Here is a 57,671-nt window from a genome sequence, read left to right on the forward strand (position 1 = left end):
AATAACTGGTTAGGTGAATTTTACAGGCGCATCAAGGCCAAAAGCGGTGCACCAACAGCCATAAAAGCGACTGCTCGCAAGCTGGCAATTATTTTTTACCGGATGCTCAGGGATAAAAAAGAGTTTTCGCCTTTACCTCTTGACGAGTATAATCACTATTTCAAGGAACGAAGAATTAAATACGTTGATAAACAGGCCGCTAAGTATGGTTTTAGATTAGTGCCTATCGATAGCGTTTCTTAAGAGTATTCTCACGCTAAGGTGTAAAATTCAGCTCATCACTCATTATTGTCGTATTTACGTTTATTGACTATATTTGGTTAAAACCTGACACATCTGACAGTTTTTTCATTGTTTTCATCTTGTGTATTTTTAATATATTTGTTAACTGTATTTGGTTAAAAAGTAACAGAAGTAACGGATTTTATGGCTTTTGTAGGGGCGAATAAACATTCGCCCACAATGACTAACGGATGAAAGATGTTTCGCCCCTACAGTTTTCCCAAAAAGTAACAAAGGTAACACAGAAAACAATTAAGAATTAAGAATGAATAATTAATGCGAATCAGTAGTTGGATTTTAATGTTCTATTCTTTTCAGCTCCACTTCGTTTCGCTTAAACGTTCATTTTGGCATTGCCCAAAACGAACCAAAAGGCTAGCGCTCCGCTCCTCGGCGACCCAAAACCGTTTTGCCGTCTGAATCAAACACACGGGCTATCGCCCCGTTTGATTCTACGCCGCCTGCAACGGATTGGGTACCCCGCCTGCGTCACTAATGCGCGAGGGCTGACGCACGTGGAGCTAAAGCATGAAGATACACTGTCTTGTCGCCGCATCGCGATAACGGCCTCATTCCGCAGGCGGGGTACCCAATCTGTAAAGCGGAGGTGTAGGGCAAAATAGGGTAGCTGCTGTACACGGCTGATAATCCGGCTATGGATGATTCCGTATTATTTTGCCCCACCGGAGCTGCGGTTTTGGGTCGCCGAAGGGATGCAGCCTTGATTTTTTGTTTCGTTTTGCATCAAGGCAAAATGAAAAACAAGCCGGCTGGCGCGTTAGAAAAAAACGAACGTTAAAATGTTTCAATAAATATTTTGCAATACTTACTTGTTAAAAGGTAACAAAAGTAACAGATATTTCAACTATTAGCTGATAGCTTCTAGTCGTTAGCGGTGCGAAGCGACAAAACTCGTAATTTATTATATTGTTTACGTTTATTAACCATGTTTAGTTAAAACCTGACACATCTGACAACTTTGTTACAAGATATACCGCCCCTACAGTTTTTCCAAAAAGTAACAAAGGTTACACATATATCAGTTTCTTCACTTATTCCAATATTTCAAAGAGCTGTAAGCTAACAGCTAAAGGCTAATAGCTTACTATATAGATAAACTTTTTCAAAAAAATAATTTTCGGGTTTACCCTGATATTTATTATACCCTAATGTCTTGATTTAAAAAATATTGCTATATTTGCGATAACCTATTTAATCACAAGATACACATTCTGGCACATATATTCAAACCTTAAAATATTCAACTACAAACATGGAAAAGAAAGGTGTTAACAGAAGAGATTTCCTCTGGCTTTCGGCAACAGTGGGTGCCGGTGCCCTGATTGTTCCCGGAACTACTGCGTCTACGTTAAGTAAGACAACACAGGTAAAAATGAATGAAATACCTTTGCGTACATTGGGGCGTACAGGTGTTAAACTACCTATTTTGAGTATGGGAGTTATGCGTGCCGATAATCCGAATGTAGTGAGAGCTGCTTATAATTCGGGTATTTTTCATTTCGATACGGCACATGGTTATCAGAATGGGCGTAACGAAGAGATGCTGGGTAATTTCTTCGAAGGTAAACCGCGCGAAAGCTATTTTCTGGGGACAAAAGTTAAAATTGACTACCCATTGAAGTCTGATTTTGAACAAGACCTGAATATTAAACTGGAACTAAGCCTCAAGCGCCTCAAAATGGAATATGTGGATATCTTCTATGCACATGCCTACAGCGATGTGGAAGAAGTTTCGGACGAGAGGATAATTGCAGCTCTCAGTAAAATAAAAGAAGAAGGCAAAGCTCGTTTTATAGGTTTTTCCACTCACGCTCATAAACCGGAACTAATAGATGCAGCTATAAAGGCAGGAATATATGATGTATTACTCATCAGTTATAATTTTAAGCTGAATAACCTGAAAGAAACGGACGACGCTGTCAAACGTGCCGCCGAAGCCGGTATCGGTATAGTGGCAATGAAAACAATGACAGGTGGAGTGGAGGATGCCGATGGCAAGAAAAAAATCAATGCTCAGGCTTGCCTGAAATGGGCATGGAAAAACGAACACATAACAACGGCTATCCCCGGATTTTCCAATTATGACGAGTTCGATGAATGCCTTGCTGCTGCGCAAAGTCCGGAACTCACATCGGGCGAACAGGAATATCTGGCAGCCCTATGCGATAAGGAAATGATGTTCTGCCAGCAATGTAATAAATGTGTGGCTCAATGTACCGAACATCTCCCTATCCCCGACATTATGCGTGCGTATATGTACACCTACGGATATAAATATTCACAACTGTCGAAGGAGACGCTTACAGAGCTAAATCTGGCAGAAAATGTCTGTTCCGGCTGTAACTCATGCGCTGTAGACTGTCCATCGGGGTTCAATGTGTCGCAAAAGATAGCGGCGATTACACCTGTGATGAATGTGCCCAACGAATTCTTAACTTAATTATGAGATAATATATGAAAATCTTAAAGTGCATTATTGTCTTCCTTTTCTGTACGGTATATTCCCTTTCGGCCCAGACGCCTGCCGAATTGAAATCATGGCTGCCTGTAACCGAAGGTTGGACTATTTCGGATAAAATTGAAGTTTTCAGCCCTGAGAACCTGTTCGACCGCATCAACGGTGCGGCGCCTTTATATTTGGAGAATAATTTCAGGGAAATGACACAAATGGAATACACCAAAGGTGACGACTATATCTCTATACAGGCATACCGTCATGCGAGCCCGGAAGATGCATTCGGAATGTATGCATCGGAACGTTCGTCCGAACTGACATTTTTTCCTATCGGGGGAGAAGCACAGGGGGACGATTCAGGTATTTTCTTTTTTGCAGGCAATATATATGTGAAAATGTGGAGCAGTGCACAGGAAAATGTTTCGGAAACGATGAGAGCGATAGCTGCACATTTGGCCGGAAATATCGATGCTACAGTTGGTTATCCACCTGTTGTAAACGCTTTTCCTAAAGAAGATATGATTCCGCATACCGAAACATATGTCACAGCTAATTATATAGGTCATACTTTTCTCAATATGGTTTATACGGCTAAATACAAGATAGATAACAAAACATTTCAGGCGTTTGTTGTCGATGCTAAGTCGGCAGACGGGGCAAAAGATATTTTGAATAAATATTTTACCTTTACAAAACAGCCTTTAGACTTTGTTGAGGGAAATCTGATAATAAAAGATCGCTATAATGGCGATATACCTGCTGTCTGGAAAGGCCAGTATATAATAGGTGTATTTTCCGAAAATGGAGATAAGATAGCCGGAGTGGATATTATTCTGGGAAAAATAGCCGGAGCGCTTTAAATATGAAATACATTTAAGAAGCTGTTTGAGTTATATTGCCTGCCTGTTTTGAGCTGATTTAAGCATCTTTTTAACATTTTTATCGCGGGTTTAGCGGGCTAAACCAAGAGAAAAATGTTAAAAAGATGCTTAAAACGGCCAAACAGAGGCTGGCAAAGGTTGTTAAAAGTTTATTTTTATTTATTCCGGTATAATTCAAACAGCTTCTAACAATCATAGAATAAAAGCTTAATGAAAAACTTCATTGAGCTTTTATATTTTTCAGAGAAAACCCTTTGTGTAATTTTTTGTTTACCAATGTGAATAAAGACTAAAATTACGCTTCGCTATTAAACCTTTTTATTTACTTATCGTCACATTTTCCGAGAGTAGAATTTAGAGGCCCGAAATAGAAAACGTTTTCATTAAGCAATGAGAAGAAGCAAATTTACATTGATTATGACATTGCGAAGAAAACGACAGATGAAATTGAATATTTACTATGAATAGAAAAACGAAAATAGCACTTGTCGTTGTCATTGTGCTACTTATTGCCGGAATGGCATTTTATCCTAAAATAAAGGAAATCGTATCGCCTGGAGAAGAAATAAGCCCTACTATACAAGACAGTAGTCCGGGTGGAAACAGGCTACGGAATACTTTGAATGTAAACGCGATGATATTGAAGCCGGATAATCTCACCGAAACGATTCGGGAAAAGGGCTTGCTTATACCTGACGAAGAAGTAGATTTGTCGTTTGAAACTTCAGGAAAAATCACGGAAATACACTTCAATGAAGGATCCAATGTGCGAAAAGGGCAATTACTGGCTAAAGTAAATGATAAACCACTACAGGCCGAGTTAAAAAAACTGAAGGCGCAAGTTCCTCTGGCACAAGACCGTGTGTTCCGTCAAAAAGCCCTGTTGGCAAAAGATGCCGTGAGCCAGGAAGCGTATGAGTCTGTGAATACGGAACTGGATAAGTTGATGGCTGATATCGAACTTACCGAATCACGAATTGCACAAACCGAACTCCGTGCTCCATTCGATGGCATTGTTGGTTTACGTCTGGTCAGTGAAGGTACATACGCCTCTCCGTCCACGATTGTGACGCGCCTTACTAAAATATCACCGCTGAAAGTCGAGTTCTCGGTGGGTGAAGCCTATGTAAACAATATAAAAGCCGGCACACCCATCACTTTTACATTCGACAACGACCTCAGTACATACGGGGCCACTGTATATGCGGTGGAGTCGAATCTCGACAAAGTCACACTGACACTAAAAGCACGTGCTTTATATCCCAATGTAGGCGGACGCCTCAAACCGGGTTTATCTACAAATATAGAAATAAGACTACAGGAAATAAAGAATACCATCGTTGTTCCCAGTTTATCCACTATTGCAGAAATGGGGCGCGATATAGCCTATATATATAAAGAAGGAAAGGCTCATCAGGTAACATTGAAAAAAGGAATGCGGACAGCAGCTTCGGTTCAGGTACTCAATGGCTTGAGCGTAGGCGACACTTTGCTTGTTACGGGAGTGATGCAATTGAGAGACGGACTACCTGTGACAATAGATAATTTTGTGGACAATAATTAAATATAATTTCAAGATTTCAAATTCTTAGATTTTATAATTTAAATAAATCTTGATATTGGAAATCCTGAAATCAGAAATCAATAACTGATGACAATATCCGAAATAAGTATTAAACGCCCGGTGCTGGCAACAGTATTTGTATTGGTCATATTCCTGTTGGGTATGATTGGATATACATATTTGGGCGTACGTGAATATCCCAATATAGACAATCCCATTATCTCGGTTAACGTTACCTATCCCGGTGCAAACGCTGAAATTATAGAGAACCAGATAACCGAACCACTTGAACAGAACATTAATGGTATCCCTGGCATCAGGTCACTGACCAGTAGTAGTAGTCAGGGCTCGTGCCGTATAACGGTGGAGTTTGAACTTTCGGTGGATTTGGAGACAGCAGCGAATGATGTGCGAGACAAAGTATCACGTGCGCAGCGATATCTGCCCCGTGATTGCGATCCGCCTACTGTATCGAAGGCAGATGCCGACGCCAATCCGATTATTCAGATCAGTATTCAGAGTGAAAAACGTTCTTTGCTGGAACTTAGTGAAATAGCAGAACTGACAGTAAAAGAACGTTTACAGACAATACCAAACGTGAGTGCTGTGGAAATATGGGGGCAAAACCGCTACTCGATGCGTCTTTGGCTCGATCCTGTAAAAATGGCCGCGTATGGTATTACTCCTATGGATGTAAAAAATGCCGTCGATCGTGAAAACGTGGAACTGCCTTCGGGTAGTATAGAAGGTGATGCCTTGGAGCTTACTATCCGCACATTAGGTCTGATGCAGACACCGGAAGAATTTAACAATATGATTATCAAAGAAGATAATTTTAATGTGGTACGTTTCAAAGATGTAGGTACAGCCGAACTGGGCACGGAAGATCAGCGCAGTCTCATGCGCCGTAATGGGGTACCGGCCGTAAGTACCGTCATCATTCCTCAACCGGGTGCAAATCAGATAGAAATATCGGACGAAGCAATGATACGTCTCGAACAACTGAGAAAAGACCTGCCCGAAGATGTATTTATCGATGTGGCTTTTGATAATACTAAATTTATACGCGCATCGATAGCCGAAGTGGAAGAAACCGTATATATTGCCTTTGCTCTTGTGGTTATCATAATCTTTCTCTTCCTGCGCGACTGGCGTGTAACTCTTGTGCCATGCGTGGTAATACCCGTATCGCTGGTAGGTGCGTTTTTTGTAATGTATGTAGCCGGATTCTCCATTAATGTGCTATCCATGCTTGCTGTGGTACTTGCTGTGGGGCTGGTGGTCGACGATGCCATTGTGGTCACGGAGAACATATATCTGAAAATAGAAGAAGGAATGTCTCCTAAAGAGGCTGGGATAGAAGGCTCGAAAGAAATATTCTTTGCTGTGATATCAACTACTGTTAGCGTAGTAGCTGTATTTTTCCCTATCGTATTCCTTGAAGGAATGACAGGGCGGCTTTTCCGCGAATTTAGCTTCGTAATTGCCGGAGCCGTGCTCATTTCCGCCTTTGTAGCCCTGACATTTACCCCGATGCTCTCTACCAAATTGTTGAAAAAAGAAGAAAAGCCTAATTGGTTTTATAGAAAGACAGAGCCGTTTTTCAACGGATTGATGAACGGATATCATAACGCCCTGCATAAGTTTTTGAGCATAAAAGTGATCATATGGCCTATTATTATCATTACATTGGTGTCAATTGTATATCTGATGAAGGTTATCCCGTCCGAAATGGCACCGTTGGAAGACCGCTCACAGATAACAATCAGAACCAGCGGGCCTGAAGGTTCTACTTATGAATATATGAGGAATTATACCGAAAAAATAGCAGTCATAGCCGATTCTGTAGCTCCCGAAAGACTCATAAATACGATGCGTGTATGGACCGGGGGAGGTAACGTGAACCTCAATTTATCCGGTATTAAAGAAAGGGACAGGAGCCAGATGCAAATAGCTGATGAACTCTCCAAAGCTGTAAGAAAGGAAACGGGGGCCCGTACCTTTGTTCAGCAGCAATCTACATTCGGAGGACGGCGTTCCAGTATGCCTATACAATATGTGTTGCAGGCGCCTAATATTGCTAAACTGGAGGAATTTATCCCGCTGTTTATGCAGAAGGTACAGGAAAGTCCCTTATTCCAAATGGCAGATGTAAACCTCAAATTCACCAAGCCTGAAACGCGGATAATCATCGACCGCAATAAGGCCGCCGTATTGGGTGTCAGCACGAGAGATATCGGGCAAACACTCCAGTATGCGCTCAGCGGGCAGCGTATGGGCTATTTCTACATGAACGGAAAACAATACCAGATACTAGGTGAGATAAACCGTCAGCAACGGAATACACCGGTCGATTTGAAATCGATATACCTTAAAAATCTTACGGGTAGTATGATTCAGTTAGGTAATCTGGTAAAATTGGAAGAAAGCGTGGCTCCTCCGCAGCTTTATCGTTACAATCGCTTCAACTCGGCTACAATATCCGCCGGACTCTCTCCGGGTGTGACTATAGGTGCCGGACTCAACGAAATGGACCGCATAGCCAAAGAAACACTCGATGATACTTTCCGTACAGCATTGGCCGGAGACTCGAAAGATTTCAGGGAAAGCTCATCCAGTCTGATGTTTGCATTCGTACTGGCTATATTGCTTATATTCCTTATTTTGGCCGCGCAGTTCGAAAGTTTCAAAGATCCGTTCGTTATCATGCTTACCGTTCCGTTGGCTATTGCAGGGGCGTTGCTGTTTATGTACATAAAAGACATCTCGATGAATATTTTCAGCCAGATCGGGATTATCATGCTCATTGGTCTGGTAGCCAAAAATGGTATTCTTATCGTTGAATTTGCCAACCAGCGGCAGGAAGCCGGAATGAGTAAGCTTGAAGCCATACAGGGTGCGTCAGTACAGCGTCTGCGTCCAATCCTTATGACAAGTTTCTGTACCGTGCTGGGGCTGTTGCCTCTTGTATTTGCAAGTGCTGAAGGTGCAAACGGACGTATGGCAATGGGAGTGGCTGTTATCGGTGGGATGATGGTATCTACCTTGCTAACAATATTTATTGTACCTGCCATGTATTTGTATATTTCGACAGATAGAGGAAAGAAGAAAGAAAAAGAAGACGCAAAGATTGCTGTTAATGGTTAATGTATTATATCACAATATTATATGAAAAAATATTTATTCGCTATATTACTGTTATTTATATTACCTACCGTATCTCAAGCTCAAAATATTTATGACCTGAGCAGGTGTATACAGGAGGGATTAATGAATAACTATGACATTCGTATATCGAGAAATAATGAGCAAGTATCCGATAATAATATGACTATCGGCAATGCCGGATATTTACCCACGGTAGATCTTACAAGCGGCTACTCGGGTACATCGAATAATGTAAAGCAGAAACTGGAGTCGGGAGAGACGAACACAAGCAACGGAGTGAATAATCAGAATCTCAACGCAGGTATAAACCTTAACTGGACTATCTTTGACGGATTTAATATACAGACAAATTACAACCGGCTGAAAGAGTTGCAGCAAATGGGTAAACTGGATACACAGCTTACTATCGAAACCTTTATCGCAGATATTACTTCCGAATATTATAATTATATACAGCAAACCATCCGCCTGAAAAACCTGAAATCGGCAGTGAAATTATCGAAAGAGCGCTTGCGGATAGTAGAAGCCCGTTATGAAATAGGAGCAGGTTCACGGCTGGATATGCAGCAGGCGCGTGTAGACTTCAACAGTGACAGTTCACAGTTAATCAAGCAATATGAAGTGCTGTACACGTCCCGTGTATTGCTGAATAAGCTGATGGCTCAGAAGAAGATAGACCAGATGATAGAAACTAAGGATTCGGTTATTATATACAACGAGTTTCTCGACCAGAACGATATAATGCAGGGTATGCTTTCTAACAATACATTCTTGCTGTTATCCGACAAAAATAAGAAACTAAGTGTATTGGATCTGAAGACTGTCCAGAGTGAGAATTATCCATATCTGAAGTTCAATGCAGGATATGGCATCACAAAGAATATTTACAATACAGGAACCATAGATAATCAGCGCACATTGGGACTTAATTATGGATTTACAGTAGGGCTTAACTTATTCAGTGGTTTCAACCGTAAGAGAAAACAACGAAATGCCAAAATCGAAATAGAAAACAGGCAACTGGAATATGAACAAACCACTCTGTCGCTGAAAGCTGATCTGGCCAATATGTGGATGGCTTACCGTAACAATATAGAGTTGACCAATCTGGAAAAGGAGAATGTGGAAACTGCCCGTGAAAACCACGAAATAGCGATAGAACGCTATAAACTTGGTGACCTGTCGGGTATAGAACTCCGGGAGGCGCAAAACAGTTTACTGGAAGCGGAAGAACGTCTCGTGCAAGCTGAATTTAATACAAAGCTGTGTGAAATTTCCCTGATGCAAATCAGTGGTCAGCTTTTGAAGTATATGGATGCTGATAATTGATTTTAAAGGAGTATTCTACATCCTGAGCGCTTTGAAATTGGATTTACGGATGTGAGAATCATTGTTTCTCGGTCAGATATTTCCAAAAGCGTTTTGGCATATGCTGACGTTGCAGTTTCAGGTTGATCCGCTCTTTTATTGTCATCGATTTGAAGTATCCTTTCCATAATTCCTGAAACATCTTCTCGTCTTCTGCCATCAGGTTCTCATCTAATTTACCGCTCAGCAGATGTTCATCGTTATCGAGAGTCATTTCCACTACTGTGTGCAGATCGTAGTAAAAGCCATATCTGCGCTTTAGATCATAAATAACCCATTTCTGGTCCGAAAAACGGTCCCTGAAATGTTCTATCGCCAGAGGCAGTGCATTATGACGGGGTGATATAGCCGAGAAGAAAATATCATCGGCTGCTTTCTGAAAGCGTACGAATTGTTTTATATATAATTCCTCATGGGAAACCTTTCTGGCCAGTTGGTGCAGTTTGAGTACATCCTCATCCCCAAAATTGGTTTCGATAGATATTTTACTGTCAAATGATTTCCTGATAAACCGGAACAGTAGTTCGTCACTTCCTTCTTCTTCCGATAACCATGCATATGTCACCATATTCTGCGCTCCTTTACTTAGTTTATTTTGAAGGGAAGTCCATACCCGGGTAGCTTTATCTTCCTGAGTGGTTATGGTATGACTGTCTTCCATAAACATAGGTGCAATCTCTCCTTCACCTAATAGTCTGTCGGGAAAAGTTTTCCGGCTATAAGCGTCGAAGATTGCGGTAAGTAAACCTTCAAATGTTTTATCGTAAAAAAAGACAAGCAATGTTTTAATAAGGAATTAAGAATGAATAATTAAGGATTCAGGCTCTTAATCGGGGAAAAGGATTGATAGCTGTTTGTCGTCTATTTTCTTTTTCTTCGGTTCTGTAAGAATTTTGCGAACATATTCCGGGGTTGCTTCATTGACAGTGTACATTGGCAGTTCGTTGCATGTAATAAAATATTGTGCCTTCTTCATTACCACACCTATCTTTTTCAGTTGCGATGCATTTATCCGGCCATGCCTGCGCGACATCACAATAAATTGCGCAGACTTTACACCGATACCCGGCACACGGAGAATCATTGCATAATCCGCCTTATTTATATCTATCGGGAATGCTTCGGGATGCCGGAGCGCCCAAGCCAGTTTTGGATCGATTTCTAAGTCGAGGTCGGGATAAGCATCATCTACAATTTCATCGGCACGGTATTGATAAAACCGCATAAGCCAGTCAGCCTGATAGAGACGGTTTTCTCTCACTAGGGGAGCTTGTTTCAGGGCAGGTAAACGGTTGTCATAACTATTCACCGGAATGAACCCCGAATAATAAACCCTCCGCATCTGCGTTTGCTGATAGAGGATCGACGATACCCGTAGAATGTCCTTATCCTTTTCGTTTGTGGCACCCACAATCATCTGTGTGCTTTGTCCTGCCGGAACAAAACGGGGTGCAGAACGGAATTTGCGACGGTCTTCGATACTCTGCTGCATACCTATCTGTATATAGCGCATCGGTTTATATACGCTGCGGTGATCTTTTTCGGGAGCCAGCAGTTTCAGGTTCGCTTCGGTGGGTATTTCCAGATTCACACTCATACGATCTGCATAAAGTCCGGCTTCACTTATCAGTTCCTGACTCGCTCCGGGAATACTTTTCATATGTATGTACCCGTTGAAGCGGTATACCGTGCGCAGGTCTTTGACTACCCGCACCATACGCTCCATTGTATAGTCGGGATTATTGATGACACCCGAACTAAGGAAAAGCCCCTCTATGTAATTGCGACGGTAGAATTCGATGGTGAGTTCCACCAATTCCTGTACGGTAAACGTTGCCCGGCGAATGTCGTTTGTTCTGCGGTTTATGCAGTATGCACAATCATAGATGCAAAAGTTTGTAAGCATGATTTTAAGCAGGGAAACACATCGTCCATCTTCTGTAAAACTATGACAAATACCCATTCCGCCGACAGTATTTCCCAGCCCGCCCGCTTTGTTTTTACGGACAGTACCACTGGAAGAGCAGGAAACATCGTACTTCGCTGACTCTGCCAATACTTTTAGTTTTTCGAGTACATTATCATTCATCTTATTACAAAGGAAAGCATTTAAGATGACAGATTTGTATCAAATAATATTAAAATTTGATATGATGTTGAAAAGTAAACAGGCTTATATTATTGTCGAGAATTATATGTATTTTTAACCTGAAATTTTAACATTATATATTCAAATCTATAAAAAACTGGTTGTCTAAATATAAAGCAATATGAGATATATATTCCATATAGTTTTTCTTTGTATATTCCTTTTATCTTGTACCAGAGGCGGGCAATCGGTATCTGAGGATGATATGTTTATAAGCCAATTGGATAGTGCGATATCTAAATACATGAACGATTCTATTTATTATACGAACTGGGTATACCCGGTAGAAAAGAATATATGGACAGGTACTTTCAAAGGAGAAAGCGGCTACTTGAAGAAGCTGGACGCATTGGAATTAATTAAACTTGCGGGAGGGAACGGTGTTATACGTTCCGAATCATCGTACATTGACTTTACTCGTTGAGATGAAGTGAAAGAAAGTGAAGTAATGGCTAAGTATTATAAGGACAAACATGTGGGACGCTATATGGTGTATGTCGATAACAAAGCATGTTCTTTTCCTGATAATATGGTACTTCAGGTAGATATAATAAATAAAACGATTGCCCGAAAGACATTTCCATCCGGCAATTATAATTGTTGCTGGCAGGGACAATTCGATGGGTTCAAAAAAGTTGGCGAATACTATTATATTCGGTCATGTGGTACAGGTAGCGGATATTGCGCTGCAGATATTCATCTTTTTAGAGACCTGAAAAAAGTGCCGGAGAATCCTATTGCTGAATACACATGGTCATCCGGCTTTGGTGACTTTCCGTATTTGTGGTTAACCACCACTGAAATGGAATTAACATTAGACGGAGTGAAATTTAAATACAAGTATGAAGAGGGAGAAATTGTAGATGTCGATACTACAACAAGCGTTTTGAAAGCAATAAAAACACTCCGTTTTACTATAGATTATATACTCGTCGATAACAGATGGACAGCAAAAGATAGTACGATGTTGAAAGCTATAAATTTACCTTTTTGATAGATGAAAGTTCAATAATTGTAGAAATTTATCAGATTTAAGCCTTAAAAGTTTATCTTTGTGACTTCAAAAATTTAACTGAAAAATATTTATTATGAAACCTACTTTGTATGTACTAGCTGCCGGTATGGGAAGCCGCTATGGCAGTCTTAAACAAATGGACGGGCTTGGACCTAACGGTGAAACGATCATGGATTATTCCATTTATGACGCCCTTAGAGCAGGGTTCGGAAAAGTTGTTTTTGTTATCCGTAAATCATTTGATAAGGACTTCCGTGAAAAAATCGTTTCCAAATATGAAAACCATATTCCGGTAGAAGTAGTTTATCAGGAACTGGATAATCTGCCAGAAGGATTTGAACTACATCCCGACAGACAAAAACCATGGGGGACAAATCATGCCGTAATGATGGCTAAAGACGTTATCAAAGAACCATTTGCGGTTATCAATGCCGACGATTTTTACGGCCGTGAGAGCTACGCTATCCTGGCTGAGCAATTAAATAAAATGAACGGTACCGAAAACCATTATTGCATGGTAGGCTATCGTTTGAGTAATACTTTGTCTGAAAGCGGGGCAGTAGCCAGAGGTGTTTGTGAAACAGATGATAATCATTTTCTGAAAAGTGTAGTTGAACGTACGCATATCGAACGCAAAGATGGAAAGATACAATATAAAGATGCTGAAAATTACTGGTTCGAGATTCCGGAAAATGCTCCGGTATCGATGAATATGTGGGGATTCACACCTGATTATTTCGAGCATTCTGAAAAATACTTTATCAAATTCCTTGAACAAAATGCAGGTAATCACAAGGCTGAATACTTTATCCCCTTGATGGTAGACCACCTTATAATAAATAAAACAGCCGATGTGAAAGTTTTGGATACTCCTTCTAAATGGTTTGGTGTTACATATGCCGAAGACAGGGCGGGAGTAGTGGAGAAATTACAAAAGCTGGTAGAAAAAGGAGAGTATCCAAGCCCATTGTGGAAATAATGCGGATTAGGTTATTTTATCTTTTTTAGGCACTTAATATCGTATAAATTTGTTACTTTTGTAACGATTAAAGGATTTATTCTATTCATAATTATTATAAATAAAAAATTCAAAAACAATGGTAAGTTACAAAGACTTGGGATTAGTAAACACTAAAGAAATGTTTGCTAAAGCAGTAAAAGGCGGATATGCAATTCCTGCGTTCAATGTTAACAACATGGAGCAGTTGCAGGCTATCGTTCAGGCTGCTGCTGAAACAAAGTCACCGGTTATCGTACAGGCATCTAAAGGTGCCCGTCAATATGCAAACCCTATCTTGTTGCGTTATATGCTTCAAGGTGCTGTAGAATATGCAAAAAGCTTAGGTTGGGAAAAACCGCAAATCGTACTTCACTTAGACCATGGCGATACTTTCGAAACTTGTAAAGACTGTATCGATTCAGGATTCTCTTCTGTGATGATCGACGGTTCTCACCTTCCATATGATGAAAATGTAGCTCTTACTAAAAAAGTAGTGGAATATGCTCATCAGTTCGATGTGACAGTTGAAGGTGAACTAGGTGTATTGGCAGGTGTAGAAGACGAAGTGTCTGCAGAACACCACACTTATACAAAACCTGAAGAAGTAGTGGATTTCGTTACAAAAACAGGATGTGATTCTTTGGCTATTTCTATCGGTACTTCTCACGGAGCAAACAAATTTACTCCGGAACAATGTACAAGAGATGCTAACGGTCACCTTGTTCCGCCTCCATTGCGTTTCGACGTGTTGGAAGGATGTGAAAAAGAACTTCCGGGATTCCCTATCGTACTTCACGGAGCATCTTCTGTACCACAGGAGGAAGTTGAAACTATTAACAAATACGGTGGCGCACTAAAAGATGCAATCGGTATTCCTGAAGAACAACTTCGTAAAGCTGCAAAATCAGCAGTGTGCAAAATCAATATCGACTCTGACAGCCGTCTTGCAATGACTGCTGCGGTACGTGAAGTATTTGCTACTAAACCGGGCGAATTCGATCCTCGTAAATATCTTGGACCAGCTCGCGATAACATGAAGAAACTATACAAGCATAAAATTGAAGCAGTGCTTGGCAGTGCAGGAAAAGCTTAATACTAATAAGCCTAGATAATAGAAAGAAGCTGTCCCGGTGGGGCAGCTTCTTTTGTTATAATAAGTAATCATTTCAATCTGTAGCTGAGATTATTGTTGTCGTATAAAATTGCTGGATTTTTTTTAGCTCCACTTCGTTTCGCTTAAACGTTCATTTTGGCATTGCCCAAAAGTAAGCAAAAGGCTAGCGCTTGGTTTCTCGGCGACCCAAAACCGCAGCTTCGGTGGAGCAAAATAATGAAGAATCATCTTTAGCCGGATTATCAACCTGGTATAGCAGCTACCGTATTTTGCTCTATTGAGAGCGAGTTTTTTCGTTTAGCCTTTAAGTCCGTTATGGGTCGGCCTTCAAAGCGGGCGTCAAAGCATTTTTGGTTCCTTTTGGGGCTTTGGCCAAAAGGAACACAAGCAATCTCTGATTGCGCGTAGAAAAAAAACGACTACTGTAATCCAACGTTTAAATACAACTATTTAATCTCTATAATAAACCGCAGAATGATTTATGATATTTCTTTTTGTTTATCTATACATAGAAGCTATATGCTGAAGATTCTTTGAAATGATTATGCCGGAATTTTATTGTGGTGTTTTGATAACGAAAAAAGTAACAAACAGAAAAGTTAGAAAAACTGTTACATCTGTTACCTTTTGACTATATATTGAAAACAAAGGTTAATTAAATGAGGGGTTCAGTTGATATTTAGTTAAAATTTAATTGTGTCAATGCTTGAGATGTTACTTTCTGAGAGTAATAGTAATGGGTGCTAAGATATAGGCCTTTCATTTATACATTCGAATTTCGGATAAATCAGTTTTTATAAGTATTTTTGTTTGCGAAACTTAAAACTAAAGCAGATTTGAAGCAGCTATAGTTGAAGAGCTTAATGATAAATGTTTTACAATACTTATTTACTAAAAAAACGAGTAATTCTATTTCACAAAAGATATGACAACATTCGATAAAGCGGTTGAATTACTACCAGTAAAAGGCTATCTGAGTATGGAAATACCAAAAGGAATAGACCTGATAGAAGAGATCAACCGTATGCGCAAAGAGAAGAATGCTATAATTCTCGCACATTATTATCAGACAGGTGATATTCAGGATATAGCCGATTTTCTTGGCGACAGCCTGCAACTGGCACGTGCAGCCGAGAAGACGGATGCCGATATGATTGTTTTCTGTGGTGTTCATTTCATGGCAGAAACAGCTAAAATACTTAATCCGGCCAAGAAAGTCGTATTGCCCGATTTACTGGCCGGGTGTTCATTAGCAGATTCCTGTTCGGGCGAAGGCTTAAGGGAGTTAAAAAAGAAGCATCCCGGGGCTATTGTGGTAAGCTATATCAACTGTGATTCGGGAGTAAAAGCCGAAAGTGACATCATAGTAACTTCATCCAATGCCGAACATATTATAAATTCGCTGCCTGAAGAGCAAAAAATAATATTTGCTCCAGATAAGAATCTGGGACGATATATCAATCAGGTGACAGGCCGTAATATGATACTTTGGGATGGTGCCTGCATTGTCCACGAAGCATTTTCTTTGGAACGCATAGCAGAGCAAATGCTCAATCATCCGAAGGCGAAGTTAATAGCACACCCTGAAGCTCAGAAACCTGTGTTGCAGGTAGCACATTATATCGGTTCTACCGCAAATCTACTTAATTATGTAGTAAATGATGCGGCAGAGGAATTTATAGTAGCCACTGAAGAAGGTATATTGCATGAAATGCGTAAACGGGCACCCGGGAAAAAACTTATTCCGGCACTTACTATCGATGATAAATGTAATTGCAGTGAATGTCATTTTATGAAACTGAATACAATGGAAAAATTGTATTTGTGTATGAAATACGAACTTCCTGAAATCCTGATGGATGAAGAAATACGCATTAAAGCACTGCGTCCGATAAATAAGATGCTGGAACTTTCGAAAGCAATTAAATAGATAATAGGAAATTAAGAATTAAGAATTAAGAATGAAAAATGGCACAGATGCTTAGTAATTCATAATTCTTCATTCTTCATTCATAATTTTTTAATTTATAGAATGATTTATACAGATGTTCTTGTAATCGGCTCAGGCATATCCGGACTTTCTTATGCGATGAAAATAGCGCAGCAGAAACCCGATGCCAAAGTTGCGGTTATAACCAAATCGGATGATGAAGAGTCGAATACAAAGTATGCCCAGGGAGGTGTAGCTGTAGTAACAGACTTCACAAAAGACAGTTTCGAAAAACATATTGAAGATACCCTGCGTGCCGGAGACGGATTATGCAAGAGAGAAGCTGTGGAAGCAGTGGTAACAGAAGGCCCTGAGCGTATCCGCGAAATAGTGGAGTGGGGGGCTAACTTCGATAAGAATGAGTTTCAGACATACGATCTGGGACGTGAAGGCGGCCATACGGAAAACCGTGTAGTGCATTATAAAGATATTACGGGAGCAGAAATAGAGAGGGCCTTATTGAAAGCCATAGAGCGGCTGCCGAATGTGGAACTACTCAATCATCACTATGTGATTGACCTTATTACGGAACATCATATACCTGGCGAATCATTCGATAAATATAACCTGAATTGTTATGGGGCTTACGTCCTCGATCTGAAGACGCAACGCATAAAGAAGATGTCGGCCAAAATAACGCTTATGGCAACAGGTGGTTGCGGGCATGTATACAAGAATACAACCAATCCGATAATCGCTACGGGTGATGGCATAGGTCTGGCGCACAGGGCAAAGGCCAGGATCAGCAATATGCAGTTCATCCAGTTTCATCCTACAGCGTTTTATAGCCTTACTACCGGACAGTTACCGTTAATTTCGGAAGCTGTAAGAGGATTCGGGGCAAAGCTGTGTACAGCATCGGGAGAACTCTTTATGCACAAATACGATGACCGGGAAGAGCTTGCCTCACGCGATATTGTGGCCCGTGCTATCGATAGCGAAATGAAGTTGCGGGGAGATGATTATGTATGTCTCGATTGCCGTCATCTCGACCAGCGTAAGTTTATGGAACATTTCCCCAATATTTACAAACAGTGTAAAGATGCCGGACTGGATATGTTCAGAGATTTGATACCTGTTGTCCCGGCCAGTCATTATCTGTGCGGAGGTATAGACGTAGACTTATTCGGACAAAGCACAATTAAAAATATGTTTGCTGTAGGCGAATGTTCCAATACGGGATTGCACGGGGCAAACCGTTTGGCTTCAAATTCCCTGCTCGAGGCATTGGTTTTTGGACATCGTGCAGCCGTAAAAACGCTGGAACGGCTCGGAGAGGACAACTTTAACTATGAACAACTTCATAAAATACCGGAATGGGATCAGGAAGGAATGAAGGTAAATGAGGAAATGGTATTACTGAATTATCTGCGCAAAGAACTACAGACATTAATGAGTGACCTTGTGGGCATAGTTCGCAGTAACAGACGCCTAAAGTTGGCAAAACAGAAAGAGGAAGAGATATACAGGTCGGTGAAAGAAATATATAACTTTTCCATATTGTCACCTCAGTTATCAGAACTACGTAATCTGGTAAGTGTCGCCTTTCTGATAATAACCCAAAGTATGGAACAAACAGAAAATAGAGGCACATTTTATAATAAAGATTTGGATAAGAAATGAATAGACCACCTTATGTAACGGATGAAAGACTATATCATTTTATAGATGAAGCTATAAAAGAGGATATCGGTGACGGTGACCACTCTACTTTAGCCAGTGTTCCTGCCGGATTGAAGCAGAGAGCACGACTACTAATCAAGCATGACTGTATTCTGGCTGGAGTAGACCTTGCTCAGGAGATATTTCATTATTATGATAAAACCCTGGAAATAGAAGTATATAAAAATGACGGGGATAGTGTGAAAGAAGGTGATATTGCTTTCATTGTATCCGGTTCGGCACGTTCTATCCTTACAATGGAACGACTGGTACTCAACTGTATGCAACGCATGAGTGGCATAGCGACTTATACGCACGAAATGGTGGAACTATTGGCCGATACCAATACCCGCATACTCGATACCCGCAAAACATCTCCTATCTTCCGTATGTGCGAAAAATGGGCAGTGTATATCGGCGGGGGAAAGAATCATCGTTACGGGCTTTTTGATATGATAATGCTGAAAGATAATCATAATGATTATGCCGGAAGTATAACCAAAGCCGTGGAAGCTACAGTAAAATATTTGAAAGAGATAGGAAAAGATCTGCAAATAGAAGTGGAGACCCGTAATCTTAAAGAAGTGAAAGAAGCGTTGGCTACAAACGCAGTGGATGTGATCATGCTAGATAATATGTCCCTGTTTGAAATGGCAGCGGCGGTACAGCTCATTGATGGTGCAGTTAAGGTAGAGGCATCGGGCGGAATCACGAAAGAATCAGTGCATGCAATAGCCGAAACGGGTGTGGACTATATCTCTTCGGGAGCGATAATATATGCTGCTCCGAATATTGACCTGAGCCTGAAAGCTTTCTAAGGAACTAATCTCGCTTTATCTTATTGCTGAACTTTTCATTGTTTTGGATCATCATTATGGTTTTGGCTATCCGGTCTATTTTAGTCTGTTCGGTCTTGGCTGAATAGATCCAATTGATAAACGCCTTTTTTTCGCCATCGCTATAGAATTGGAACTTATCCATGACTCCATCCTCGAAATTCATGCACAGAGCTAGTTCTTCGGGAATCATGGTTGGCAGATCATCGTTATAAATAACGATATGTACGGTGTCGCCGGCATGCTTGTCTATCATTCTTCTTAATTGTAAATTAACAGCCATAAATAAATGGCCATTTCCAAGAGGAAGTAAACGGACATCGGAAAACTCGTAATTATCTATCTTTCCCTTTACTTTCAGCATTCCGAAAGATGTTTTAGGCATTGGGATTTCAGGGATTTCAGCGAAAGTCCAGCCTCCTTTTCCTTCAAATTTCTGTAATAAGTAGTTCTTGTCTACCAATGGTTTCAGGGTTTTCATATACTGAAAGATTTATAAAAATAGCTGCGCAGCCTATTTTACACAGCTATTTTCATATTATAATGTAGTTAAGACTATTTCATCGGGATGCATAAATCTACCTTCCAAGGAGTATCAGCATCCTGAGGCTCTTCGGTACAAATACCATAAAGCTCGTAATGATCTCGCATATCATATTCATATCCTTTTTCGTTAAATGCAGCATATGCTTTATTCCAAGCTTCAACATACTCTGACATGGTTAATTCAAATTGCATCACAAAGTATTTACCTCCGCTTATCGTGTAGCAATGCATACCTTCACCGGGTTCAATCCCTGAAATATCTTCCAGGCAAGCCTCGGAGCGTAGTTCTTCGATCGGTGTATTGGAGGGATCATCATGGTAGACGCCCGCTACTCTCGGAGAAGCTGCCCATAGGTTATTTGCCTCTGCCCATGCTGCGAGTTTTTCAAATGTCTTCTCAATACGGGTATAATCTCCAACATGAGAAAATGCAATCGTTTTGATTGGTTCCAGGTTTTTAATCTCTGTACTGTTAATTTTCATAAGTCTAAATTTTTAACGATTAGTTTTATAATATCTTTTACTTCAATAGGACTAATTACTGTCGTTGTGTCAGCATTTGCCAGGACCCATCTGGCTAAAGGTTCTAGAGAATAAGCCATATAAGTTTGCTCTACTTGTCCGGTCACAAGTTCTTTTTCTTCGGCCAATCCCATAGCGTAACATCTATCTGCATGGTATCTGGCCACTACTTTGCTTGTGTGCAAGACTACTTTTTGAAGATATTGAGAATCTTCACATCCTGGAAGCGATCTCAATGGCGGGTGTTCTTTCGAGTGTCCGTTAGATGTTATTTTTATATTCTCGATACGATCAAACCTGAATACCCGGTATTCCTTTCGTAAGTGACACCAGGCCACAAGATACCAGTTTGGATGTGTATAAGTGATACCGATAGCTTCCAGAGCTCTCAGGCTCTTATTCTCATCTATATCGGAGTAATTGACCTCTACGATTAACTTATCATTAATACTGCTAAGTATTGTTTGTAACAAGTTGGGTAAACTTTCCCGTGTATTTCTACTTTTGTATACAGCTATGGAATCGCCCATATCGTGGAGGTATTTTTTATCGACAGCTCTCAGTGCAGCACGGATTTTATCCATTCCCTGACGAAAGAAGTTGCTGTTCTGGGTATCGGTAAGTTGCTCGATAATTTTTTCTGCGGTAAGAAACGCCATAGCCTCTTCCTTTGTGAACATAAGAGAAGGCAATCTGTAACCTTCAACCAGAGAGTAGCCGACTCCCGAATTGCCACAGATAGGTACTCCGGCTTTTGATAAGGTATGCATATCCCGATAAATGGTTCGCAGGCTCACTCCAAAGCGTTCTGCCATTTCAGAAGCCTTGACAACTGGTCGCGATTGTAGCTGTACCAGTAATGCCGATATGCGGTCGAGCCGGTTTAAGTCTTTGTTCACTCTGTTTTATTGTTTAAAAATCCGAATCGATGAGGGCAAATTTCGCGGCATTTAGAGTCTTTTTATCCATTTGGTTTTCTTCCTTTTAGTTATATAGTGCGATGATTGTACTCGTAGTTGCATAAGCAATGTGAATATATAGTAGAGTTGCTCCAGTTCGTTTGTTACTTATTCAAGTATTAATCCCCATAGTACACCGAATTTATCGAGAACTTCAGAATATAGTTTTGAAAAACTTGGATTACAAAGTTCACATTTTATTTGTCCTCCGAAAGATAATTTTGTATAAATATCATTAAGTTGCTGTTCCGTATCACAAAATATTGCAGTTGCATGTCCCAGAGAACCAAAATCAGCTTTCATATTAGGTAAAGTATCTGCCATACCAATTGTGCAACCATTAAAGCTAAGATTGGAGAGGACTATTTTATTTTCGTAGTCAACAGGGGTTTCTTCATCCGGACAATCTTTATAACGTAGGATATCGCTTTTCGTCCCATTAAATACTTCTGCGTAAAAATTTAGTGCTTCTTCTGCATTACCGTTAAATACTAAGTAAGATTTAAGTTTCATATTCTAATGTTTTGGTTTCGACTATTGATGCAAAAATATTATACAAGGTTGACAACAGTATGTCAGTAAGTTTTTAAAAGTTATGAATGATCTCGAAAATCAGGAATCCCATTATACTTTTTTATTCGGGGCTTTGGATTGTTGAGGAATTTGTATCAGATATCTGAAGATTGATATGATAAGAGATGTGGATTATTTCCATATCTAAATTTAGTGAAAATTTCTATATAAAAAATAACAAGCAATTATTATAGACTTTCCTGATAAACAACTCTTACGACATCGGGGTTTTATCTTTATAGAGGATTTTAAACAGATAATACTTATGCTTTATGAATAAGATACCTATCCCAATAATCGAATCGGTACTGCGTAAAAAGCCGATTAAAATGCCGGAAGAAATATATAATGCGAGTGGTATTAATATTTTTGGTAAGCGATTGAAATCATTGGTCTTTTCTACTGATCTGGCCATTATTAAGAATAATAACGCAGACGGAGTTATTGCCGTTTATCCTTTTACTCCTCAGATTGCGATCAATCAGGCAATTATAGAAATATCTCCCACACCTGTATTCTGCGGTGTAGGAGGGGGGATTACAGGAGGTCAGCGATCTATCGATATTGCAATTAATGCAGAGTTAAACGGAGCTTATGGCGTAGTACTGAATGCGCCCACCCCCAATAGCCTGATTTCCGAAATGAAGGAGAGACTGGATATTCCTATTGTTATAACAGTGGTATCTGAAAAAGAAGACTTCGAATCGAGAATTGAGGCAGGAGTATCCATATTTAATGTTTCAGGAGGTTCAAATACTGCAAATATTGTTCGTAATATAAGAAAAAAATATCCCGAATTTCCCGTAATAGCAACAGGAGGACCCACTCCGGAAAGTATTCTTAGTACAATAGAAGCCGGAGCAAATTTGATAACGTACACGCCGCCCACAACCGGGAAGTTATTCTCTGCGATTATGGATGATTACAGAGAAAGATTGTAGTTAAAAGGAGGGTGCCTCTCCGAACACCCTCTTTATCCTACTCTTTTTATTGAGAAGTATTTCTTATAGACTTATTTCTCGCGATTTTCGGTTTCTGCTTTTACCCATTCGTCATTATTATTGCAGTACCCGCACTTATTACTTTCACCTTCATTCATAGTTTTTGTAAATCCACAATAAGTGCAGGCATATACGCCGGGGTACTTTATTTGTTTGGTCTTCTTCTCCAGATAATGCGGCCATATCGGTAATCCCGCTTTTATATCCGGAGGATTATAACATAAAATACTTAATTCGCCGGTTGTTTCTAATATGGCACTTTCCACTTGTCCCAAATGAAAAATATGCTGGGTTCGAAGTTCTGAAAAAAATTCATCCATTGCCAATTCTTTATGTTGTAATGATTCTTTCGACGCTTTCCCTTCATGTATAATACAATATGGTTTTCCCTCAAGAATCGTTTCCATTCTTTCCGAATGTTCGATCAATTTAGTAATAAGCCAATAGGAAAGAAAAATAATAATAAAAACCACTAAAGCATATACAATGCCGATCTCTTTATAGATCATAGGGTCGCCAGCGGCAGAGCCCAGCGCGATAATGATCAGCAATTCAAATATAGACAGTTGTTTCACAGCACGTTTTCCTATAATGCGTAGGCCTGCAAAAAGGAGAAAGAACATTATTAAAGTACGGAAAGCAATTTCCAGAAGAAAAATAGAATCTTCAGCACCAAATAAAATATCTTGCCAATTCATAATTACTGTCTTTTTAGTCTAACAACTATAATACATCACTTCTAACAATAGAAAATAAAATATTGTTTAATGCTGAACTAAATGGATAAAATTATGACTGAACTAAGATGTGTTCAAGTATGTTCTATATTAGAATAATCAGGCTTATTTTGAATAAATTATCTATGCAACAACCAGAAAGGGCAGACAAAATTATTCAGAAAATATCGTCCGCGAGAATAGCGGATATACTCCATGACCCTCAAAAAACAGCGAAGGCCTTCGCTCTTGTATATATTTCTGATAATCAACAGGGGATAGTTCGAAAAAAACAAGGGAAAACGTTTCGTTATTTTTTGAAAGGAAAAGAAGTGAAAGATAAAGAGGTGTTGGAAAGGATTAAGAAACTGGTTATTCCTCCTGCTTGGGAAGGTGTATGGATCTGCGAGTTGGCAAACGGGCATCTTCAGGCTACAGGTTTTGACTCTAAGAATAGAAAGCAGTACCGGTATCATCCTATATGGGTATCATTAAGAAAACGCAGCAAATACTACCGTATGATACAATTTGCCCATGCTTTACCTCAAATCAGGTTGAATGTGGAAAGGGATCTGGCACTCCGAGGATTGCCACAGGAAAAAGTATTAGCCGCAGTGGTTAGCCTGATGGAACGTACTCATATAAGAGTAGGTAATAGTAGCTATGAAAAACTTTATGGCTCGTTTGGGCTTACAACACTGAAAAACAAACACACAGAGATAAAAGGAAATAAAATAAGGTTTTCTTTTAAAGGTAAAAAAGGTATTTACCACGATATAAGTCTGCAAAATTCGAAATTGGCAAGGATCATTCAACAATGCAAGGAAATCCCCGGCAAAGAGTTGTTTCAGTATTATGATGAGGACGGGAAACGTAAAGCCATTGATTCGGGAATGGTGAATGATTATATAAAAGAAATTGCCGGAGAAGGTTTTACCTCGAAAGATTTTCGTACGTGGGGCGGAACAGTAAATGCTTTTCTGGCACTCAGAGAATCGGATTGGAGTGATTCGCAAACAGAGCAAAAGAAAAAAGTGGTAGAGGCTCTGGATAAAGTTGCAGCGCATCTGGGGAATACACGTGCAGTCTGTAAAAAATATTATGTGCATCCTCTTATTATAAGCCTCTATGAAAGCGGTTCCCTTCAAGAATATTTTGACCCGCCCTGTAAGGTCGGAGAACCCGATAACCGGACAGCCTTGACAAAAGAAGAGAAAATTATTCTTTCTATTTTGGAAAAAGGATAATCTTCCATATTTACTGCATCTCGTTTAATAATGCAGAAGCTGAAAAATCCCCTTGATATGCTATAAGGGGATTTTCCTAAATGTTAATTGTTATAGATTGTCCAATTAATATTTCAAAGAATCGTTGCTACTTTTATTTATCAGCGTAGAATCTTTTACTTCTACAGGATCACTTGGCGTCTCAACTTTTTTGTTATTGGTACAACTCAAAGAAAAGGCAGCTATAACTACCAGCGAGAGAATTATTATTTTCTTCATAACGTTAATATTTAGTACGATATTATTACTCAGGTAATTCCTCTTTTGGAACTTTTTGTTTAATGATAGTTAGCCAGTCATTTTTCTTTTCACTCCATATTGTATATTGTTCATCATTGAGTACTCCTTTCAAATTGGTATCCAATGTCGAATCAAACTCTTTCACCATGTCATCGGATAATGGCGTGGTAGTGAAGAGAACCATAGTGTAGGCTGTATTATACTTGGCAACAGCCTCTTTCTGATCCTGAGTGAGATCAAGACTCTCTGCCATTGTATTCGTCAGTAGAGTTGCTGCTTCTTTAGCTGCTTCCGTTCGCTTGTCATTTTGGGCGAATGCTGCCATTGAGGATAGTAATATCGTGAAAACTAACACGACACTTTTTCTTAAATCAACTGCTTTCATGATGAATATTTATTTAGTTAATAAAACACTTAATGTCGGCTTATATTTAAAAAACATGTCAAACATCTAAGCTGTTTCAATAAAGATGATTTATTAATTTATATTATAAATCCTGGACAGAATTATACATACCCAGACCATATGGAGTATAAAAGGTTAAGAGATACAGTAAAAATGAAAAATCGCTCTATATTTGTATGTGTGATGATTCACTTTATTTAGTCTGAACAGAATATCTACAAAAGGTCAAGTATGAGTAGTAAGAACATGAATAGAGTAGGGTCGTGGAAGAATAAATAAACAATAAGAAAAAGAGTAATAGATAAATTTTAAATGAGAAAAATAAATCAAACATCAGATAAAATATTTTTTACGTCAGATCACCACTTTGGGCACGATGGAATTATAAAGTTTGCTAACCGGCCATTTAAGGATATCGAAGAAATGAATGAAACCTTTATCTATAATTGGAACAAGGTTGTTCCATCAGATGGATTAACTTTCGTTTTAGGAGATATCGGTTTTTGTGATAAGAGCAGTATTGTGGATATCTTTACCCGGCTAAATGGTCGCAAAATATTAATAAGGGGAAATCACGACAGCAATTATTCAGAAAATATATTATTATCCATTTTCGACGAAATTCATGACTTACTATATGTCAGAATACAGGATAATATCACATTAAAGTATGTGTATATGGTATTGTGCCATTATCCTCTATTGGACTGGCAAGGTTCATTCAAGGGCTCGTGGCAGCTTTTCGGACATTTACATACAAGAGATCTGATTGAGTTTACCACGCTGAAGACCAGATTATTTGCTTCACAATATGATGTTGGAGTGGATAATAATAATTTCGAACCAATATCTTTCCATGATCTGAAAGATATAATGAGGATTCAGTCGGAAAATCAGATGTTTAAGAAAACTAATTACTACTAAAGTCAGGTGTAAACACCCGGGCTATTTCTTTTTAGTATCTTTGACATAATGAATTATTTAACTCACACATAATAGACATACAGATATGACTCCTGTAAAAGATATTGAAAATATAAATGATATTAAGAGAATGGTTAATACATTTTATGGTAAAGTCCGGAAAGATAATTTGATAGGACCTATATTTAATGATAAAATACAAAACCATTGGGATGAACATCTCTCTAAACTACATTCTTTTTGGCAAAGCATTTTGCTCAAGGAACAGACGTATTTCGGATATCCGTTTCCTCCTCATGCGCAACTACCTATCAATAAAACGCATTTCGACAGATGGCTATCTCTTTTTACTGAGACAGTAGACGATTTGTTTTCCGGACCTGTGGCAGATGAAGCTAAGAATAGAGCCTATAGTATCGCCGATATATTTCAAGGAAAACTGGATTACCTTCAAAAAAAGCCCGGAAATAAGTTTCGTAGTACAGAATAAATAGGAAGAACTGTTTTATGTTCCATAACAGGCTATACTAGTTAATATTAACTTCTCCGGTAAAGTATAAAATACATTTTAACTATTTGCTAAGTGATTATTTCATAGCTTTACATCAAAATTGAACATAGTGGAGCAAATTAGTATTAAGATAAAAGCTTTAAACCCTGTAATTAAATCCAAAACGTCTCTCATCATTGAAGAAACTTCAAAATTTGCAGGTATCTCGTTAATTGAACTGAATGATGAAGACCCATACGCTTTCATATTCACTGTTACTGCTGAAGCAGATTATGATATTGCGAAATTAACTGATAATATAAGAGCGTTACTTCGGTTTCATGGTTCTACCATTCTTTCATTAAGTAAAGAATAAGTAAGATGTTAAGGCTTTGATATTATATAGTTTATAGATATTTTCTCCGCAGGGTTTATTTGAAAGTAAATAGATTTTTCGATATGTTTCCGCCCGGGTATCAGTGCTTTTTCTTATGATCTGCGCTGGTGAAAGGTTGTAATCTCTTTTTACCACACTTTTTCATCATAGATATAATGTTTTGCTAACCTTTCTGAGATGGGATTACTTTTTATTTCCGTTTTCGGTTGAACCCAAAGATATTCTCTCTTTCGTCCCTGATGCCCTTCAATTTGTTTTTTATAAGTTGGGCCGCTATCATACTGAACGTAATTCCATTCCCGCCATAGCCCAATGCATAAAACATTCTGTTTGCCCCCGGCCATGCACCTATATATGGCAGGCCATCGTCGGTAGTACTGAAAGTACCGCACCAGGCCATGTCTGTCTTGAAAGGGATATCAGGAAATAATTTTTTAAATTTCTTTTCAAGGACAGATACTTTCTTTCTCAATAAACTATCTCTTTTTACAGGATCTTTAAACTCTTCGTCTTCTCCCCCTACAATAATACGGTTTTCATTGTCGGTCCGGATGTATATATATGGTTCTTTTGTTTCCCATATAAGGCTCTTTTCATGCCATATATATTTTTCATCTACAGGTTCTGATACCAATGCATAAGTAGAAGTCAGTTTCATGACCTGTTTTGGCAGGAACCTACCTGCTTCAAATCCGGCTGCAATTATTACATACTTGGAGTTTATCTTATATCCGCTGGTTGTTTGTAATACATAACCGGCAGATTTTTTCTTAAATTTGGCAACTTCGGTATTTGTAAAAACCTTTAAGCCGCTTTTATGAATATGGAAATCGATTAAATGAGTAGCTGCCTTATAGGCATCTATCTGTGCAGACTCATTATTTTCAAGTGCACACGGTGCCTGAAAACCATATTTATCATACAATGCTTTTTTATCCAGAAGGGTTACCGGCAATTTATATTTTTTCCTTATTTCATATTCTCTTTCTATAAGTTTCACCCCCTTCCTGTCACTCGCATAAAAAACACTGGGTACCCTTTCAAAATCAGGATTAAAGCCAATACTTTTAAAAACGTTTTCTATGTCTGTTATCGATTGAAGGCAGGATCGGTAAGCCTGTACGGCAAGATACTCATCAATCATTTTCACCATGTCGCACAAAGGTGTATCTATTTCATACTGTAGCAGGGCGGTGCTGGCGGTGGAACTGCCCGTGGTTATGCTTCGTTTATCTACTATTGCGCATTTTATTCCGGCATTGCATAATTCATGAGCAACTAAGGCGCCGGTAATCCCGGCGCCTATAATTATAACATCAGTATTGAAATCCGATTCTAGAGGGTTATAATAGTTGTATAGTGGATTTTTAGCAATCCAATACGGTAAACCCGAATATAAGTCCATAAATATTTAAATTATAATGAGCTAATCTGCTGATCTTTTGAATAATGATATTATCCAGAGTAAAACAACAGCTCCTATGACAGACATTAATAGCACGCCTAATATTCCCCCGGTGGTTATACCTAACAACCCATAAATCCATCCGCCCAAGAAACTCCCGACTAATCCGACTATAAGGTTTATTATCAGGCCAAAGCCCCTGCCTTTCATTATCCATCCGGCTATTGCTCCGGCTGCGATACCAATAATAATGGTCCAAAGAATTCCTAATCCTTCCATAATATTTCAAATTTTAATTATACATCAACTGTTACTATTTTATTAGATCAGTATAAAATTATACCGTATAGTAAAGGTGTTTTTTACTTTTTGGATTCTATTCCGTTATGAAGCAAACAGATTCTCAGAAAATAAACTTATACTATCTCTACTTTTTTCCTTTCTTGTTCGATATTGGTTTAGAGGCAAAGTCTTCCAGTTCCTTTTCAGTCATACTATCTGCTATTTTCTTTATTTCATTACTCACATTTTTGGTTTCTCCCCTTTTATAGGCAAGGGCAGCACCCATCAATCGTCTTTGTTTTTCACTTTTTGCAGGCATAAAATATTTTTTTAATTAGATATTCTATGTATTATAAACAGTGAGTGAAAACTAATTGTTCGTGAGATAGTGTTGTGTATCTTTTCAATACCTTCTTTCGACTCCTTTTACATATTTTGAAAAAGTTTATCTATATAACTAAAGCTGATAGCCTTTAGCTGTTAGCTTATAGCTCTTTGAAATATTGGAATAAGTGAAAAACGAAAAGTGAAGAACGAAAAATTATACGAGATACAAGTTGTTAACTGATATATGTGTAACCTTTGTTACTTTTTGGAAAAACTGTAGGGGCGGTATATCTTGTAACAAAGTTGTCAGATGTGTCAGGTTTTAACTAAACATGGTTAATAAACGTAAACAATATAATAAATTACGAGTTTTGTCGCTTCGCACCGCTAACGACTAGAAGCTATCAGCTAATAGTTGAAATATCTGTTACTTTTGTTACCTTTTAACAAGTAATGCGAATCAGTAGTTGAGATTTAATGTTCAATTCTTTTCAGCTCCACTTCGTTGCGCTTAAACGTTCATTTTGGCATTGCCCAAAACGAACCAAAAGGCTAGCGCTTCGTTCCTCGGCGACCCAAAACCGTTTTGCCGTCTGAATCAAACACACGGGCTATCGCCCCGTTTGATTCTACGCCGCCTGCAACGGATTGGGTACCCCGCCTGCGTCACTAATGCGCGAGGGCTGACGCACGTGGAGCTAAAGCATGAAGATACACTGTCTTGTCGCCGCATCGCGATAACGGCCTCATTCCGCAGGCGGGGCACCCAATCCGTAAAGCGGAGGTGTAGGGCAAAATAGGGTAGCTGCTATACACGGCTGATAATCCGGTAAAAGATGACTCCGTATTATTTTGCCCCACCGCAGCTGCGGTTTTGGGTCGCCAAAGGGATGCAGCCTTGATTTTTTGTTTCGTTTTGCATCAAGGCAAAATGAAAAACAAGACGATAGGCATGTTAAAAAAATTGAACAATTTTATCCTACAATAATTGCTTTAACTACTGATTGGCATAAGTAGTAAGTTTTAAGTAATAAGTCATTGGTATCTGTTTTTGGTAAAAGCTAATTTTTAATTATTCATTCTTCATTTTTAATTGCTTTCTGTGTTACCTTTGTTACCTTTTAGTAAAGGAGATGCTTCGCATCATTTAGCATGACAAAATAATAATTAATTGTTCATTCTTAATTATCAATTGTTTTCCGTTACTTATGTTACCTTTTAATTAGATATTGTTAATTAATATAAATATTACAGGTGAAAAAATAATGAAAAAGTGTCACAAGTGTCAGGTTTTAACGATGTATAGTCAATAAATGCAAATATGTCTGTAAATTATAAGTAATGACATGAATTTTGCGCCTTAGCATTTTTGTAAGAGGATACTGTTAACTGAAACGTTGCCGATTTTTAGTAGTTTACCTTAAAAAATTTCATAAATTCTCTCTGTAAATTATTTTTTCATACCTTTGCACAATGACATGTAATTTATTTAAAGCGGATTTGGTTTAGTAAACAATTTGTATTTCTTGTACAAATTGTCCTTTCGTTTGCTCTCAGATAACTTCTTTTGAGAGTAGTTTTTCTATTAATTTATAATTATAGTTTTTAATCTTGCGTACAATGGCAAAAGCATTGTTATGCTTTTCGTGTATGCTATATACATTACGATAATGAGTAACGAAAATATTACTACTATTCACGAATTCGATTTTAATTTTATCTGTGAATTCTTTTTAAATATGAAACGTCAAGGGCCCGGTAGCCCTGAAATAACCCTGAAAGCATTGAACTTTATAGATAATCTTACTGACAAATCCCTAATCGCTGACATTGGTTGCGGAACAGGTGGTCAGACTATGGTGCTGGCTCAGCATATACCGGGACAGATTACAGGTTTCGATCTTTTTCCGCAATTCATTGAGCGTTTCAACAGTAATGCCGGAGATTTGAACCTTCAGAGCCGAGTGAAAGGTATTGTACGTTCAATGGATAATCTTCCTTTCCGGAATGATGAGTTAGACCTGATCTGGTGTGAAGGAGCCATTTATAATATCGGCTTTGAACGGGGACTGAACGAGTGGCGTAAGTTTCTGAAACAGGGGGGATATATCGCTGTAACAGAAAGCTCCTGGTTTACAGAAAAGCGTCCGGCAGAAATTGAACATTATTGTATGCCGCATTTCCCTGAAATGAGTACGATTTCCAATAAAGTAGGCCAAATACAGACTGCCGGATATATGCCTGTTGCTACCTTTATTTTGCCCGAAACTTGCTGGACAGATCATTATTTTACGCCAATGATCAGAGCACAGAAGATGTTTCTTGATAAATATGCCGGAAATAAGACAGCAGAGGAATTCGTTGAACTTCAACGTTATGATGCCGAGATGTACCGCAAGTATAAGGAATTCTACGGCTATGTATTTTTTATCGCCAAAAAGATATAACAATGATTAATTTAAATACTTATGGTTGGAATGATAGATTATATCAACTAAAACAAGAATCCATACATAAAACCTTGCCTCACGGACGAGTGGCTATTGTACATCGTACCTGTTATGAAGTTATTTCCGAAAACGGACTGTTACAGTGTGAACTGACAGGAAACATGATGTACGGAAAATCTGATTTTGAATTGCCATGTGTAGGTGATTGGGTTATTTTTCAGCCATTTGATGAAAGCAAAGGAATTATTACTGATATGTTCCCCCGTGAACGAATCTTGTATCGCAAGAAAAGTGGGACGGTCGCCGACAAACAAGCTATTGCTTCTTATGTCGATAAGGCATTTATTGTACAAAGCCTCGATGATAATTTCAATGTTCGCAGAGCTGAACGTTTTGTGGCTCAGATATTGGAAGAAAATATCAAACCGGTCTTAGTCCTCAATAAAGCTGATTTAGGTTTCGACAAACAGGAAATAGAGAAATATGTTAAACATATTGCCCGGCAGATATCTGTATTTTTCACAAGTATCCATCACCCGGAAACGATTCTCAGGTTACGGGAATCTATAATAGAAGGTGAGACTGTGGTGTTTGTCGGTTCATCAGGTGTCGGAAAAAGTTCGCTGGTGAATGCACTCTGTGAAAAATCGGTATTGCTCACGTCCGATATAAGCCTGTCTACAGGAAAAGGACGGCATACATCGACTCGCCGGGAAATGCTATTGATGGATGGTTCGGGAGTTTTAATCGATACTCCGGGCGTCCGGGAATTTGGGTTAGCGATTGATGATACTGATTCTTTGGCCGAAATGTTGGATATTTCCGACTATGCAAAATCTTGTCGTTTCAAGGATTGCGAGCATACAGGTGAACCTGGTTGCGCTGTTTTAGAAGCAGTGGATAGCGGTGTGTTAGATCATAAAGTGTATGAGAGCTATCTGAAACTTCGACGGGAAGCATGGCATTTCTCTGCTTCGGAACATGAGAAAAGAAAAAGAAACAGATCTTTTCAAAAACTGATTCATGGTGTAAAGGAAGTGAAAAGACAGCAAGAAGATAGTGAATGACTTTTTATCTCAACCTGAGATATTAGCTGGATAAAGGAATATCCCGAGCCTATAATCTCTATTTAAACAGTGCGGGTATTCTATTTAAGGAATACCCGCACTTTATGATTTTATATGAAAATCAAACTATCCCCTAAATATAAGAAGAGTAACTTCAAAATTAGTGAGAACTTTACGTGATATACTTGGCAAAAAGATACGCCCGAATAAATTTCTTCGTTTAGTATTAAGCACCACCATATTTACCTTTTCTCCTTTGACAAACTGATCCATAGCCTCTGTCATATCAGGATCATCAATCAATTTATAGCCTACATTCAATTCCGGATATTTCCTTACAAAGTAGTCTTTCATTCCTGCCAGTTCATTCTCGGTCCATTTATCACCTTTTCTGTTCTTGGCATTTACATGGGTCAGGGTAATTTTTACAGTAGGATATGGTTTCAACATGTTAACAAAGTGATCAAAAGAATCCAGATCTCTTTTCTGTAAATTGGTCAGGAATGCGATATGTTTAACATCTTCAATATTCTTAAATTGAGAATTTTCCGGGATTGCCATTACCGGTACGTTTGTCATTTCGATAATATCGGCAGTGACATTTCCTAATATATTTTGTTTATTATTGCTTTTACCCTTTGTGCCCAAAACCAGTAGGATAGGTTTATATTCATCTATGAAATTATCTATTTCTTCCTCCACTATGCCTTCACGTAGCGAATAAGAATAATTTACAGATGGAAATTCCTTTTCTGAAATCTTTTTATCTATATCGTAGCAGAAATCAAGCATTTGTTTACGGGCGTTGTCTAACATATCATCCGCTTCCTCTGCATTTGCGGCATCAGCAAATGGGAATGTTATCGGATAACGTATTTTATATACGTGCAATATTTTTACCTTGGCATTTATTTTGTGGGCAATTGCGAATGCAGCCCTACATGCTTTTAGGGAATAGGTGGAAAAGTCGATAGCAACTAATATACGCTTTCTCCCGTCATCTATTTTGTATATTTTTTTATCGTCGTAGCGGAAAAGCTGTGTACTTTCTATTATTGTAAGCGCTTTGGTGAGGTCGGTTTCACTTATTCGCACAGCAATGGCGTTAGAACCATTTCCTCCCTTATCACTTAGGTCTACAAGTATAGAGTCTACTCCCATATCCTCAAGTGTATATTTTAATATACGGGCTTTTTCAGGTGTATGAATAGCCAATGTAATCAGTTTATCGTCCATATCTGTTTATTTTTAGTTCGACATCCAATAAAAAAGTTATACAGATGAGTGTTGCTGAATTGTGTCCTGATCTGTCATTCCTTTCTAACAAATTTACTAAAAACAATTGTGAATATGACTAAAGAAATAATATCTTTTTAACAAAAAGAAAGAAGGTTTTACTAACTTTTGCCATTGTAATGGAAAAGTAATGAGTTAGTATATCCAATAAATCCTCCAATATTATCTAATAGCTACAGCAAAGTGTTGTGTATCTTAGTAGTGAACAATTACAATATGTATATTTGAAAATACCTATTTTCCTCATATATTTGTTTTAAAACTGTTTTGCATTAAAAACTGTTATATACAAACAAAAAGGCTTTCGTATATGTCGCAAAAAGTAAAAACAGATAGAGGAAAAGCTAAAAAAATTGCAGGCTTTTATCAAAGCCTAACTAAATAATAGAAGAAGCATGAGTAAATTGTTTTCACAAATTAATATCGGACAACTAGCATTGGATAATAGAATAGTCGTTCCCCCAATGTGCCAATATTCGGCGGTAAACGGACAGGCAACCGAATGGCATCTGATGCACTATGGAAGTTTAGCCCTTTCAGGAGCAGGTCTTTTAATTGTAGAAGCTACAGGAGTTGTACCCGAAGGCCGGATTTCGTATGGAGATCTGGGACTTTGGGATGACAAAACAGCTTTTGCTTTGAAAAAAGTTGTTGATTTTATCCGTCTTCATTCTCAGATACCATTAGCTATACAGTTATCACATGCCGGACGTAAAGCTTCAACCGACTTAGGATGGAAACCTAACCGGTATATTGCGCCCGATAATCCTAATGGCTGGCAAACCTATGCCCCATCGGCAGAGCCTTTGAAGGCAGGAGGTACAATACCGAAGGAATTGTCGAAAAATGAAATAAAAGCGATCATCCATCAATTTGCAGAAGCAGCCAGACGTGCTGTTGAAATCGGGTTCAATGCTATTGAGTTGCATGGGGCTCATGGTTATCTTATACATCAGTTTCTATCTCCCATAACCAATAAACGAGAAGATGAATATGGCGGAAGTTTGGAAAACAGGATACGTTTTGTTTTAGAAGTGTTTGATGCTGTAACGCTTGCCACACCAAAAGGTTTTCCTGTCTGCATCCGCATATCAGCAACCGATTGGATCGAGAATGGATGGGATTTGGCTCAAAGTATTGAGTTAGCAAGACAATTAGATGAGAGAGGTTGCGGATATATTCATGTTTCGACAGGAGGACTTGATGGGGAATTACAAAAACTATCGGCTTTATATCCGGGATATCAATTGCCATTTGCCGAGGCTATAAAGAAAGAAGTAAAGATGCCGGTGATAGGAGTGGGTTTGATTACACAACCACAGCAAGCCGAGAACGCAATAAAAGAAAGTAAAGCTGATTTAATAGCAGTGGGGCGCGGAATGTTATATGATACCAGATGGGCATGGCATGCTGCTGCCGAATTAGGAGCTAAAGTTGTTGGGGTAAAACAGTACATACGCTGTAAACCACATGAAGTAAAGGATCTTTTTAATGAAATAAATCCATGACAGGATAAGATTACAGGTTTATATAAAGATTTAATCGCTGAAAGAATGGACAATCGTATTAATATTTCTGTGTTAGATTTAGGTATAGTAGTAGACGGGCAGGACATTCCGGATGCACTTAACGAAATTGTACATAATGCACAATATATTGAATCGCTGGGATATAAAAGAATCTGGATAGCTGAACATCATAATACGGCAAGTGCTTCTACTGCTGCCACAGCTGTATTAATAGGCCATATTGCTGAAAGAACAACGACATTAAGGGTTGGTTCCGGAGGCATTATGCTTCCTAATCATACACCTTTAGCCGTTGCTGAGCAGTTTGGTACACTGGATATTTTATATCCGGACAGGATTGATCTGGGTTTGGGGCGGGCACCGGGAACAGACCAGTTGACAGCCGCTGCTTTGAGGCGTAATAACTTATCTACGACATATCATTTTCCAGAAGATATTAGAGCTTTGCAACAATATTTCAGTAAAGAGAACAGCAGCTCAAAAGTCCGGGCCTTTCCGGGCGAAGGGCGGAATGTTCCCATTTGGATATTGGGGTCCAGTACAGACAGCGCTTACCTAGCTGCCGAACTAGGACTACCCTATGTATTTGCTTCACACTTTGCTCCGGCACTTTTATTGAAGGCAATAGATATTTATAAAAAGAATTTCAAACCCTCAGTATATCATGACAGGCCTTACCTGATGGTTGGCGCGAATGTAATTGTGGCCGACACAAACGAAGAAGCTACCTTTCTGGGGACGAGCCTGCAGCAACTTATGTTTGGACTCGTTACAGGAAACCCTACAAAGTTACCGCCACCTGTAAAAAAATTGCCTTTGCTCTTTTTCCGTCCTGATGTGAAACAGTCTTTATATAATATGATGGCCTGCACATTTTGTGGCGATAAAGAAAAAGTAAGGGCTCAGATAAGAGATTTTATGGAAAAGACTGGTGCTGATGAACTATTTATTACAAATTACATATATGATAAAGCAGCCCGTTTCAGATCATTTGAATTATTGGCGGATGCGATGGAGCTAAAATAGTTGACATAACGTAGGGCATGAAATAGTCAAGATTTAATCTCTCTACTCAACAGAATGATTTACCATAAATCTTTTAACTTGATATCTTTTCATTTGAATCATTTTTCCCTTTAAAATGTATTAAGTATAGTTCTTGTATAGAGATTTATGAAATTAAAAAGGATATCGGCATATTGGAAAACATCAATAATGACATTCAGATAACAGAGCCGTCTTATCTTAAATTCATTTAAATTAAAACTAATTTCAGATATAAAACAGTTCGAATAATTTTATATTATTTCAGCTAAAAGCTCTGGCATCTGCTACCAGAGCTTTCATCAAAACAAAGAGGTAATACTAAATTGGTATCGTCAGCGTAATTGCTTTCTCCTCATCTCTTTTCACTGTTACAGATTCATCCCCGGCCTTAAAGATAAGGTCATCACCAACTCTATAATAAACAGCAAAATAAAGGTTTGTTTTAGATTCAGTAATATTCAATTCTGTCAGATTAAGTTTGAAGTAAGCTACTCCATCCGCATTTGTGACCTCTTTCTTCGATGCAGAACCCGGATCTGTAGACTCTTCTGGTTTGAGTTCTTTAAACATATATACTTCCACATCTTCTTGTGCTACTCCTGCAATATTTTGTACAGTCACTTTTACATTTGCACCCAATATAGGAGCATCGTCATCATCCCCACATGAGATAAATCCCAGGGTTAAGCCTACTATCAATAAGCTATAAATCATCTTTTTTCTCATAAGTAAATAATTTAGTAAATAAGTGTATTGTTTTAGTAATGAGGCTATTTCATCTTTTTATGATTTTAAAAGATTGAGCATTCCAGAGCACCTTCCGGATGTCTGTAATTGGACGTGATTTTATCAGCTTGTTCTCCAATGTGCGGCCTTTTATTCTTATCCATACTAAGGGTAACAAGAGGTATAGATATAACTATGTCTCTTCTCAAATCCTAATCGATGATCTGTTACTTAAGTTTTTTTTTAGTCGTATCAACAGCTTGTTTGACTTCCTTCTTTACTTTGTCGGCACCTTTCTCCACCTCATTTTTGGTGTCATCCCATACATCTTTAGCTTTATCGGCTTCCTCTTCTAATTTATCACCAGCCTTATCGGCTGCATCATTTACTTCCTTCTTTGCATCTTGATAAGTATCTTCCGCATCTTTTTTAGTCTTATTACTACAAGAGGCCGAGCCGAATAGTATTCCGGTAATAAGTACCAACAGGAATAAGAAATTTATCTTTTTCATAATTTATCAGTTTAATTTATAATTTTAAAATCTATATCCATACCCCAGCATAATAGCTGCATTATCATTATCCCCCAACATAAATTTCACCTCTGCATTAAGGAATCCTTGTGCACTGATCTGATAGCTTATACCACCTCCGAGGTTAAATGCAAAATCCGTTTTACTGTGAGAATCTGTTTTTGCTTCAGTACCGTCAATCATTATAGTTTGTTTGGCATAGAAATTATTCTGCATCCCAAAACCAGCTAATGGATAAACAGAAAATCGGTCTTGCGGAAAGTAGAATACATAGTGTGCGTTCAGCATTACATCCAAGCCAGTTACTTTATCGTTTGGAAAATAAAATGCAATATCGGGAGCGATTCGTATATTTTTCATTAAATTGTAACGTCCCTGAAGATCAATACCAAATCTCTCGTAGTTGGTTTGATACCCTACATGACCTACTACCGCAAAATCACTGGCTTGAGGTGATCTGATCTGTGATGTCTGAGCAGACATACTAAATGCAGCTGTGATAAAAGCTGCTACCAATAATAACTTTTTCATATGATCTCTTCTTTAAAATTTAATTAATACTCTAAAAATCAATAAATCGTATTTCATATTCAATTCTAAAGCACAAAAGACCCCTTATTGTAAGGATTTACTTACAAACAGACTTTAGTAGAATTAAATGGATATCTTTCTGAGGAAACTACACAATACCTTATGTAGATTCTAAATATAAATAATGGTCTAGTAAGGAGATATTCATATCAGATATTTTTTAGTAATTTGTAAATAGTCTTTATTAAATACCTTCATATAGATTCTAAACATTGATAATAAATTGATTGTTTGCAAAATGTATCATTTTAACTAAAAAAGAGCGTGTTTTTGATCATTATTAATTGAAAATATTATTGTTTGTTAATAAATGAACTTTAATTTATATAGATATCACAATGTGCTTATTTTTTCTTGACCAAAAAATCAATAAAATAATTTAATGACAAGGTATACAGAGTATTACATAAACATAAAATAAAATTTTGTTATGTACTATACTTTATATTATTTTTTATAATCTAATCCAAATTTGTAAAACAGACTACTTTTATATTTTAGTTGTGTTATTTTTCCATACGTAAATACAGGTAGAGTAATTTATAGTTTATTTATTTTCAGTATTTAATGATAAACAAATCAAGTTGGATTATTTTTATCAAGTAGATTTATTGCAAAACAGGCTGAAGGAATTCGTTTATATCAGACATTATTGCACCAATATTTCATTCACAAAATTCTTTCCGAAATGAAAATCTTATTGGTGATTAAGACTCGAGAACTGTAAATGTAAACTCTTCTTCAGCATGCATCATTATCTTTATTATAATTAGGTATTAGGCTTTATTACTCTGACCAATATCAAATATTGTTCTGTTTGTAAGGATAGCTTTGTTTTCTAACAAAAAAAGGCTAATTCTAGCAGGTATATATTATGATAGTCAAAATTTGATGAATGTTATGGGATTAATCATCAGTAATATACTCTTTTTATAATATATTTTTCTTTTATTCCCATGTATCTTTGAAACGAAATAGGACTCTTTAATTAAGAGAGCTCTTTTATAATAATATGGAAGAGGTTAATCGGTTTTATTCTCAATAAATAGCTATAACCTCTGAATAGATAGACTTTACACAAACGATAAGACTATTATAATTATTGTTATTGTTGATTAATGTTCAGATAATCAAAATAATTTAATAGTCTTTATTAAAAAACTACCGTTTCAGAAAACTCCTGAAAATATAGAGTATCAAAACTTTTATATGAAATCATATTTATAAAAAATATAAGAAATTACAATAGACAATAAGCAAACAATTATTTTTCAGAACGAATAAACCATTATCAACTAAAAACTACATGAGACAAGTCAGTTTTAAACAAAAATACTACAGGCAGAAAATATTAAATTGTCTCTGTCGACTGTAATAATCTTTGGAGATTATTCTATTTTCATTAGTATCTACTCCATCTATATATGTTAAGGAAGCGCAAGGAGTTTCCTCGTAGGATGTTTTGTTAAAATTCGAAAATAGATTAACATCGAAGAAAATGTATAAATTTTGATCATCGAATGCTTTGACTTACTTAATAACCAATAACACAAATAAAAAATGAAATTTAAGATAACAATTTTACTGTTACTTTTATTAACAAATTGTATGGGTTCAAGCTCAATATTTGCTCAAGTAACAATCGGTGTCCTGGAGGAGCCGAAAGCCACTTTAGACATCCGTTCAGCAAATCCGTCTATTCCAACGGCTATTGATGGTATATTGGTGCCCTGGGTTACAAATTTCCCCGAGGAGAACCCGCCTTCAAGTCCTACCGAAACAGGGAATCTGGTATTATTACGCAAAAATTCCGGAACGAAAGAAGAATTCCAGTCAAAAACTGATGGCTTTTATTATTGGAATGGTAATGAATGGGTACACTTGATAACAGCACCGTCTTCGGAAGTAATGGAGCAGATTTATTGTGTCTACGGACAAGATTTTAAATCTATAACAGGCTCTTCTTATAATAATGTTGATAGGCAAGTCCTTTTTAATAAATTGATATATAATGATGTAAATGTGTCAGTTGATAAAAGATTCAGTCTTAGCGACAGTAAGTTGACAATCGGAAAAACAGGGACATACCTTGTATCATTATCAATAACTTTTAAACGTACACCGGCTTCAAATGCCGGCTGTGATGCTCAAACAGATTTTACGGCGAAGGTATTGGTAGACAATAATACGACACCTATTGTACAAGGAATAACTAATACATCTTCAGAAACGACAAGTGGCTCGCAAATATTGGTAAACGTTATTGTTAAGCTGACAAAAGGGAATGTACTTACTGCGTATGTACGGCAGGTAAGCGCCGATAGCACATCAACAGGAGCTCCCTGTAATTATCCTTACAATGGACTTGGCGTCAATTCCCTTACTTTATATTACTTACATAAATAAGAAAAAGTATGAAAAAGATTATATTGGCATCTATAACCGCTCTTGTTTATGGACCGATAATTGCACAGGTTACAATAAATGCTGATGATGAACCGAGAGCAATACTTGATATTAGAGCGTGTAACACCAGCAATCCTGAAAAGAACGTGGGCTTGATAGTTCCATGTTTTCAGTCCTTTCCTGCAGTGAATCCAACAGGTGAACAGCACAGCATGATTGCTTTTTTGAGTAATACAGATACAAATAATTACTCAAAAAACAGTTTTTATTTTTGGGATAACAATAAGACCCTCTGGGATCAATTTTTAGATGAATATACAATAGAAGAGGATATTAACAAAGTTGTAGCTAGTGGCAGCGGATTGTACCTGAATTTAAACGGAACATCAACAAGTGCATCATTTATAAATCTTTCAAATTCTGCATGCTATGTCTATTTTACAGAAAAAGAAGCCTTAGATCCAAGCTATAAACTTTTAAATAATCATAGGTTGCAGATTGGGAAAAGTGGTCAATACCTGTTGATAATGAGTGCCGGTCTGTATAAGGATCAGGTTACCGGTATCATGACATACACTGCCGAAATATTAAAAAATGGTATATCATTTACTCCGGCTTTGACGACGTCGACTACCATAGCCTTTGCTAATGGGCGTTCGGGGATTCTAGCATTGAATGCCTTGGTTGATCTGAACGAAGGAGATGACCTTATAATAAAGATTAGCCGGGATTTTTCTACAGGTAATAATGTGAGAGCTACATTAAATACTCCTGCTACCATTTATTTACAACGAGTAAAAGATAATAATTAAATATTATAATGAAAAAACTATATTTCCTATTATTGTTTATACTGCCTTTCCAGGCCTTTTTGTGGTCCCAGGTTGCTATAAATTCCAATAACGCACCTAATGGCAATTTACTGGTAAGGCCAAGTAGTTATGCGAATCCGGATAATAAGTCCGGAGTACTTATACCCAGAGTTGAATCTTTGGAGTCAACTCTGGAAAAATCTGATGGAATGATTGTTTATTTAGCCAATCCCACCCCGCAGGATATGGCAGAACCAAATGGTTTTTACTATTGGGATGGATTACTTCATAAATGGACTCCGTTTATTACCCGCTATTCTTCCCTGTTGGCTCCTCCGCTGGTATTTTACGCATACGGAACATCCTTTATGGATGCTCCATCTGATCGTATTGCCGATCTGGAGGGTAAATCGGAGGATGAAGTTTATCTGACTGACAGAACGGCAAATAATGAAGACCTTTGCCAAATTACGAGCGATGGGCGGCTTGAAATTAAAAAGACAGGCTGGTATTATATTCAGTTATCTGTAACATTGATAAAAAATGCAAATCCGTGCGGTATCAGGGATGTATTGTATGTGGAGTTGCTACGGAAGAATTCTCTGGGTGCTTATGAAGCTGTTATTTTAGAAGATGGGATTACTCCGTTTAAAGCAGTAACTTCGTTTCCCGGTAGAGTGATTAATGCCAGTGGTGGCATAATTCAAAATCAATCGCAGACAATCGTAAGTCAGGCTCCTGTAAAACTAAATGCAGGCGATATCATAAGCCTTCACTGTGGACTTGATTATATTGATCCTTCTGGGGAAGACGCAAACAATAATGCAACGAATAGAACTAAATCGGGAAATACAATAAAATATACTATTACTTCTGATGCTAGTATTGCAGGTCGGTATATGGGAAGTTTTTAACAGAAAATAGTTTAAAGATATATCTATGCCATTTGCTAAATCAGCGAATGATTCGATTTGATACTTAATATATTATGCTCATTTTTTAATTTTTATGGATAGCTGTTTATTACCCAAGGAGAAGTCCTGAAATATGATAAACAATATATAATGTCAGGTGTTTATTAATAAAAATAATTTTATGAAAAACAGGGAGGATATTTACTCAAAATTAGTGGAAACTATAAAAAAGAATGAATCGAATGATGTAAATATTATTTCGCGCCTGAAAAACATATTAAACATCAGCCAACAATCTATATCTCGGAGATTAAGAGGTGAGATCCCGTTTACTTTTGAAGAAGTCATGAAAATTTCTTTGGCTTTTGGATTTTCTCTGGACGAGATTATAGGAAAGCACCGTATTAAAGGTGCGTTCCTTAACATGGAATGGCTTCTTGAAGATGAGATGGGTATCGTAGATGTATATAATGATTTAATTGTTAGGTCTATCGATAAAATGGAGTGTATAGAGGACGCTCCGAATGCATTACTTATTTCCGCTAGAAACAGATTGCCTCTCAATCTTTTATTAAGATATGAAAATCTGACCAAATTTCAATATTTTATGGGAAGGCATCAGGTTGCAACAAAAGCTTTCAATATGAAATTTTCTGAGATTGATTTGAACTCGGAAAATAAGCAGATGATGAGGAATTATATAAATAATCATAGAAAAATAAAACGCATTGAATTAATTATAGATGATAATACACTATTATCTATGATAAAAGAAATAACCTATTTTTATAAAAGAAAACTTATAACCGATACAGATATAGCTATACTACAAACCGAACTCATCGATCTGGTCAGCTTTGTTGAAAAATTTATGATGGAAGGAAAAAATGATCTTGGCGCCGAAAATATCTGCTACTTATCAAAACTTGACATAGAAACAAATTATTCATATTTGCAATTTAATGACCAAAAGATTGTGGAATTATGTATATATAAAGAAATTCCGGCTATAATATCAGATTCTAAGGTTTGCGATATAATGAGAAAAAGGCTCGAATCTTTGAAAAAATACTCTACACTGATTACGGGTAGTAATGAATTGCAACGAACCTTGTATCTCGATAAGCAAAAAGAATATATAGAAAATATAGGAAAGGATCTACTACAAACATATTAACAATTTGGTATCTTATACCGGATGATTATGAATAAAAAGGCCGGAAGAATTTTCTTCCGGCCATAACTAAACATTCATGTATTCTTCTGATCCAATGCTTGTTTAAGGACACCTTACTCCTTCGACCCAGCTTACATTTCTTATCCCTTTTGCATGATAACCATTACCTGTAAGGTCAGGCACAACATTTAACTCAGTGTCACTTTTTACAGAGTTAAATTTCCAGTATGCCAGTAACCCGTCAGATGTGGGAGATACAGCGCATATGCCATTTTGTATCTCTTCTTTAGTCAACGCTTTTGTCCAAACGCGTACTTCACTCACTTTTCCATACAAATACCTTCCATACAGAGCAGTTTGTCCTATATAGAATTTACGGTCACCATCCAGACCTGTGAGGTTGATAGGCCCTCTGGGCGCTTCAACATATGATTCCAGTTCTCCGTTGACATAAAGTTTTATCAGGCTTCCATCATATGTAACAGCTACATGAGTCCAGGCATTTGCGGATAATCCGTTTACTGATGTTACCGGATATCCTCCTCCTGCTAATTGCAACTGATTATTGTCTATAGTAACATCACCTATCCGGAGCAGGAAATTTTCCTCCAATCCCATTATGGTGCTAATAAACGGATTCGTTGTCTGGAACCTGTCCACATAAATTCTGGCTTCCATAGTCAATTCATTCACTGCCGACAGATCACCCTTACCCAGGTCTTTATTCTCGAAGTCTACCTTAAAGTAGTTTCCGCTTAGGTCGGCAGCTTTTGTTATAATCGTCTTGTTTATTACCAGGTATATAATCCTTGAAGCATCTAAAACAGGGAAGTCACCTCCCTGCACATTCTTTATTTCCATAGGGACACAATAAATATCTTCATCCGTAAATTCATTTAATGATTTAATGGATAATTTTAGAGGCTCAGAGATGTACTTTCCTGCCTTTATCTGAAGGTTTGTATTGCTGATACTATATATATCCGTAGATAAAGTTTTATAATTTGTTCCGTTCTCTTTATTGTATTTATCTACCAGTGCCTCATTTACAGCAACAGTAACGTTAATATCGTTTTTTGTTATGGCAGAGGCTCTGACACTTATACCTAAATCCGTCGGTTCCTCGATAGATATCTTCAGTACCGGGCTGTTTTCAGTACCTGTAAAATAAATTACGTTCTGAAATTCATCGGCGTCTTTGCACGAGTACAAAACACTCAGCAAAGCGGCTATAAATAGTATTATTCTTGTTTTCATATTTCACTCTTTTCTGTTATTCATAAAAGTAGATTTCGGCAATACTCGCCAGATTGTAACCGTTTGAAAATTTATCCGGAAGAATGCGTACATACCTGCTCTCTAAAGGCTCTGCAAATTGATAAATAGCATCTACCTTTTCGTTATTCTCAATAACAGGCTCTACGCTGCCTAAATCGGTCCAGTTCACACCATCGGCACTTACACCAATACTGAAGCCGGACAATACACAATTATAGTATCCGTATAAAATATATGAAGAAACCAAACTGAAACCTTTCACCTTATGCGCTTTACTCATATCATAATATATCCCATGAGATGAATTACTTGATTGAATAATCCATGAGGTAGAAAGGTCCCCGTCATATGAATTCTGCGCCGGGCCGTAAGTATAACTGTGCCTGGACTCGGATGTCCATACTGAACGGTCGATAGACGTGCCTGGTTTTACAGATGTTTCTGATACGAATCCGGTCAGGGAAAAATCTACAATAGCATACACTACATTTAAGTTTGTACTCACTCTTATATTTTTATCTCCTGTTTGGACAGAGGATATTTTTATCGGAAGTATGAATGTTGTATTTATAAATCCGGTAAAATGTTCTTCTATAAATGACTTATTAAAAGCAATTTGTACCGAATCGGCAGAAATGTTACTCCCTGAAGCAATACTTAAAGAATTCTTGCCTATAGAATAAGCTGAAGACGGAAGAACTTCATATTCTGTTCCTTTTGCATCATTGTAATTCTTCACTAAAGATTCATCCGTTTCAAGGATAACTTTTGTTTCCTGATTGACTCTTCCCGTAGCTTTTACAGGCAATAATATATAGTTCAGATCAGATGACTCTTTTAGCCGTTTATAATTGATATTCACGGCCACCTGAGAGTCACCCTGCTTGGTGTTCAGGTAAATAATCGGGTCTAATGTTTCCGTATCGTCGTCCGAGCTACAGCTTGTCCAAAACAGGCAAGCTATGAAGAGATAAATAAATGTATGTATTTTATATGTTTTCATATGTAATCAGTTATTAGAGAATATACAACAATATTCATTTTACTCCAGGATTCATTATTTGAATCGCCTGACGAAGATATTTATACTCCATCTCCGTATTCCTGTATTCATATTCCATATGATAAGTACCACATCCTCCTTTTACCCCCTGGACCGGGTTCCATTTAGCCATGCCTAAGATAGATGGTACTTTGTTCCCATTCGTTTCGGTATAGTTAACCCCGCCAGTCCTCCAGTGAGCTTCAAAGTCTTCCGTAACAATGAATTGTTCGGGTTTGAATATAGAACTGATTCTGTTATATCTGTTTTGCAGGTTACTGCTGCTGGTTGTCGAGTATGCCTGGGCTATCGCATAATCGAAATAAGGGCCTGTCTCTTCGGGTAGTGCATCCAATTCTCCGTCGACAACTAATAATTTACCGGAATTGGACTTCGGCCCTAAATATTTTCCAAGCTCCTGAACAAAAACAATCATGTCCTCCCCTCTGGGGCAGTCTCTGACATCTGTCTGCCCTCCGACATTCGGTTCATAGTCGATATCCAGTCCGTCAAAACCGAGGTCGATAATTTCTTCAGCGAGTGCCTTTGCATATTTACGTAATCCTTCCTGGCGGTCGGTTCCCCAATTTTCTTCAGGTATGTTTGGCAACTCTTTTCCGGTCCAGCCTAAAAGGGTTGTCACCAGTATCTTCGTTCCTTTTACTTCCCGGGTAAGTCGCAAATCATCAGTTTTTTCAGGAGTCATTTTATCCCTATGCCACATATTTCCCCATAAGCCTATCATATCTACACTATCGGGTATGGAGTAGAGACGGGTAACCATCGACGGGCCGGCAGCTGTCCAGCCTCCAAACCAACCAAACGCAATCTGATGGTCAGACTGTTTATAATCTCTCAGATTGGCAAAATAAGCGTCTGAGCCAACTTCAGGCTGATCCACATCTATTGTTTTCGGCTCCGTCCATTCATTGTCACACGAAGTGGCAAATGCAATTGCAGCAAATAAAAAGATAGATATGTATATATATTTTTTCATGCTTTTCGTATTTTGTTATTCTACATTATTTTTTATCCCACCAAACTTTGGTGCCGCCATTATCCGGCCCCCCGAGAAGAGTGCTTACAGCTTCTGTAACATTGGTCAGATTCGATGTATATTCAGTCTTAGGATAAGGGACTCTTCTTACCTGAATATCGGTATTTATTTTCCCGGAACTATTATTAGTTACTACGGGGAATATCTTAGGATAACCGGTTCTTCTGAATTCACTCCAGGCCTCTTGTCCTTCAGGATACATTGCCAGCCATTTCTGGGTAATAATACGCTCCAGTTTCTTTTCAAATGATGCCGAGTTATCCCATTTTATTGTAATCGTTGAAAGAGGATTGATACTATTGGAAGCTACTACATCACTAAACCGGGCAGGAACAGATGTGTTATTACCAACGTATGAAGTATATGAGGACGAGACTCCATGCTGAGCGAATGAGACTTCTATTCCCTTGTTATACAGGTCTTCAGCCGAAGATAAATTATCTGTGCCTGCCATGTTCCATCCCCGAAGCACTCCTTCTGCTCTAAGGAAATAGGTTTCGGCTGCACACATCCATTGTATAGGGCTTGACGCTTCTACATTCGGGTTTGAAAGATCCTCATATCTTGATTTATTCGATATCACTACCCCGTTGCGAACTCCGTTGTAAGATCCTGAAACAGCCGGCTTGAAGTATTTACTTAAACGAGGGTCCTCGTATCCTTTCAGGAAGGATTCTATACTTGCCCCCATCTTAGTATCTTTGTATGAACTCCATATGACTGTTAACGGATGGGATATTGTATAGCCTTTGCCTGACTTCACGGTGACATTCTCCATATTGTCGGTAAGAACACCATAGCTGTTATTCACAGCTTTTTCCGCGTTTTCTTTAGCTAAATCCGGGTTTACATAAGCTACCCGTACAGCAAGACGAAGCCTTAATGTATTTGCAAATTTTATCCAATTGCGGATATTACCGTTATATACTAAGTCGTATTTTGCTAATGGTCCGGAATCGCTATTAGCCGTCACGAATTTGTCCAATTCAGCAATAGCTTCGTCCAGTTCTTCAAAAAAAGATTTATAAATAGCCTCTTGGGAATCGTATGCTGCCCCCATAGCTCCTTTACCAAATTGAGAGTAGGGGATAGGCCCGTGATTATCAGTTATACGATGCATGCCGGCAATTTTGATTATCTGTGCCAGATAGAAAATGTAAGGCACCCCGTATTCTCCGGATTTTACCTTTATCTGACTCCACGGAGACATTACAGAGCGGTAAGCTACATTGAACCCGACATCATTCCAGTCGCTAAAGTCCATATTATAGGTGCTATTGTTGCTTGAGCCGTTCCACTGGCCGATAGCAGCCATGTATCCCGAAAAGATATCTCCTGTCAGGTTTTGGGCACGCTGGTATTCATTCGCACCCACGTCGCTCGTTGGAATTACATCTGTCTGCATTGTCGGAATAAATCCTCCGACACCCAATAAATCTTTTTTTATATCCTCCTCTAAGGCTCTGTTCGGATCGGTATTCTTGCGTTCAAAATCGTCAGTACAAGAAAAAAGAAAAACAGAACAGAGTAAGAATGCTAAACACAGATTATGTGTGATATTGTGGATTTTATAGAATCTCATAATGTTTTCATTTAAGTTATTAAAATTCTACTTTCACATTAAACCCGAAGCTACGAAGGCTTGGCTGCATAAAGTAATCGAATCCTTGATAGTATGTGCCTGTGGAAGCCGTGATTTCCGGATCGAACGGAGCTCTGTTATATATCATCCACAGATTGCGTCCGATCACGGACAGGGTCACATTCTTAACATATCCTTTGAAGAGATTTGCAGGAAGGGTATAGCTCAGACTGGCTTCCCGCAGCCTGACATTGGTCATACTATAGACATATTCGGACAGAATACCGGTCGTACCTCCCCCTACTACGGAATAATAATTTTCGGGGTTCAGCAGGCCGCCATTAACAGCAACCCCTCCGGCATCTCTGGCATTTGCTGAAGCTTTTGACACACCATAGCGATCCATCAAAGCCTGAGTTGCCGATACTCCGACACCTCCGATACGGGCATCGAATAAAAAGCCCAGGGAAAAATCTTTATAGCTAAAGGTATTCTGGAATCCAAGGTTATATTTTGGAGCCGGATTTCCTGCTCTGACCCAGTTTTTGGTATCGGCGCTTACGGTTCCGTTAACCGGGTCTACATATACATTCCCATTTAAATCTTTTTTTAGTGTATATACATAGATATCTCCCATAGCGGCTCCTTCTTTTATTACCATCCGGTATGCATCCTGTTCGCTGGCTATAATTTCATTCATGCCGTTTTCCATTGGCTGGTTAGTTGTCGGATCGATTGTTCCGGCTGCTACCATTTTCTTTACTTTGTTCCGGTTCAGGGTGTAAGTAAAGTTTGAGCTCCATTGGAAATTCCTCCATCTTTTATCCAGTCCTAATGAAATTTCGACGCCCTGGTTGTTTACTTTTCCGGCATTCAGATAATAGTAGGAAAAGCCCGAAGTCGTAGACGCATCGATTTTAAATAGCTGATTGTAAGTATTCGTATTGTAATATGTTATATCGAACCTTAGCATATTATTCAAAAACTTCGTGTTCAACCCAACTTCATAAGCTTTTGTCCTTTCTGGCTTCAGACCCCGGGCCGGATAAAACGGCAGCAGGTCGAGGCTGCCATTTTGTTTCAGTCCATAATTTATCATCGTGATATATCTGATAGGGGCATTTCCCACTTCACTATAAGACCCCCTTACTTTCAGAAATGAAACTACGGAACTTAAATCCGTCATTTCACTTATTATGCCTGATAAGCCGACAGAAGGATAGAAAAAAGCTGTTCCGTGGTCTGTATATGCCAGTGCGGAAGACCATTCATTACGTGCAGTCAGATCCAGATAAAGCATACTCTTGTAACCTAACTGGGCTGTCGCGAAAACAGATTGAGTCTGCTCGTTATAATCATTCTGCAGGAGTCTTGATTCGGGATGGGTAAGGTCTAAATTGCCTAAATAGAAAAAGTCGGGGATTATACTTAGGTGGCCTTCGGCTCCGCTCTGACGATATTTAAAGTCGAGAATAGAAGCTCCTAATACCCCGGTTAAGCTGAAATCATCATTAAACCGTTTGTCAACTGTGGCTAAGAAATCCGCGTATAACTGCTTATTGCTTGTTTGCCTGTGCATATAGTTTCCTTTTTCGGAGGCAAAGAGCAGATCAGCCGAGGCGGAAATTTTTCTTTCAAATGTGTTAGATGTAAATGTACTCAATGCCCGTCCGGTCAACGTCAGCCAGTTCACCGGTTTATAAATCAGAGCGCCATTGATGGAATACCTGTCTGTTTTGTTTTCAAATGCTTCCCGGTTAACTATCCAGTATGGGTTTTGCATTCCTAAGCCCTGATTACCATATGGCCAGTATTGCAGTGAGAAATTACGGCCTTCATCATATCTTTCATATACTTTATACTTGTTGATATCATCACCTCTCGGAAACAGGTAAAGAGGTACGAGGGGATTGTGATATTGCCCCTGAATCAACATGTTCTTATCCTTTTGGGTTGCATATGAAAAGCCGAGATCGAGCGTTAGTTTATCTTTAATTAAGCTGGTAGTATTGTTGACTGTCAGGTTAATACGTCTCAAGTCATTATTCGGGATAATCCCCCGGGCTAAAAGGGCTGATGCCGAAGCGTAAGTTTGGTTATACTGGTTTCCTGCCGATACACTTAATGAATTTGTTTCTGTATATCCTGTCTGGAAGAAGTCCATTGGATCGTATGATGTAGGTTTATCGAGTTTTGCCCCCCAACTATTAAATTCTGTACCCTTTGTTCCATAAGTATTTTGGAATTGAGGTTTAACGAATGGCGCCATAAACATGGTACTATTCGAGTAGTTAAGCCGTACCCGGCCTTCTTTACCTTTTTTTGTCGTTACCAAGATAACTCCGTTCGCTCCCTGGCTGCCATATAATGCGGCTGAAGCAGCCCCGGACAGGACAGATATGGACTCGATATCTTCAGGATTGAGAAATGACATGACATCTCCGTCTCCGCCATCGGGCGATTCGTAAGCGGCTTCGGGCTGATCGTTCTTTGTGTTATAAATGGGGATACCATCTATAACGTAGAGTGCATTATTATCACCAAGCAATGATTTGGTTCCACGCATTATTACACGGGAAGAACCTCCTATACCCGATGCGCTCTGATTGATTGTAATACCCGCAACTTTACCTGCAAGAGAATTGACAAAGTTGGCATCTTTTACGGTCGTTAATTCTTCAGCTTTGATTTCTTGTACGTTATAAGTAAGGGCCTTTTCTTCTCTTCTGATACCTAAGGCTGTGACTACGACTTCATCCATTGTCACGGTTGCATTTTTAAGAATAATATTGTAGTTGTTTTGTGCACCCACAGTAAATTCATATGTTACCATTCCGATGAAGGATACGACCAGTTTTGAAGTTCCGGCCGGGAGGGAAATTTCGAATCGCCCGTCAATATCTGAAAAGGTTCCTTTGGTTGTTCCCTCTATGGAAACCGAAGCACCTATTATTGCCTCTCCATTCTCGTCGCGAACTGTACCTGTTATGGTACGCTGTTGTTGAGGAGTGTCTTTCGATCCGCTTTTCTTTGTGCTAAGAACAATATTGGTTCCTTCTACAAAATAAGAAATATTGGTAGATCTAAATAGATTTTCCAGAACATCAGCTAATGTTTGTTCTGTCTCCGTTACAGATACGATGCGGTCTTTGTTTATTGACTTGTCATAAACAAATAAATAATCCGTTTGAGATTCAATTTTGTTCAAAACTGTTTCTAACGTGACATTTTTTTGATTTAAGGTTACCTTTATGTTTTGTGAACTGAGATTCCCTGCATTTAGACAAAAAACAAAAACGATTAAAAAGAAAGAAGTAAGTTTCATCACTCTTAATAATTGTTTATGACAGACGTTTTTAGTAGCAAAAACATCTGTTTTTGTTATAATTTTCATATATTTACATTGTTAAAGGTTTTTATGGAAATAATGATAAAATCTTTTTCTCTTATCTGTCGGTGTGGTCGCATCGACAGATTTTTTAGATTCTAATGTTTTTCAGGTTTTTCATTTTTTCATAGGCGATTAGATTTTTAGGTTGATAATTAATGGTTCTCTACTTTATATATATAATATTGTTTTCATCACTGTCTCTCTGATATTTAAAGTTTGCATTTTTCTGAATAACTTTTAAAGCATGCTCTATTCCGTCATTGATTCGTATTTTTCCGGTAAGCTCTGTACTTGATAAATTCGTATTTTGGATATAGATTTTCACATCATAATATTTCTCAAAGGTTTTTATAAGTTCCGGAAACGGAGTATCCTTAAATGCTATTATTCCCTCTTTCCACATCGAAGCAGAATAATTTTCCAGCATTTTTATGCTGTATTCATTATCTATACTTTCAAAATATTCGTTAGCACTCAATATAACAGGCTTTGGCAGCATTACACCGGAAAACTCAACTTTACCCTTAAATAATGATATAGCCATCTTCGGAGAATGAGAGTATGCATCCACATTAAATTCTGTACCTAATACTTTTACTTCTCCTTTCGGCGTTTCCACGATGAAAGGAAGTTTCTTATTATTTGTCACATCAAAGAAGGCTTCACCGTCCAAGAGTACCCGCCTCTCTTTATCTCCAAACAAGGCAGGATAAGTGAATTTTGATTTCGCATTCACCCATACTTTTGTCCCATCAGAAAGGGTTAGGCTAACTCTCTCTCCTGCCGGTAAAACAATCTCATTTGAAAGTGTTTGCAAATTATTATACTGATGCTTGTTAAAGAAATACGCACCGCCTAAGACCAACAGGATCACAGCGGATATTTTCAGCACTTCTTTTATCCACACCGGTATTCTTTTGACCTTGTTGTATTCTCCAGCGCTTGCTGAATCTACAAGATCTTTTTCTCCAATATTTAAAATCAACTGATTGTATATTTTCCTTTCGGATAAGAATATATCTCTATGATCTTCAGACTCATCTATCCAATCTAACAGTCTTTGTTCTTCACCGGCACTGATATCCCGGGAAAAGAACTTATACATTACGTTCTTGTCAAATTCTTGGTTCATATATATAAAGCATTTATAAAAGACGGATCCCTGTCAGGATTAATATATTTAACTAATATTAACTTTTTCTTATTTGAAGAATGATAATAATATGAGAAGATGGAGATAATCTTTAAGATTTTCTTTTAGTATTTTTACCGCTTTAGTTAAGTGATACTCAATACTTTTTTCTGAAATATTCAAATCATATCCAATCTCTTTATAAGTTTTATTGTTAAGTCTGCTCTTTATGAAAATAGTTCGGGTTGGTTCCGGCAATTGTTTAAGCGTATTCATTATTAAAGCCTTAAGTTCTCTTGCCAACAGCTCCTGAGGCTCACAGGCCTCCAGTGATGAGATATTTAATTCTGTTACCCTGCTTTGATGAGATTTAATTTCTGAGTGGGTCTTTTCTACATGCAACTTATGTTTCAGATAATTCAGGGATTTATGTTTTATTGTGGTGAGTATATATCCGGGTATATTTGATGTATCGGCTAATTCTGTACGTTTCTCCCAGTAGTACATAAAACTATCCATAACAATATCTTCTGCAACTTCTTTGTTGTCGACATAGCTAATGGCAAAAAGAATGAAACGATTTCTATATAGGGAAAATAGTTCATTGAAGTTTTGCATAATTAACTCATCTTTCAACATGAATATCCGGGTTAGGTGGTTGTAGAACTCAAATATACAAAAATTGTAAGAAACCAAGACATTATCTGAAAAATAGAAAGGGAATGTTGAGAAAAGTGTTAATTATATACTTTCAAATATGCTTGATTGTGTGCTAATTATAGGGAATTTAGTGTATACACTCCACGGTGGATGATTGTGTAAACCTTTGGGTGGAAACAGGTACAGATAAAGCGGTATTGGGTATAGAATGGGGCGATGATAAAAATTCCGCTGCTGAGTTAATATAGTTAAATAAAATATTAAAAGGAAACAATCAAAATAGGCATTTTAAAAGTTACTATCTTTGCATAGATGTTATTAAAACAGGGGGTAGATCAAGATGAATAGCTCTTACATAGATATACTGAACGAACGCACTATAAATCCAACAGCTAATCGGATACTAATCCTTAAAGCGATGCTTAAATATAATAAGGCATTCACTTTATCTGATTTGGAAATGGAGATGGATACCATTGATAAGTCAACTATATCACGTACAATCCATCTGTTTCACGAGAAACAGCTCATCCATAGCTTTGATGATGGATCAGGGTCAGTTAAATATTCTGTATGCAGTAGGGATTGCCACTGCAGTATAGATGATTTGCATGCACATTTCTATTGTAACTACTGTAACAACGCTTTTTGTCTCAAGAATATAGCTATCCCTGAGTTCACATTATCCCCGGTTATGCAGGTGGAAAGTGTAAATCTTGTCATAAAGGGATATTGTGGACAGTGCAATAAATTAAAAAAATAAAAATCACGACAGCTTTTCTTTGAGTTTCACATTATGGATTTATTTATAGTACGATAATTTCCTGATCTATTCCAATATTTATTCTTAAAGGGTTATGTTAAATAAACGGTGGCTATTAAAGGCACCATAGCTTTGCAACCAGGTTGCATTGATTCGTCCGTATCTTTGTGTATAAACAACTAAGATATGGATAAAAATAAAGTATATACATGCACCTGTAGTGGCTCTTGTTCCACAGAATCGAAGGATGACAATACACAAAACTGGAAAATTTATATCCCTGTTAGTATAAGTCTTGTTATGCTTCTGGGAGGAATAGTAATGGATAATTCTCTCCGACAGTATTTTAATTCTTATTACAGGCTTATTTGGTACATACTGGCATATATACCTGTTGCTTACTCCGTTTTCAGGGAGGCTATAGAAACAATCCGGCAAAAAGAGATTTTCACCGAATTTACCCTGATGATAGTGGCTACACTAGGTGCATTTTTTATTGGAGAATATCCCGAAGGGGTTGCTGTAATGCTTTTCTATTCTGTTGGTGAGTTACTTCAAAATTCGGCAGTAAACAAAGCTAAAAGGAATATCAAGTCCCTTCTTGATGTCCGGCCGGATAGGGCTTGCGTTGAAAGGAATGGTAAGCATGTAGATATTTTTCCCGGAGAAGTTAGAATTGGAGAAATAATACAAGTAAAAGCAGGAGAGAAAGTGTCGTTGGATGGAGTGATGGTTTCCGAATCCGGTAGTTTTAATACATCTGCTTTGACCGGAGAAAGTAAACCGAAAACCATACGGAAAGGAGAAAACGTCCTTGCAGGTATGCTTAATATAGATAAAGTAATTGAAATTAAAGTAACTAAGAAATACGAGGACAGTTCTTTGTCCCGAATATTGGAACTGGTACAGGAAGCTACTTCCCGCAAAGCCAAAACCGAACTGCTTATACGCAGGTTTGCTAAAGTATATACTCCCATTATATTTCTCTTAGCTGTATTGGTTACGGTGATACCATACTTCTTTGTCGCTGATTATGTGTTTCAGGATTGGCTGTATCGCGCTTTGGTTTTCCTTGTTATTTCTTGTCCGTGTGCATTGGTAATCTCCATACCTTTGGGCTATTTTGGTGGTATCGGAGCTGCCTCCAGAGCTGGCATACTTTTTAAAGGAGCGAATTACCTCGACCTGCTGGCAAAAATAAATATAGTAGTTATGGACAAAACAGGAACCTTGACTCAAGGTGTATTTCATGTTCGGGATATAGTCCCAAGTGAAGCATTTTGTGAAAAAGAGCTTCTAGACCCGGTCGTAGCATTGGAGAAAATGTCCAACCATCCGATAGCCAGAGCAATCGTAGCTTTCGCCGGAGATATAAACAGTAATTATTCTGTAACTGCTATAGAGGAAATATCGGGACAGGGATTGAAAGGTCTGGTAAATGAGAATGAGGTATTGGCAGGTAATTCAAAATTGATGCAAAGCAATCTGATAAACTATGATAAAACTGTTGATTCAATACCTGAAACAACTGTGCTGATAGCAATAAACAGAATATATGCAGGCTATATTACTATTGCAGATGAAGTGAAGGAAGATGCGGCTGAAGCTATAAAAAATATGCATGCAAAGGGTATTGATAAAATTGTGATGTTAAGCGGAGATAAATCATCCATTACTGAAAAAGTCGCATCATTTCTCGGAATAGACAATGCTTATGGTGACTTATTACCTAAGGGTAAGGTGAAGCATCTTGAACAACTGAAAGCAGACAAGAATAATGTTATTGCTTTTGTCGGTGATGGTATAAACGATGCTCCTTCACTTGCAATTAGTGATGTAGGTATTGCAATGGGAGGAATGGGAAGCGATGCGGCTATTGAAGTAGCAGATGTCGTAATACAGACAGACCAACCATCTAAAATAGGGACCGCTATACAAATTGCCAAATCGACAAAAGAGATCGTTTATCAGAATATAACTTTAGCATTTACCATTAAACTAATTGTCCTTGTTCTTGGAGGTTTCGGCGTGGCAAATATGTGGGAAGCAGTCTTCGCCGATGTAGGCGTATCGTTACTGGCTATACTGAATGCTGTCAGGATCTTGAAAATGAAATTCTGATTTCAATATTTCAGAATTTGTGGAACTAATAAGAATAGAAGACGGGCAGAGAAATCTGCCCGTCATTAGTTTACGATTTTCTGTATAGTGATATAGTCTGTTTTTCAGTATCTAAACTGTCAATTAGATTCATTGACTAAATTTATTGAGGTTGTAGGTTTAGATTTGGCTGTACTTATATACCCTCTCATATTTATAAGAGATATATTTTTGAATCCGATGTTTGAATAAAGATAAAATCAGATATAAAGAAGAAATATTTTAGCAACTAGCATTCTTAATAAAACATTAGTTTATGGCAGTGTTAGTCAACTTACTATTGTAACCTCCGGTGGAGATGTTTTCCGAATAATATCTCTTATTGCAAAAAATTGGGTATATATACATCAACTGTATATATCCTTTTTTGATTAAGCGAAATTTATAATTAAGCCTATCATTTTGATATACATTATCAAAATGATAGGCTTATAAAATTTTACAAAAACTTGTATATGTATGATTAATAGTTAGTTAAT

Annotated in this window: 50 protein-coding genes and 1 pseudogene; 28 read left to right on the forward strand and 23 right to left on the reverse strand. The window is 38.0% G+C overall.

The window, feature by feature from the left end; all coding sequences use genetic code 11:
* The 6 genes and pseudogenes from IR083_RS23715 to IR083_RS23740 form a co-directional block, all read left to right on the forward strand.
* Nucleotides 1-243 (forward strand): annotated as a pseudogene (locus IR083_RS23715) (IS110 family transposase); the annotation flags it as partial.
* 1,312 nt (nucleotides 244-1,555) lie between these two features.
* Complete coding sequence (locus IR083_RS23720; RefSeq protein ID WP_194226173.1) at nucleotides 1,556-2,743, forward strand: aldo/keto reductase; 1,188 nt, start codon at nucleotides 1,556-1,558, stop codon at nucleotides 2,741-2,743.
* 14 nt (nucleotides 2,744-2,757) lie between these two features.
* Entirely contained in the window at nucleotides 2,758-3,618 is an 861-nt protein-coding gene (locus IR083_RS23725; RefSeq protein WP_194226174.1) for a DUF6599 family protein, read from the forward strand.
* Nucleotides 3,619-4,099: 481 nt separating this feature from the next.
* Nucleotides 4,100-5,203 carry an efflux RND transporter periplasmic adaptor subunit gene (locus tag IR083_RS23730; RefSeq protein ID WP_006799295.1) on the forward strand — a complete coding sequence of 368 codons (1,104 nt, stop codon included), beginning with the start codon at nucleotides 4,100-4,102 and terminating at the stop codon, nucleotides 5,201-5,203.
* A gap of 87 nt (nucleotides 5,204-5,290) precedes the next feature.
* A complete protein-coding gene (locus IR083_RS23735; protein ID WP_317174794.1) occupies nucleotides 5,291-8,350 on the forward strand; it encodes an efflux RND transporter permease subunit in 3,060 nt (1,019 codons plus the stop codon).
* Nucleotides 8,351-8,371: 21 nt separating this feature from the next.
* The gene (locus IR083_RS23740; protein ID WP_194226175.1) at nucleotides 8,372-9,700 is read left to right on the forward strand and encodes a TolC family protein; all 1,329 of its coding nucleotides are present in this window, start codon (nucleotides 8,372-8,374) and stop codon (nucleotides 9,698-9,700) included.
* Nucleotides 9,701-9,758: 58 nt separating this feature from the next.
* Here IR083_RS23740 and IR083_RS23745 read toward each other — a convergent pair whose 3' ends face one another.
* Together IR083_RS23745 and IR083_RS23750 are read right to left on the reverse strand one after the other, a co-directional pair.
* Complete coding sequence (locus IR083_RS23745) at nucleotides 9,759-10,520, reverse strand: TIGR03915 family putative DNA repair protein (protein ID WP_006799292.1); 762 nt, start codon at nucleotides 10,518-10,520, stop codon at nucleotides 9,759-9,761.
* Between the two features lie 45 nt (nucleotides 10,521-10,565).
* Nucleotides 10,566-11,828: a putative DNA modification/repair radical SAM protein gene (locus IR083_RS23750; RefSeq protein ID WP_194226176.1), complete on the reverse strand. Its 1,263-nt coding sequence runs from the start codon at nucleotides 11,826-11,828 to the stop codon at nucleotides 10,566-10,568.
* Nucleotides 11,829-12,009: 181 nt separating this feature from the next.
* On the opposite strand from IR083_RS23750, the gene IR083_RS23755 reads away from it, so the two are divergent.
* The 7 genes from IR083_RS23755 (at nucleotide 12,010) to nadC (ending at nucleotide 19,487) form a co-directional block, all read left to right on the forward strand.
* Nucleotides 12,010-12,312 carry a hypothetical protein gene (locus tag IR083_RS23755; protein WP_194226177.1) on the forward strand — a complete coding sequence of 101 codons (303 nt, stop codon included), beginning with the start codon at nucleotides 12,010-12,012 and terminating at the stop codon, nucleotides 12,310-12,312.
* Nucleotides 12,313-12,336: 24 nt separating this feature from the next.
* The gene (locus IR083_RS23760) at nucleotides 12,337-12,882 is read left to right on the forward strand and encodes a hypothetical protein (protein ID WP_194226178.1); all 546 of its coding nucleotides are present in this window, start codon (nucleotides 12,337-12,339) and stop codon (nucleotides 12,880-12,882) included.
* A gap of 94 nt (nucleotides 12,883-12,976) precedes the next feature.
* The gene (locus tag IR083_RS23765; RefSeq protein WP_194226179.1) at nucleotides 12,977-13,882 is read left to right on the forward strand and encodes a sugar phosphate nucleotidyltransferase; all 906 of its coding nucleotides are present in this window, start codon (nucleotides 12,977-12,979) and stop codon (nucleotides 13,880-13,882) included.
* Between the two features lie 118 nt (nucleotides 13,883-14,000).
* The gene (locus tag IR083_RS23770) at nucleotides 14,001-14,996 is read left to right on the forward strand and encodes a class II fructose-bisphosphate aldolase (protein WP_006799288.1); all 996 of its coding nucleotides are present in this window, start codon (nucleotides 14,001-14,003) and stop codon (nucleotides 14,994-14,996) included.
* 946 nt (nucleotides 14,997-15,942) lie between these two features.
* Entirely contained in the window at nucleotides 15,943-16,947 is a 1,005-nt protein-coding gene (gene nadA / locus IR083_RS23775) for a quinolinate synthase NadA (protein ID WP_194226180.1), read from the forward strand.
* 102 nt (nucleotides 16,948-17,049) lie between these two features.
* Entirely contained in the window at nucleotides 17,050-18,630 is a 1,581-nt protein-coding gene (nadB, locus tag IR083_RS23780; protein ID WP_194226181.1) for an L-aspartate oxidase, read from the forward strand.
* Nucleotides 18,627-19,487 (forward strand): carboxylating nicotinate-nucleotide diphosphorylase, encoded by an 861-nt coding sequence (nadC, locus tag IR083_RS23785; RefSeq protein ID WP_194226182.1) that lies wholly within the window; start codon nucleotides 18,627-18,629, stop codon nucleotides 19,485-19,487. Before nadB ends, nadC begins: the two co-directional genes overlap by 4 nt.
* Nucleotides 19,488-19,491: 4 nt before the next feature.
* Here nadC and IR083_RS23790 read toward each other — a convergent pair whose 3' ends face one another.
* The 4 genes from IR083_RS23790 to IR083_RS23805 all read right to left on the reverse strand — a co-directional run bounded on the left by IR083_RS23790 (nucleotide 19,492) and on the right by IR083_RS23805 (nucleotide 22,045).
* Entirely contained in the window at nucleotides 19,492-19,986 is a 495-nt protein-coding gene (locus tag IR083_RS23790; RefSeq protein ID WP_194226183.1) for a YdeI/OmpD-associated family protein, read from the reverse strand.
* Between the two features lie 74 nt (nucleotides 19,987-20,060).
* On the reverse strand, nucleotides 20,061-20,534 hold the full coding sequence (locus tag IR083_RS23795) for a GyrI-like domain-containing protein (protein ID WP_194226184.1): 474 nt from the start codon (nucleotides 20,532-20,534) through the stop codon (nucleotides 20,061-20,063).
* Nucleotides 20,531-21,472 (reverse strand): helix-turn-helix transcriptional regulator, encoded by a 942-nt coding sequence (locus IR083_RS24940; RefSeq protein ID WP_006799282.1) that lies wholly within the window; start codon nucleotides 21,470-21,472, stop codon nucleotides 20,531-20,533. Before IR083_RS24940 ends, IR083_RS23795 begins: the two co-directional genes overlap by 4 nt.
* Nucleotides 21,473-21,640: 168 nt before the next feature.
* Nucleotides 21,641-22,045 carry a VOC family protein gene (locus IR083_RS23805; protein WP_194226185.1) on the reverse strand — a complete coding sequence of 135 codons (405 nt, stop codon included), beginning with the start codon at nucleotides 22,043-22,045 and terminating at the stop codon, nucleotides 21,641-21,643.
* A 332-nt stretch (nucleotides 22,046-22,377) separates the two neighbouring features.
* Between IR083_RS23805 and IR083_RS23810 the strand changes: the two genes are divergently transcribed.
* On the forward strand, nucleotides 22,378-23,046 hold the full coding sequence (locus IR083_RS23810; RefSeq protein ID WP_194226186.1) for a hydrolase: 669 nt from the start codon (nucleotides 22,378-22,380) through the stop codon (nucleotides 23,044-23,046).
* Nucleotides 23,047-23,117: 71 nt separating this feature from the next.
* Here IR083_RS23810 and IR083_RS23815 read toward each other — a convergent pair whose 3' ends face one another.
* Nucleotides 23,118-23,804 carry a DUF421 domain-containing protein gene (locus IR083_RS23815; protein WP_194226187.1) on the reverse strand — a complete coding sequence of 229 codons (687 nt, stop codon included), beginning with the start codon at nucleotides 23,802-23,804 and terminating at the stop codon, nucleotides 23,118-23,120.
* A 164-nt stretch (nucleotides 23,805-23,968) separates the two neighbouring features.
* Here IR083_RS23815 and IR083_RS23820 point away from each other — a divergent pair, with 164 nt between their 5' ends.
* Nucleotides 23,969-25,069: a DNA topoisomerase IB gene (locus tag IR083_RS23820; RefSeq protein ID WP_194226188.1), complete on the forward strand. Its 1,101-nt coding sequence runs from the start codon at nucleotides 23,969-23,971 to the stop codon at nucleotides 25,067-25,069.
* 105 nt (nucleotides 25,070-25,174) lie between these two features.
* On the opposite strand, the gene IR083_RS23825 is transcribed toward IR083_RS23820, so the two are convergent.
* Nucleotides 25,175-25,327, reverse strand: coding sequence for a hypothetical protein (locus IR083_RS23825; RefSeq protein WP_006799277.1), 153 nt, complete (start codon nucleotides 25,325-25,327; stop codon nucleotides 25,175-25,177).
* Between the two features lie 25 nt (nucleotides 25,328-25,352).
* The gene (locus tag IR083_RS23830) at nucleotides 25,353-25,673 is read right to left on the reverse strand and encodes a hypothetical protein (RefSeq protein WP_242052523.1); all 321 of its coding nucleotides are present in this window, start codon (nucleotides 25,671-25,673) and stop codon (nucleotides 25,353-25,355) included.
* Nucleotides 25,674-26,066: 393 nt separating this feature from the next.
* Between IR083_RS23830 and IR083_RS23835 the strand changes: the two genes are divergently transcribed.
* From IR083_RS23835 to IR083_RS23845, 3 genes are all read left to right on the forward strand, one after another.
* A complete protein-coding gene (locus IR083_RS23835; protein ID WP_194226189.1) occupies nucleotides 26,067-26,678 on the forward strand; it encodes a metallophosphoesterase in 612 nt (203 codons plus the stop codon).
* 85 nt (nucleotides 26,679-26,763) lie between these two features.
* On the forward strand, nucleotides 26,764-27,168 hold the full coding sequence (locus IR083_RS23840) for a group III truncated hemoglobin (protein ID WP_006799274.1): 405 nt from the start codon (nucleotides 26,764-26,766) through the stop codon (nucleotides 27,166-27,168).
* A 130-nt stretch (nucleotides 27,169-27,298) separates the two neighbouring features.
* The gene (locus tag IR083_RS23845) at nucleotides 27,299-27,544 is read left to right on the forward strand and encodes a hypothetical protein (RefSeq protein ID WP_006799273.1); all 246 of its coding nucleotides are present in this window, start codon (nucleotides 27,299-27,301) and stop codon (nucleotides 27,542-27,544) included.
* A 211-nt stretch (nucleotides 27,545-27,755) separates the two neighbouring features.
* Here IR083_RS23845 and IR083_RS23850 read toward each other — a convergent pair whose 3' ends face one another.
* The 3 genes from IR083_RS23850 to IR083_RS23860 all read right to left on the reverse strand — a co-directional run bounded on the left by IR083_RS23850 (nucleotide 27,756) and on the right by IR083_RS23860 (nucleotide 29,571).
* Nucleotides 27,756-28,970, reverse strand: coding sequence for an NAD(P)/FAD-dependent oxidoreductase (locus tag IR083_RS23850; RefSeq protein WP_006799272.1), 1,215 nt, complete (start codon nucleotides 28,968-28,970; stop codon nucleotides 27,756-27,758).
* Nucleotides 28,971-28,991: 21 nt separating this feature from the next.
* A complete protein-coding gene (locus IR083_RS23855; RefSeq protein ID WP_006799271.1) occupies nucleotides 28,992-29,249 on the reverse strand; it encodes a GlsB/YeaQ/YmgE family stress response membrane protein in 258 nt (85 codons plus the stop codon).
* A gap of 148 nt (nucleotides 29,250-29,397) precedes the next feature.
* Entirely contained in the window at nucleotides 29,398-29,571 is a 174-nt protein-coding gene (locus tag IR083_RS23860; protein ID WP_006799270.1) for a DUF3008 family protein, read from the reverse strand.
* Nucleotides 29,572-31,216: 1,645 nt separating this feature from the next.
* Between IR083_RS23860 and IR083_RS23865 the strand changes: the two genes are divergently transcribed.
* Together IR083_RS23865 and rsgA are read left to right on the forward strand one after the other, a co-directional pair.
* The gene (locus IR083_RS23865; protein WP_194226190.1) at nucleotides 31,217-32,026 is read left to right on the forward strand and encodes a class I SAM-dependent methyltransferase; all 810 of its coding nucleotides are present in this window, start codon (nucleotides 31,217-31,219) and stop codon (nucleotides 32,024-32,026) included.
* A 2-nt stretch (nucleotides 32,027-32,028) separates the two neighbouring features.
* Complete coding sequence (rsgA, locus tag IR083_RS23870; RefSeq protein ID WP_194226191.1) at nucleotides 32,029-33,096, forward strand: ribosome small subunit-dependent GTPase A; 1,068 nt, start codon at nucleotides 32,029-32,031, stop codon at nucleotides 33,094-33,096.
* 126 nt (nucleotides 33,097-33,222) lie between these two features.
* On the opposite strand, the gene IR083_RS23875 is transcribed toward rsgA, so the two are convergent.
* Nucleotides 33,223-34,332, reverse strand: a complete 1,110-nt coding sequence (locus tag IR083_RS23875) for a universal stress protein (RefSeq protein ID WP_006799267.1) — start codon at nucleotides 34,330-34,332, stop codon at nucleotides 33,223-33,225.
* Nucleotides 34,333-34,787: 455 nt separating this feature from the next.
* Between IR083_RS23875 and IR083_RS23880 the strand changes: the two genes are divergently transcribed.
* Together IR083_RS23880 and IR083_RS23885 are read left to right on the forward strand one after the other, a co-directional pair.
* On the forward strand, nucleotides 34,788-35,900 hold the full coding sequence (locus IR083_RS23880) for an NADH:flavin oxidoreductase/NADH oxidase (protein WP_194226192.1): 1,113 nt from the start codon (nucleotides 34,788-34,790) through the stop codon (nucleotides 35,898-35,900).
* Between the two features lie 45 nt (nucleotides 35,901-35,945).
* Nucleotides 35,946-36,947: an LLM class flavin-dependent oxidoreductase gene (locus tag IR083_RS23885; RefSeq protein WP_194226193.1), complete on the forward strand. Its 1,002-nt coding sequence runs from the start codon at nucleotides 35,946-35,948 to the stop codon at nucleotides 36,945-36,947.
* A 339-nt stretch (nucleotides 36,948-37,286) separates the two neighbouring features.
* Here the strand turns inward: IR083_RS23885 and IR083_RS23890 are convergent, their stop codons facing one another.
* The 3 genes from IR083_RS23890 to IR083_RS23900 all read right to left on the reverse strand — a co-directional run bounded on the left by IR083_RS23890 (nucleotide 37,287) and on the right by IR083_RS23900 (nucleotide 38,758).
* On the reverse strand, nucleotides 37,287-37,694 hold the full coding sequence (locus IR083_RS23890; protein WP_006799264.1) for a hypothetical protein: 408 nt from the start codon (nucleotides 37,692-37,694) through the stop codon (nucleotides 37,287-37,289).
* 227 nt (nucleotides 37,695-37,921) lie between these two features.
* A complete protein-coding gene (locus IR083_RS23895) occupies nucleotides 37,922-38,206 on the reverse strand; it encodes a YtxH domain-containing protein (protein WP_194226194.1) in 285 nt (94 codons plus the stop codon).
* A gap of 24 nt (nucleotides 38,207-38,230) precedes the next feature.
* Nucleotides 38,231-38,758 (reverse strand): outer membrane protein, encoded by a 528-nt coding sequence (locus IR083_RS23900; protein ID WP_194226195.1) that lies wholly within the window; start codon nucleotides 38,756-38,758, stop codon nucleotides 38,231-38,233.
* A gap of 1,668 nt (nucleotides 38,759-40,426) precedes the next feature.
* Between IR083_RS23900 and IR083_RS23905 the strand changes: the two genes are divergently transcribed.
* From IR083_RS23905 to IR083_RS23920, 4 genes are all read left to right on the forward strand, one after another.
* On the forward strand, nucleotides 40,427-41,224 hold the full coding sequence (locus IR083_RS23905; RefSeq protein ID WP_194226196.1) for a hypothetical protein: 798 nt from the start codon (nucleotides 40,427-40,429) through the stop codon (nucleotides 41,222-41,224).
* 8 nt (nucleotides 41,225-41,232) lie between these two features.
* On the forward strand, nucleotides 41,233-42,036 hold the full coding sequence (locus IR083_RS23910) for a hypothetical protein (RefSeq protein WP_006799260.1): 804 nt from the start codon (nucleotides 41,233-41,235) through the stop codon (nucleotides 42,034-42,036).
* Nucleotides 42,037-42,044: 8 nt separating this feature from the next.
* Nucleotides 42,045-42,950 carry a hypothetical protein gene (locus IR083_RS23915; RefSeq protein WP_006799259.1) on the forward strand — a complete coding sequence of 302 codons (906 nt, stop codon included), beginning with the start codon at nucleotides 42,045-42,047 and terminating at the stop codon, nucleotides 42,948-42,950.
* Between the two features lie 181 nt (nucleotides 42,951-43,131).
* The gene (locus tag IR083_RS23920) at nucleotides 43,132-44,127 is read left to right on the forward strand and encodes a helix-turn-helix domain-containing protein (protein WP_006799258.1); all 996 of its coding nucleotides are present in this window, start codon (nucleotides 43,132-43,134) and stop codon (nucleotides 44,125-44,127) included.
* Nucleotides 44,128-44,229: 102 nt separating this feature from the next.
* Here the strand turns inward: IR083_RS23920 and IR083_RS23925 are convergent, their stop codons facing one another.
* The 7 genes from IR083_RS23925 to IR083_RS23955 all read right to left on the reverse strand — a co-directional run bounded on the left by IR083_RS23925 (nucleotide 44,230) and on the right by IR083_RS23955 (nucleotide 54,248).
* Nucleotides 44,230-45,384: a DUF1735 and LamG domain-containing protein gene (locus IR083_RS23925; RefSeq protein WP_194226197.1), complete on the reverse strand. Its 1,155-nt coding sequence runs from the start codon at nucleotides 45,382-45,384 to the stop codon at nucleotides 44,230-44,232.
* Nucleotides 45,385-45,400: 16 nt separating this feature from the next.
* Nucleotides 45,401-46,408 carry a BT_3987 domain-containing protein gene (locus tag IR083_RS23930; RefSeq protein ID WP_006799256.1) on the reverse strand — a complete coding sequence of 336 codons (1,008 nt, stop codon included), beginning with the start codon at nucleotides 46,406-46,408 and terminating at the stop codon, nucleotides 45,401-45,403.
* A 34-nt stretch (nucleotides 46,409-46,442) separates the two neighbouring features.
* On the reverse strand, nucleotides 46,443-47,444 hold the full coding sequence (locus IR083_RS23935) for a glycoside hydrolase family 18 (protein WP_194226198.1): 1,002 nt from the start codon (nucleotides 47,442-47,444) through the stop codon (nucleotides 46,443-46,445).
* A gap of 25 nt (nucleotides 47,445-47,469) precedes the next feature.
* Nucleotides 47,470-49,086, reverse strand: coding sequence for a RagB/SusD family nutrient uptake outer membrane protein (locus IR083_RS23940; RefSeq protein ID WP_006799254.1), 1,617 nt, complete (start codon nucleotides 49,084-49,086; stop codon nucleotides 47,470-47,472).
* A 19-nt stretch (nucleotides 49,087-49,105) separates the two neighbouring features.
* The gene (locus tag IR083_RS23945) at nucleotides 49,106-52,294 is read right to left on the reverse strand and encodes a SusC/RagA family TonB-linked outer membrane protein (RefSeq protein ID WP_242052524.1); all 3,189 of its coding nucleotides are present in this window, start codon (nucleotides 52,292-52,294) and stop codon (nucleotides 49,106-49,108) included.
* A 346-nt stretch (nucleotides 52,295-52,640) separates the two neighbouring features.
* Nucleotides 52,641-53,609, reverse strand: coding sequence for a FecR family protein (locus tag IR083_RS23950; protein ID WP_194226200.1), 969 nt, complete (start codon nucleotides 53,607-53,609; stop codon nucleotides 52,641-52,643).
* 69 nt (nucleotides 53,610-53,678) lie between these two features.
* Nucleotides 53,679-54,248: an RNA polymerase sigma-70 factor gene (locus IR083_RS23955; RefSeq protein ID WP_006799251.1), complete on the reverse strand. Its 570-nt coding sequence runs from the start codon at nucleotides 54,246-54,248 to the stop codon at nucleotides 53,679-53,681.
* A gap of 361 nt (nucleotides 54,249-54,609) precedes the next feature.
* Here IR083_RS23955 and IR083_RS23960 point away from each other — a divergent pair, with 361 nt between their 5' ends.
* Complete coding sequence (locus IR083_RS23960; protein WP_194226201.1) at nucleotides 54,610-55,032, forward strand: Fur family transcriptional regulator; 423 nt, start codon at nucleotides 54,610-54,612, stop codon at nucleotides 55,030-55,032.
* 186 nt (nucleotides 55,033-55,218) lie between these two features.
* The gene (locus IR083_RS23965) at nucleotides 55,219-57,153 is read left to right on the forward strand and encodes a heavy metal translocating P-type ATPase (protein ID WP_006799249.1); all 1,935 of its coding nucleotides are present in this window, start codon (nucleotides 55,219-55,221) and stop codon (nucleotides 57,151-57,153) included.
* Nucleotides 57,154-57,671: the final 518 nt, after the last annotated feature.

The organism is Dysgonomonas sp. GY75, assembly GCF_015234155.1.
Taxonomy (GTDB): Bacteria; Bacteroidota; Bacteroidia; order Bacteroidales; family Dysgonomonadaceae; genus Dysgonomonas; species Dysgonomonas gadei.

Coding starts and splice junctions, on each gene's coding strand:
- IR083_RS23720 (WP_194226173.1), top strand. CDS start 1,556: ATGGAAAAGAAAGGTGTTAACAGAAGAGATTTCCTCTGGCTTTCGGCA.
- IR083_RS23725 (WP_194226174.1), top strand. CDS start 2,758: ATGAAAATCTTAAAGTGCATTATTGTCTTCCTTTTCTGTACGGTATAT.
- IR083_RS23730 (WP_006799295.1), top strand. CDS start 4,100: ATGAATAGAAAAACGAAAATAGCACTTGTCGTTGTCATTGTGCTACTT.
- IR083_RS23735 (WP_317174794.1), top strand. CDS start 5,291: ATGACAATATCCGAAATAAGTATTAAACGCCCGGTGCTGGCAACAGTA.
- IR083_RS23740 (WP_194226175.1), top strand. CDS start 8,372: ATGAAAAAATATTTATTCGCTATATTACTGTTATTTATATTACCTACC.
- IR083_RS23750 (WP_194226176.1), bottom strand. CDS start 11,828: ATGAATGATAATGTACTCGAAAAACTAAAAGTATTGGCAGAGTCAGCG.
- IR083_RS23755 (WP_194226177.1), top strand. CDS start 12,010: ATGAGATATATATTCCATATAGTTTTTCTTTGTATATTCCTTTTATCT.
- IR083_RS23760 (WP_194226178.1), top strand. CDS start 12,337: ATGGCTAAGTATTATAAGGACAAACATGTGGGACGCTATATGGTGTAT.
- IR083_RS23765 (WP_194226179.1), top strand. CDS start 12,977: ATGAAACCTACTTTGTATGTACTAGCTGCCGGTATGGGAAGCCGCTAT.
- IR083_RS23770 (WP_006799288.1), top strand. CDS start 14,001: ATGGTAAGTTACAAAGACTTGGGATTAGTAAACACTAAAGAAATGTTT.
- nadA (WP_194226180.1), top strand. CDS start 15,943: ATGACAACATTCGATAAAGCGGTTGAATTACTACCAGTAAAAGGCTAT.
- nadB (WP_194226181.1), top strand. CDS start 17,050: ATGATTTATACAGATGTTCTTGTAATCGGCTCAGGCATATCCGGACTT.
- nadC (WP_194226182.1), top strand. CDS start 18,627: ATGAATAGACCACCTTATGTAACGGATGAAAGACTATATCATTTTATA.
- IR083_RS23790 (WP_194226183.1), bottom strand. CDS start 19,986: ATGAAAACCCTGAAACCATTGGTAGACAAGAACTACTTATTACAGAAA.
- IR083_RS23795 (WP_194226184.1), bottom strand. CDS start 20,534: ATGAAAATTAACAGTACAGAGATTAAAAACCTGGAACCAATCAAAACG.
- IR083_RS23805 (WP_194226185.1), bottom strand. CDS start 22,045: ATGAAACTTAAATCTTACTTAGTATTTAACGGTAATGCAGAAGAAGCA.
- IR083_RS23810 (WP_194226186.1), top strand. CDS start 22,378: ATGAATAAGATACCTATCCCAATAATCGAATCGGTACTGCGTAAAAAG.
- IR083_RS23815 (WP_194226187.1), bottom strand. CDS start 23,804: ATGAATTGGCAAGATATTTTATTTGGTGCTGAAGATTCTATTTTTCTT.
- IR083_RS23820 (WP_194226188.1), top strand. CDS start 23,969: ATGCAACAACCAGAAAGGGCAGACAAAATTATTCAGAAAATATCGTCC.
- IR083_RS23825 (WP_006799277.1), bottom strand. CDS start 25,327: ATGAAGAAAATAATAATTCTCTCGCTGGTAGTTATAGCTGCCTTTTCT.
- IR083_RS23830 (WP_242052523.1), bottom strand. CDS start 25,673: ATGGCAGCATTCGCCCAAAATGACAAGCGAACGGAAGCAGCTAAAGAA.
- IR083_RS23835 (WP_194226189.1), top strand. CDS start 26,067: ATGAGAAAAATAAATCAAACATCAGATAAAATATTTTTTACGTCAGAT.
- IR083_RS23840 (WP_006799274.1), top strand. CDS start 26,764: ATGACTCCTGTAAAAGATATTGAAAATATAAATGATATTAAGAGAATG.
- IR083_RS23850 (WP_006799272.1), bottom strand. CDS start 28,970: ATGGACTTATATTCGGGTTTACCGTATTGGATTGCTAAAAATCCACTA.
- IR083_RS23855 (WP_006799271.1), bottom strand. CDS start 29,249: ATGGAAGGATTAGGAATTCTTTGGACCATTATTATTGGTATCGCAGCC.
- IR083_RS23860 (WP_006799270.1), bottom strand. CDS start 29,571: ATGCCTGCAAAAAGTGAAAAACAAAGACGATTGATGGGTGCTGCCCTT.
- IR083_RS23865 (WP_194226190.1), top strand. CDS start 31,217: ATGCTTTTCGTGTATGCTATATACATTACGATAATGAGTAACGAAAAT.
- rsgA (WP_194226191.1), top strand. CDS start 32,029: ATGATTAATTTAAATACTTATGGTTGGAATGATAGATTATATCAACTA.
- IR083_RS23875 (WP_006799267.1), bottom strand. CDS start 34,332: ATGGACGATAAACTGATTACATTGGCTATTCATACACCTGAAAAAGCC.
- IR083_RS23880 (WP_194226192.1), top strand. CDS start 34,788: ATGAGTAAATTGTTTTCACAAATTAATATCGGACAACTAGCATTGGAT.
- IR083_RS23885 (WP_194226193.1), top strand. CDS start 35,946: ATGGACAATCGTATTAATATTTCTGTGTTAGATTTAGGTATAGTAGTA.
- IR083_RS23890 (WP_006799264.1), bottom strand. CDS start 37,694: ATGAGAAAAAAGATGATTTATAGCTTATTGATAGTAGGCTTAACCCTG.
- IR083_RS23895 (WP_194226194.1), bottom strand. CDS start 38,206: ATGAAAAAGATAAATTTCTTATTCCTGTTGGTACTTATTACCGGAATA.
- IR083_RS23900 (WP_194226195.1), bottom strand. CDS start 38,758: ATGAAAAAGTTATTATTGGTAGCAGCTTTTATCACAGCTGCATTTAGT.
- IR083_RS23905 (WP_194226196.1), top strand. CDS start 40,427: ATGGGTTCAAGCTCAATATTTGCTCAAGTAACAATCGGTGTCCTGGAG.
- IR083_RS23910 (WP_006799260.1), top strand. CDS start 41,233: ATGAAAAAGATTATATTGGCATCTATAACCGCTCTTGTTTATGGACCG.
- IR083_RS23915 (WP_006799259.1), top strand. CDS start 42,045: ATGAAAAAACTATATTTCCTATTATTGTTTATACTGCCTTTCCAGGCC.
- IR083_RS23920 (WP_006799258.1), top strand. CDS start 43,132: ATGAAAAACAGGGAGGATATTTACTCAAAATTAGTGGAAACTATAAAA.
- IR083_RS23925 (WP_194226197.1), bottom strand. CDS start 45,384: ATGAAAACAAGAATAATACTATTTATAGCCGCTTTGCTGAGTGTTTTG.
- IR083_RS23930 (WP_006799256.1), bottom strand. CDS start 46,408: ATGAAAACATATAAAATACATACATTTATTTATCTCTTCATAGCTTGC.
- IR083_RS23935 (WP_194226198.1), bottom strand. CDS start 47,444: ATGAAAAAATATATATACATATCTATCTTTTTATTTGCTGCAATTGCA.
- IR083_RS23940 (WP_006799254.1), bottom strand. CDS start 49,086: ATGAGATTCTATAAAATCCACAATATCACACATAATCTGTGTTTAGCA.
- IR083_RS23950 (WP_194226200.1), bottom strand. CDS start 53,609: ATGAACCAAGAATTTGACAAGAACGTAATGTATAAGTTCTTTTCCCGG.
- IR083_RS23955 (WP_006799251.1), bottom strand. CDS start 54,248: ATGTTGAAAGATGAGTTAATTATGCAAAACTTCAATGAACTATTTTCC.
- IR083_RS23960 (WP_194226201.1), top strand. CDS start 54,610: ATGAATAGCTCTTACATAGATATACTGAACGAACGCACTATAAATCCA.
- IR083_RS23965 (WP_006799249.1), top strand. CDS start 55,219: ATGGATAAAAATAAAGTATATACATGCACCTGTAGTGGCTCTTGTTCC.